We start from the raw sequence: 56,613 nt of genomic DNA, 5'->3' as shown, positions 1-56,613 counted from the left end.
GCTGGTCTACAATCCCGAATTCCTGCGCGAGTCGACGGCGCTCAAAGATTATTACGCACCGCCCAAGATCGTCGTCGGCACGATCGACGGCCAACCCTCGGCGACCGTCGACGAACTCTATGGCAATATCCAGGCGCCGCGCTTCTATGTCGGCTATCGTGAGGCCGAGATCACCAAGTTCGTGGACAACAGCTTCCACGCGCTGAAGGTCGCCTTCGCCAACGAGATCGGCCGCATCTGCGGACGCGAGGGGGTGAGCGCCAAGACGGTGCACCAGATCTTCGTCTCGGACACCAAGCTTAACATCTCGCCTTATTATCTGCGGCCGGGCGGCGCTTTCGGCGGGTCCTGCCTGCCCAAGGACGTGCGCGCCCTCACCTATCTCTCCAACGAGGTCGGCGCCGAGACCTTCGTGCTCGATGCGATCATGCGCAGCAACGACGCGCACAAGCGCTACCTGTTCGAGAAGGCGACCGAGGGCGCGGCGCCGGGCGCCAAGGTGCTGCTCAACGGCCTCGCCTTCAAGGCGAACAGCGACGATCTGCGCGAGAGCCCCTATATCGATCTGGCCCGGCGCCTGCTGCAGGCGGGCTACGACCTCAAGATCTGGGATCCGCAGCTCGAGCCGTCAGCCCTCACCGGCCAGAATCTCGGCTACAGCTTCGCGCATCTGCCCGAGATGACCAACCTCCTCCTGCGCACCAAGGAGCAGCTGGTCGAGGCGGGTTTCGACCTGATCGTCGACGCGCGCGGAGACGCCGCCTCGCTGGGCCTCGATGGCGTACCGGTCGCCGCGATCAACAGCCTGCCCTGAACCCTTCTCATCCTCCCCGGAACGGGGAGGGGGACCGTTCGCGAAGCGAATGGTGGAGGGGCTCCCGCACACGACAAGCGGCACTTCTGACGTGAGCGCTGCCCCTCAACCGCCTTCGGCGGCGCCCCTCCCCGTTTCGGGGAGGATTTAATGACCCGCCCTCAGGCGCCGGACGTCTGGAGCGCGCCGACCGGCTTTCCGGTGAACAGCGTTTCATAGGCGGCGAGCAGCTTGGGCCGTTCATGCTCCCAGCCGAGATGCTCGTGCACGCGCTTGAAGCCGAAGGCACCCATCGCGGCGCGCTTTTCGGGATCGTCGGCAAGCTCGGCGATCTTCCTGGCGAAGTCGATCGGATCGTTCGGCGCGGCATAGAGCGAGGAATCCTGCGCGGAGAAGCGCCCTTCCTTCACCTCGAACTGCACGATCGGTTTGCCCAGCGCCATATATTCCATGATCTTGTTCATGGTGGACAGGTCGTTCATCGGATCGACCCGGTCCGGATTGACGCAGATGTCGGCAGTGTTGAGCATGTCCATCAGCAGCGCATCGGGCGCGCGGCCGGTGAAGGTGAAGATGTCGGCAACGCCCTTCTCCGCCGCATAGGCCTGGATCGCCTCCAGCTCGGGGCCGCCGCCGACGATGCCGTAATGGATGTCGTCACGGCCCTGCGCGCGCAGCCAGGCGGCGGATTCGACGAGCAGGTCGAGCCCCTCCTGCCGACCGATCACGCCGACATAGCCGACCAGATAAGGCTTACCCTGCTTGAGCTCGGGCTTGGCCGGCCCCGGCTTGATCTTGTCGAGGTTGGGCCCGGAGCGCACGACGAACACCTTGTCCGGCGGCATGCGGCCGCGCTCGATCGCGATCTTCTTGTAGCTCTCATTGGTCGCGATCGAGATGCTGGCGAGGCCGAAGGTCGCCCGCTCGGCCAGCACCATGGCCTTATATTGCAAGCCGCGATGACCGAACTTGGTCTCGAACAGCTCGGGGCAGAGATCATGATGATCGAACAGGAATTTCTTGCCGAGCAGGCGGAAGATCGCGCCCACCAGGAAGATCAGATCCGGCGGGTTGCACGCATGGATCACGTCGAAGCCGCGGGTGAACAGCACGCGGAAAGCGAGCACCGTCTCCCAGAACAGCGCCGCGCCATATTCGGCGATATAGCCGAGCAGGCCATTGCCCTCGGCCGGTAGCGGATGGCGATAGACGTGGATGCCGTCGATCACCTCATAGCGGGTGGTGAAGCCCTTGCCGACCGGGCAGATGACGGAGACTTCATAACCCGCGGCGTGGAGCGTGGTCGCCTCCATCCACACGCGGCGATCGAACGGAACGGGTAGATTCTCGACGATGATAAGCACGCGCCGTTTCTTGCCATTATTCGGTGCTGCCAAAACCGCCCCCTCTTTTAGCCTCGTGCGCCCTGGCTGCCTGAGCCAGTTTCAATCCCGTTTCTAGAAAGTCTTTCGCATCTGCACAATGGTTTGGCGCGGCTCCGCCGGCCGCCAGGACGGCTCGCTTCGGCTTTTTCACGGCCCAAAAGGCCGATTTTCCGGCGTTTCATTTGCAATTCATGTTGCGCGGCAGAAGATAGCGGCATGTCAGAGGGAATGGCCATGCAGCAAGCCATCGCGCTCAATCGCTTCGGCCTTGGAGCGAAACCGAATCAGCCGGCGCCGGGGGATCCCAGGACCTGGCTCCAGGATCAGCTCACCCGTTTCGACGCACGCCCGGCGCCGATCGCAGCCGTGCCGGACTATGCCGCCGTCACCGCCGAGACGCAGAAGATACGGGAGGCGCAGCGCGCGGCACGCACGATGAGCCCGGAGGCGCAGGCCGATGCCCGCGCGATGAACGGCAATTTGCGTGCGCTGATGAACCAGCACGTCCAGGCCCGCGTCGCCGCGGCGGTGGCGAGCGACACGCCCTTCGTCGAGCGGCTCGTCCATTTCTGGGCCAATCACTTCGCCGTATCGACCAACAAGGCCGACATCATGGTCGGCGCCGGGCCGTTCGAGTTCGAGGCGATTCGCCCGCATGTGCTCGGGCGCTTCTCCGACATGGTGATGGCGGTCGAATATCATCCGGTGATGATGAGCTATCTCGACCAGCCCGTGTCGGTCGGCCCGAACAGCCCGATGGGGCAGCGCTTCGCCAAGCGCCGGATGGGGCTCAACGAAAATCTCGCACGCGAGATCATGGAGCTTCACACGCTCGGCGTCCGATCGGGCTATACCCAGGCGGACGTCACCGAGTTCGCGCGGGCGCTCACCGGCCACACCATCGTCGGCATGGGCGTCGCCGCCGATGCACCGGGCAATTACGGCTCCTCCTATTTCATGGCCGAGATCCACGAGCCGGGCGAGCGCACCGTGCTCGGCAAGCGCTATCCGGCCGGACAGGCCGAGCAGAGCCGCGCGATTCTCGCCGATCTCGTCGCGCGGCCCGAGACCGCGAAGTTCGTCGCCACCAAGCTCGCCCGCCATTTCGTGGCGGACGATCCGCCCGCGCCGCTGGTCGCCCGGATGCAGCAGGCCTTCCTCGCCAGCGGCGGCGACCTGCCAACCGTCTATCGCGCGCTGATCGCCTCGCCCGAAGCCTGGGCTTCGCCGCTCAGCAAGTTCAAGACGCCCTGGGACTGGACGATCTCGGTATGGCGCGGCGCCGGCGCGGACCCGGAGATGATGGCGACCACCCAGTCGCTGCTCCAGCGGCTTGGCCAGCCCGTCTGGCAGCCGGGCTCGCCGGCCGGCTGGTCCGATTTCAATGCCAGCTGGGCGGGATCGGACGAGCTGATGCGCCGCGTGGACGCCGCCACCCGCATGTTCGCGCGCAACCCCCAGCCGATGTCGCCCGCCTTGGCGCAAAGCCTGCTGCCGGGCACGCTGCGGCCGCAGACCAGCAAGGTGATCGCCAGCGCCCCGCCTCCGCAGCAGCTCGCGCTGCTCTTCGTTTCTCCCGAATTCCAGCGGAGATAGTGTGATGAACGTCAATCGGCGCCAGATCCTCTATGCCGGCCTGACCGGCGGCGCGCTGCTGCTGGCGGTGCCTTCGCTGCTGCCCGCGCATCCGCCGGGCGACCGCAGGCTGATCTTCATCATCCAGCGCGGCGCGCTGGACGGGCTGCAGGCGGTACCGCCGGTCGGCGATCCGGATTTCGGCGGCATGCGCGGCGTACTCGGCGAAGTGGCCGGCGTGCAGAAGCTGGACAGCATGTTCGGCCTGCATCCCTCGCTGGCCGGCGTCGGCAAGATCTACGCGCAGAAACAGGCGCTGTTCGTCCATGCCGTCGCCTCGCCCTATCGCGACCGATCCCATTTCGACGGGCAGAATGTGCTCGAAAGCGGCGGTCTCCAGCCGTTCGACATGGACAATGGCTGGCTGAACCGGCTGATGGGTCTCGAATCGGGGCTCAACGCGGTCTCGCTGTCGGCCGGCGTACCACTGGCGCTGGCCGGCCCCAACACCGTCGCCTCGTTCGAGCCTGCGCCGGTCGGCCGGATCAACCAGCCGCTGCTCGACAAGGTCAGCGCGCTCTATGCCGACGATGCGCAGCTCCACCCGCTCTGGGAGGAAGCGGTCGACACCCGCAAGCTCGCCTATGACATCCAGCAGGGCGAGCCCAAGACGGCGACCCAGGCCGAACGGCTGGCGCGGCTGACGACCGGCTTCCTGAAGGCGCCCAACGGTCCACGCATCGCGATGATCGAAACCCAGCAATGGGACACGCACACACAGCAGATCAGCCGCCTCAAGAATCAGCTTTCGCAGTTCGATCTGCTGCTCACCGGCCTGCAGGCAGGACTCGGCGACATGTGGAAGAACACGCTGGTGATTGCCGCGACCGAATTTGGCCGCACCGTCTCGATCAACGGCACCGGCGGCACCGATCACGGCACCGGCAGCGTCGCCATGCTGTTCGGCGGCACGGTCGCGGGCGGCCGCGTCGTCGCCGACTGGCCCGGCCTCAAGCGCGCCCAGCAGCAGGACGGCCGCGACCTCAAGCCCACCACCGATCTCCATGCCGTGATCTCGGGCGCGGTGGCGGACCATTTCGGCCTGCCCCCCTCCAAGGTAGCGCAGACCCTGTTCCCGGAACGCTCCGTAACGCCGCTGCGCGACCTGATCCGAACATAGCTCCGGCCGGCCTCCAGCCGCTCGGAGGATCGTTCACCCAGACGCTGTCTTACCCAAACCGCTCGACCAGCGCCGCACGGCGGCGTTCCCCCACGCGTTCCCAGATGAAATCGGCGCTGTGCTCAAGCGCGTTTTGCGCAAAGTGCTCTCGCGTGTCGCGATCGGGGCCAAGACGCGCGATCACCTCCGCCCAGGCGTCGGGATCGTCGCTGCGCACGACGTGACCATCGACGCCGTCACGGGTGAAGGCGCCCGCCCCCATTTCCGAGACGATCGCCGGCACGCGATTGCCCGCCGCCTCATAGGTGACCTGCGGCCCGCCCTCTTCGAGGGTCGGGAAAATGAACCAGTCGGCCGAGCGGTACAGCGCGCCGACATTGGGCGTGAATTTCATATAGCTGACGTCCGGACGCGCCAGCACGTCGGCATAGCGTTCGGCGATGATCGGCTCGATATCGCCGACCAGCACCAGCCGGCCCTTGATGCCCGCACGCTTCCACGCCTCCAGCAGGATATGCGCGCCCTTGCGCACGCAGGCGAAGCCGACGAACAGGAAGGTCGGCCCGTCGACCGGCTCCAGCGCCTTGTCCGTGCCGGTGAAGCGGGCCGGTTCCCAGCCATAGCTGGTCGGGATCAGCCGTTCCTCCGGCAGGCCGATCGCGACCAGCGATTTCGCCACCATCGGGCTTGGGCAGAAGATCGCATCGGCGAGATGCAGCTCTTCCCGCTCCTTCTCGACCAGGGCGGGGGTGATGCTGTGCCCCGGCGTGACGCCGAGCCGGCCATAGGCATCGTCGAGGATGGTCTTGGCGACATATTTGCCGCAATTCACCTTCTCTCGGACGACCGGGATGCCCTCGTCCTTCAGCCGATGCGCCAGTGCTAGCGAGATTTCGCCCCAGCCATAGACCAGCGGCCGCCCGCCCTTGGCCTTGATCGCCTTTACGAGACGCTTCTCCGCGAGCGGATAGGTGAAGCGTCCGGCGATGCGGTGCGGCAGCCGGTTGGTCAGATTCTCATTGAGAATGTACCCGGTTGTGACCGGCACCGAGATGTCCGACTTGGGCCACCGATTGATCGAGGCGAAGACGCGGCAATGCACGTCGTCGCGATTCATCTGCTCGGCCAGGCGGATGGCGGTATAGGCCGGGCCGCGTTTCACGACGGGCATGCCCAGCATGAAATACATGTCGATCGTTCGTGCCATGATGTTCTGCCACCCCACCCGAAGTTCTTGACCAGCCGGCGATAGCGAAGACGCCGTGTTGCAATTATTTCATGAACCGCCGCGGGATATGCGGATGATCATCCCGATCGCAACAAATTCGTCGAACATGTGCAGGATCATCCGGTTTTTCACTCTTCCCGCCAGTATCTCGTGAGATGCGCTGCCCTAATCCCATGGCCTGCGAGGCCCTTCAATAGCAAATTCGCACCTGCAGCATTTGAAACTTGCAGCAGCAGGGACGAGTCCGCATAGCAGCGCAGATGAGCACCGCAGCCAAGATCCAAGAGCGTCTTCGTCATCATATGCCGTCGATCGTCGCCCTGGGACTGCGCGGCACGGCGCTGCTCGCCGGATTCGTGATCACCTATTTCATCGGACACAAGCAGGGGCCGGCGGCCAACGGCCAATATGCGCTCGTCACGCAAACCGCGATGTTCCTGTCGACAGCCGGGCTGGCGGGCATCGACATTGCCGTCGTGCGGCATTTTCCGGCAGCCCTGACCCGCAAGATGCCGATCGCTCTCTCCACCTTCATCAAGGTCTCCTTCCTCTCGATCATGCTGATGGTCGGCATCGGCCTGGCGCTCTGGGCGACGGGCGACGTACTCTGGCAGCCGCTGGTCGGCCATGCCGTTCCAAAGAGTGCCTTGCTCGTTCTTTCGGTGCTGCTGATCGGCCGCGGCGGCAGCCGGCTGTTCGGTGCCGTCCTGCGTTCCCAGCACGTCTTCACGCTCGGCCAGATCGTCGAGGTGAGCATCATCCCGGTGGCGGTGGCGCTGCTGCTGGCGGCGGGCATGTTGCATACGCCGGGTCAGGCGCTGTGGGCGACCGCCATCGCCAGCATCGCGGCCACCGTCATCGGTCTGCTCGCCTGCCTGCGATATGTCGGCATGCGGGGCGAGACCCTGTCCGTGCCGATGAAGAATCTGCTGCACAGCTCGCTGCCGTTGTGGGGCGTCTACATGTCGATCAACGCGGTCGACTGGTTCACCCTCACCCTCGCCGCCACCTATCTCAACGCCTCCGGCGCCGGCATCTATCGCGTCGCCGTGCAGGCGGCGGGGCTGATGCAGGTCATCTCCATCTCGCTCTACAGCATCTATCCGGCGCGGATCAGCGCCTCCTTCCACGCCGGCGACCTGGCCTGGACGGGCCGCCTCACCCGCTCGGCGACGCGCGTGTCGGCACTCTGCGCCGCGCCGATCGCGCTGGTGCTGCTGATCTTCCCGGAAAGGCTGCTCGCGATCATCGGCCCCGAGTTCATCGCCTGCGCGCCGGTGGTGCGCATCCTGGTGATCGGCCAGCTCATCAACACGCTGATCGGCCCGGCGGGCATGACCCTGGCGATGAGCGGCAATGAGCGGCTGAACCTGATCATCTCGATCGGCGGCACCGGCCTCATGTTCCTCGCCGCGCCGTTCGCGACCAAATATGGCGGCCTCGAGGGGCTGGCGACCAGCATCACCACGATCATGATCCTGCGTAACGTGGTGAGCCTGTTCTTCGTCTCGCGGCTGCTCGGGCTCAACGTCGCGACCGGCAAGGTGCGGCCGGTGAAGGGCGGCAAGCCGAAGGTGCATACGCCTCCCGCAGGCGCAGCGGCTGAGTAGCGGGAAAGGCTGCATCCTGCCTGCCGTGCGGCAGGAAGATAAAGGCATTACGCCTTCGGCTTGAACCTGTCCGGCACGCCCGTCTCGCCCCGCACGCCGGCCCACCAGCCGGCCAGCGCGACGCGAAAATTTCGCCAGGCACCTGCCTTGGGATATTGGCCGATCAGCAGCAAGGTGGCGATCAGCACCACCGGATAATGGCCCGGCAGGAACTTGCGGCTGAACAGCAGCTTGTTGCGCTCGTCCAGATACACTGCCAGCGGCGAGCGGGTCTTGCGCACCACGCTGGAACCGATCGTGCTGCCATGGGCGTGCACGACGATCGCCTCATGCGCATAGCCGAGGCGGAAATCGCCGCGGCGGAAGCACCAGTCGGTCTCCTCATAATAGAGGAAATAGCGCTCGTCGAAGAAGCCGACCTGCTCGACGAAGGCGCGCGGCACGAACATCGCAGCGCCGGCGACATAATCCATCTCGCGCTCGATCGCGGCAACGTCCGGCGTCGCATCCGCCGGCGCACCGAGGCCGATATTGTAGCCGCGCGCGATCCACGGCCGCCAGCGCGCGCCATAGAGCTGGATCTTGCCCTGCCCCTTCAGCACCAGCCGCGCGCCCACGATGCCGTAATTTCCCTTCTGCTGGTGCGCGGCAAGCGCCGTCATCGCATCGGGCTCGGGTATCGTGTCGGGATTGAGGATCCAGACGAACTGGTAGCGGCCATCGGCGATGATCGCTTCCAGGCAGACGTTGATGCCGGCCGCATAGCCGATATTGCCATTGGCCTGATGCAGCCTGATCTCGCGTCCGCTGCCCTTGAGCGCGGCGGCATGGCGGGCGATCACGCGTCCCTCGGGCTGTCCGGCCGTCAGCCCGTCACTTATGGAGGCTACCGCCTCGCACAGCGCGGCATAGGCGGCATCCCCGCCATTCTCGCAGATGTGGACGCCGAAATCGGCATAGGTCGAACGATCGAGCGCGAGCAGGCAATCCCGGATCTCCTCGGCATTGCGAAACCCGACGATGACGACTTCGGCGCGCATCGGCTTCAATCCTGACGCCGCTTGCGGACCAGCCGCCGCAGCGTTCCCAAATAGTTGCGGAAAGCCTCCTTGGCGCCGAGCGAACGCCGCACTTCGGAGAGCCTGAGGTTGCGGAAGCGCGGCAGCGGCAGGCCCACCGAGGCCATCGCCGCCATGCGCGGCTGGACGAAGCCTTTGCGCTTCGTCTGGAAGGGCTGCATGTGGCGGATCGACTCGAGCGGCACCGCCTGAACGTCGATGAAGCCCTTGGCCAGCGCCTCCTGCAGCAGCGCCTCGCCCTTGCGCGTGCGGGTCAGCACCAGCGAGCGGCCGTCCTGCTCCTCGAACAGCGGATAGCCCTTGTCGTCGCACAGCCAGCCGTCGGCGAAGGTGATGTCGGCGAACTCGCCGGTGCCGTCCGGGCAGATCTTGCAGCGGAACTGGAGATGGCGGTTGAGGATGCCGCCCCAGCTGCTGTTGTAATCCATCTGATGGCTGGTGCCATCCGGCAGAACCGCAGTGGCGAAACCCGGCCAGCCGTCGCCGCGGTAGCGGAACGACACGACCGCGTCCGGATCGTCGATGCCCATCGCCTTCAACACAGCATCGGTGCCGCGATAGCTCGGCACGCCCGCGCACATGAAGGCGAGCATATAGGGCACCTTCTCGGCGACGCGGGGATCGCGGCGCGCGAGTGCCCGAAGCCCCGCGACGTCGCAGGGCTTGCCGACGAAGGCGAAGCGGCCGGGCGCGTCCAGCCGCGCGGCGATATCCTCGAGCGGGGAGGACGGCGCGTAGCGCGACCCGGCGGCGACGAATATGTCGTCGCGCCCGGTGCTGATGCGTAGTGCATTGCGCAGTGGCGAGTCGTCCGACACTGCGGTCTGCACCACATAGTCGATCTGGCCGCTATCGAGCAGGTGGAGCAGCACCGACGATAGCCCGCCGCCCGACGACGCCTGGCGGCGCAGGCCCATGTCGGTCGACCAGCCGAGCCGCGCCTCGACGATCGGCCCCCAGGAGGGATGATAGGGCGCGTCGATCTCGCTATCGACATGCTGGATGTTGACGCCGGGGCAGACGGCATCGACCAGCGCCTTCTGCGCGGGCGGCACCGGCGCCTGGACGAACGGCCGGCGATAGCCTTGCGACGTATCGCGCATCACGATCGCGGGCTGGGCGGCATCGCCCACGCCGGCGCACAGGCCGCATCCGGCGCAAAGGCCAGCCGCCTTGATGTCGTTCACGTCACGCATGGCGCGCTGCCAGCTCCGCGAAGAGGCGATCCAGCACCGACGTGTAGCTGCCGAGCTTCTGCTGCGCCCGCCCGGCTGCAGCAACTGCGTCCGCCGTGAGCTGCGGCACCTCGGCCAGCGCCGCCTCCAGCCGCTCCATAACCTGATCGTTGGTCTGCGCGGTGAGGTCCGCCATCCAGGGATAGTCGATCGATCCGAACAGGCCGGTGAACTTGCGGCTGTATCCCAGCGGCAGCACCGCCGTGCCGGAGGAGATCGCCGCGATCGTCGCGTGCATGCGGCTGCCGAGGAAGAAATCCAGCCCGGCAATATAGGTCTTCGCCTGGGATGGCCCATGGAAGCGGGGCGGCAGAACGATGTTCGGATGGCGCTGGCACAGCGTCTCGGCCAGCGCATAATCATCCTCATAGGGCGTATGCGTCGCCAGCACGTGCGGCACGAGATGCAGCTCGACGCGGGGATGCGCCTGCAGCCGCTCGATGATGCGATCGACCAGCGCGCGATAGTCCACGGTCAGCGCGATCTTGTCCGCCGCCGCGATGTCGCGCCGGTAGAGCAGCGCCGAGACGTTGAGGCCGACGCGCAGCGGGCCGTTGGCCAGATCGCGCCCGGTCCGGTCGGTAGCGGCATAGGGCAGCGCAAAGGCGACGTCTGTGGTCAGCACCGCCCGGTCGGCGACGCCGAGCTCGCCGAGCACGCGGAACGACGGCTCGTCCCGCGCATAGACGAGCTTGGCGATGTTCAGCGCCCGCTTCGCGGCGTAGCGCGCTCGGCCACTTGCGAACGGCCCGATCGTCTGGGGGCTGAAGACCAGGTCTCCTCCGGCGCGCACCGCGGCGAACTTCGATCCGATCATCAGGCCGTAGCGTTTCCAGCCGTAAATGTCGGAAAAGCTGTCGCCAGCGCCGATATCGAAGAAGATGTGGCAGCGCCGCATCGTCTGGTGCAGCGCGGAGCCCGGTGTCGCCAGCGCCTTGTAGCCGATGTTGGTGAAATCGTTCGGATAGGGCGTTTCGCTGCTGTAGTCGGTCTCGCCCTGCACGCCGAGGATGTGGAAAAAGGGCGTGCGGCCCGCCTTCTCGATCGCCTTAGCGATCAGGTTGATATTGGCGATGGTGAGCGCGCCCACGCCCAGATTTTCGGATCGGAAACTATGCCAGAGCAACCCGACATGGATGGCATTCGAGGCAGCGGTCATTCTTTTCCTCAATCAGCGGCAACCGGATTTGGGAGGATCGGTCTGGGGCTCGGCCTTGCTATTCCATCGGTCGGATCATCGATCGTCCACGGCCTGCCGCCCCCTGCCCTGTGCAATGCAGCATTGGCATATTGCGCGCGCGAAAGAAAGTCTGCATGGTCAAAGTCGAAGATATATCTTCCTGAGTGTTGATGCGGCATAGATGCCGAACAGGGTGCAGCATTTTTGCGAGGATCGATGTCTCCTCAGGTTTCCGTCATCATTCCGCATTATAACGACCTCGAGAATCTCGGTCATTGCCTTAGCTTGCTGAACAGGCAGACGCTGCCGCCCGATTCGTTCGAGATCGTGGTGGCGGACAATAACAGCGCGTGCGGCCTCGATGCCGTGCGCGCGGTTGCCGGCGAGCGCGCGCACGTCGTGCCCGCGCCCGAGCAAGGCGCCGGCGCCGCGCGCAATGCGGCGGTGGCGGCGGCGCGCGGCACCGTCCTCGCCTTCATCGATTCCGATTGCTCGCCCCGGCCCGACTGGCTGGAAAAGGGCCTGGCCGGGCTTCGGCGCGGCGACATGGTGGGCGGCGCGGTACAGGTCTTCTGCCAGGATGCGCAGCGGCCCAATCCCATCGAAGCGTTCGAGATGGTCTTCGCCTTTCGCACACGCGACTATGTCGAGCGGCAGCGCTTCGCGGTCACCGCGAATCTGTTCACGCCGCGGGCCATCTTCGACCGGGTCGGCGGCTTCCGCTCGGTGGTGGCGGAGGACATGGACTGGTGCTTCCGCGCCGGCGATCTCGGCTACAGCCTGGTCTATGGCGAGGATGCGATCGTCGCCCATCCGGCGCGCCGGACCTGGGACGAACTGACCAAGAAATGGCGCCGGACGACGCGGGAGACCTATCATCTGATGGCGGAGAAAAGGCTTGGCCGCGCCAAATGGGTGGCCCGCTCGGTCGCGGTGCTGCTCTCGCCGCTGCCGCATCTCGCCCAGGTCTGGCGCTCTCGGAACATCAGGGGGCTGGCCGCCCGCACCGGCGCCTCGGCGACGCTGTTCCGGCTGCGCTTCTTCCGTTTCGCGGAAGGGCTGCGGCTGCTGCGTGACGGCCGCTGACCCGCACCCACTTGCCAAAGCGGGCTGGACCTCGCCATCGTCGCTTCCTAATCTCGCCCCTTCTCTAAAACGGAGCCCCTGTTGGCGGCACAGGCCCCCGAACCTGTCGGAACATTGGCACAGGCGCTCGCCCATACCGAGCGATTGATGCAGCGTGCGCCGGCATTGGCGGTCGAACAGGCCGACGAGATATTGCGCGCGGTGCCCGGCCATCCGGCGGCCCTGCTGCTGCGCGCGGCTGCGACCCGCCGGACGGGCGACGCGGTCGCCGCCCGCGCCGCGCTGGCCGGCCTGACCGCGGCGCGTCCCGGCTGGGCGGCGGCGCTGACAGAACTCGGCCAGGCCCACGCCATGCTCGGCGAGGAAGAAGTCGCGATCGCGGCGCTGCGCCGCGCCACCGCCGCGGATCCGGATCATGGCCCGGCGTGGCTGGCGCTGGCCGATGCATTGCGCGCGCGGGGCGAACTGGCCGAGGCGGACGCCGCCTATGCGCAGCACATCCGTGCGTCCGTGGACGATCCGGTGCTGATGCGGGCGGCTTCGGCACTGTGCGACAACGACGTGCCGACAGCGGAGCAGCTGCTGCGCGGCCATCTCAAGAGCAAGCCGACCGACGTCGCGGCGATCCGCATGTTCGCCGAGCTCGCCGGCCGCATCGGCCGCTATGGCGATGCGCAGACCCTGCTCGAACGCTGCCTGGAGCTGGCGCCCGGCTTCGAAGCGGCGCGCCATAATTATGCGCTCGTACTGCAGCGGCAGAACAAGGCGGCCGAGGCGCTGATCGAGATCGACCGGCTGCTCGACCGCGATCCGGCCAATCCCGGCTATCGCGCGCTCAAGGCGGCGACCCTTGTGAGGATCGGCGACTATGAAGGCGCGATCGGGCTTTACGAGGCGCTGCTGGCCGCGCACCGTGAACAGCCGCGCATCTGGATGAGCTACGGCCATGCGCTGAAGACGTCGGGTCGCACCGCCGACGGCATAGCAGCCTATCGCACCAGCCTCGCGCAACAGCCCGGCCTCGGCGAAAGCTGGTGGAGCCTCGCCAACCTGAAGACCTTTCGCTTCAGCGATGCAGACGTCGCGGCTATGCGCGCCGAGATCGCGCGCGAGGATGTGGGTGCCGAGGATCGCTTCCACCTCCATTTCGCACTGGGCAAGGCGCTGGAGGATGCCGGCGACTATGCCGGCTCCTTCGATCATTACGCCACGGGCAATGCGCTGCGCCGCGAAGGGCTCGATTATGACGCGGATCGCACCAGCCGCCGCGTCGCGCGCGCGCGGGCGCTGTTCACGCCCGCCTTCCTCGCCGCGCGCGCGGGTCAGGGCTGCGCCGATCCCGATCCCATCTTCATCCTCGGCATGCCCCGCGCCGGATCGACGCTGGTCGAGCAGATCCTCGCCAGCCATTCGATGGTCGAGGGCACGATGGAACTGCCCGACATCGACATCCTCGCCAAGCGGCTCGGCGAGGGCGACCGCGCGGCCGGCGGCGAGGGCTACCCCGACGCGCTGGCGCGCCTGGACCCCGAAGCGCTCGCCGCGCTGGGCCGCGACTATCTGGCGCGCACCCGCATCGTGCGTGCGCTCGGCCGCCCCTTCTTCATCGACAAGATGCCCAACAACTGGCTGCACGCCGGCTTCATCCATCTGATCCTGCCCAATGCGAAGATCATCGATGCGCGTCGCCATCCGCTCGGCTGCTGCCTGTCCAACTTCAAGCAGCATTTCGCGCGCGGCCAGGGCTTTTCCTATTCGCTGGACGATATGGGCCGCTACTATGCCGACTATGTCGCGCTGATGGCTCATTTCGATTCGGTGATGCCCGGCAAGATCCACCGCGTCATCTATGAGCGGCTGGTTGACGCTACGGAAAGCGAGATACGGCGACTTCTCGATTATTGCGGCCTGCCCTTCGAGGAGGCCTGCCTGCGTTTCCACCAGACAGAGCGCGCGGTGCGCACGGCAAGCTCGGAGCAGGTGCGCCGGCCCATATTTAGGGACGCGAAGGAGCATTGGCAGAATTACGAGCCCTGGCTCGAACCGCTGAAATCCGCGCTTGGCAGCGTTCTCGACGCCTATCCGGACGCGCCATCCACCTGAATCCGGACGCGCTGTGGCAGACAAGCAACACAGTGCCCATTGACCGCTCTCGCGAGGCAAGATTTAACTACGCACAAGAAAAAAACATCTGCAGGCGCGGGGACTGAAAAAAGGGGGTTCTCGAATGCGTTCTTTCGGCAAGACGGCATTTACGGCATTGCTCGCTTCGACCGGCCTAGCCACCGCGGCACCCGCGTTCGCGCAGGACCAGCAGGCGGCGGCCGCACCGGCGGATGCACCGGCCTATGGCGAGATCATCGTGACCGCCACCAAGCGATCGGAAAGCCTGCAAAAGGTTCCGATCAGTATCCAGGCGCTCGGCACCGAGACTCTGGCGCAGCATCAGGTGGCCAGCTTCGACGATTATGCCAAGCTCCTTCCCAGCGTGAGCTTCCAGAGCTTCGGGCCCGGCCAGTCGCAACTATATTTCCGCGGCGTGACCAGCGGTGGCGACGGCCTCCACGGCGGCTCCGCCCCAGCGACCGGCCTGTATCTCGACGAAATTCCGCTGACCACCATCGCCAACAATGTCGACCTGCATGTCTACGACGTCGCCCGCGTCGAGGCGCTGTCCGGCCCGCAGGGCACGCTCTACGGCGCAAGCTCGCTGTCCGGCACGCTGCGCATCATCACCAACAAGCCGGATGCCAGCAAGTTCGAAGCGGGAATCGACCTGCAGGGCAACAAGTTCGGCAAGGGTGCGGCGGGCGGCACCGTCGAAGGCTTCGTCAACATCCCGCTCTCATCCAACGCCGCGATCCGGCTGGTCGGATTCTACGAGCATGACGGCGGCTATATCGACAATACCTACAAGCAGCGCAATTTCGACGTGAACGGCGACGGCGTGACCGACGTCAGCGTCAACAACAAGGCGCTGGTGAAAAAGAACTTCAACGACGTCGATACCTATGGCGGCCGTGCCGCGCTGAAGGTGGATCTGGACGATAATTGGTCGGTCACGCCGATGGTCGTGGGCCAGTATCAGAAAGCGCACGGCAATTTCCTCTACGATCCCAAGGCAGGCGACCTCAAGGTCCATGATTTCATTCCGGAATATAATAAGGATCGCTGGGTCCAGGCGGCGCTCACCGTCCAGGGCAAGCTGAGCGATTGGGACGTGACCTATGCGGGCGGCTATTTCGTCCGCAAGGTCGATAACGTCACGGACTATTCCTATTACACCGTCGATTATGCGGTGCCGAGCGGCTACGGCAATTTCCCGCTTAAGGACGGCAGCGGTTATCTGGATCCCACCCAGAACCAGTTCCTGCACGACAAATATACCAAGATGAGCCACGAGCTCAGGGTCAGCTCGCCCGCCGACCAGCCGCTGCGCATCACCGCGGGCATGTTCTACCAGCGGCAGACCGACAAGATCGCGGCCGACTATCGGGTGGCCGGCATCTCGACGCTCACCGATCTGGATCCGGACGTCACCTTTCCGACGCCGATCCCCGGGTTCGGCGACAGCGTGTTCCGCACCCGCCTGATGCGCAAGGACAAGGACGCCGCGGCATTCACCGAAGTGAGCTACGATATCCTGCCCAATCTCACCGTGCTGGGCGGCGTGCGCGTGTTCGCGACCAAGACGACGCTCTACGGCTTCTCCGGTTTCGCGTTCAACATCGACAGCACGTGCATTAACGACGGCGCAACCAACCGCCCCTGCACCAATGTCGACAAGCATCAGAACGAGACCGGTGAGACGCACAAGGCGAACCTCACCTGGAAGATCACGCCCGACAAGATGGTGTACTTCACCTATTCGACCGGTTTCCGGCCAGGCGGCGTCAACCGGCGCCAGGGCGTGGTTCCGTTCAAGTCGGATACGCTGACCAATTATGAGATCGGCTGGAAGACGACATGGTTCGATCGCCGGTTGCGCGTCAACGGCGCCGTCTTCCTCGAAGATTGGAAGGATGTGCAGTTCGGCCTCAGTCCGATCGGTTCCCAGGGTGTCACCAACACCTACAATGCCGGCGATGCGCGCATCAAAGGCATAGAAGGCGATTTCAGCCTGACCCTCGGCGGTCTCGTGCTCTCGGGCTCCGGCACCTATGTCGATGCCAAGCTGACCTCGCCCTTCTGCGCGTTCGATGACCTCGGCAACAGCGTGTGCCTGCCCGGCGTCGCGCCGGCCGCGCCCAAAGGCACGCGCCTGCCGGTGCAGCCGAAGTTCAAGGGCAATATCAACGCCCGCTACAATATGAAGTTCGGCGACATCGACGCCTATGTGCAGGGCACGGCGCTGCACCAGGGCGGAACCCGGACCTTCCTGACCGACGAGGAATTTTCGATCATCGGCCCGACCAAAGGCTTCACCACCTTCGATTTCGCGCTGGGCGGCTCGCTCAACAAGACCAGCTTCGAGCTGTTCATCCAGAACGCCTTCGACAAGCGGGGCCAGCTCAGCCGCAACACGGCATGCGCACCAGCCTATTGTGGCGGCGACTATCGCATCTATCCGGTCAAGCCGCAGCTCTTCGGCGTCAAGCTGGGTCAGCGCTTCTGATCAGGGGGCACACGCTCTGTCCGATCCCCCTCTTCCGCTTGCGGAAGAGGGTTGGATGTCCAGCATAGCCAGCGGTCGAGACCTTACGCTTGGCATCCGAACAGCGATCGCCCACAAGCGACCCAAAACCGGTCGCTCTTTCCGCCTTGGGCAAATGGCCGGTCTTAACGGAAGCTACCGTGCGCGCCGGTCAAAGCGGCTGATCGGCAGCGCGCCTCAATTGCTGCCGTTCAGTACTTGGATAGGCGGCCCCAAACCTCCTGTCGGCTGCTTCAGCTCCGACTGGAAGGGCGTCAAGGTGGCGAGCATGACGCACGCATCCCATAGCCATGAGTGAGCCGGCGCCATCGTCGCCCAGTCGCCAGCTCGGCTTCTGGATGTGTTCGGCGCTGGTAGTCGGCAACATGATCGCATCGGCGATCTTCCTGCTGCCGACCAGCCTCGCGCCCTTTGGCTGGAACGCCTCGATCGCATGGATCATCACGATCGCAGGGGCGCTGTGCCTGGCCCATGTCTTTGCGACGCTCGCGCGTGCCTATCCCCATGCCTGCGGTCCCTATGTCTATGCCCGCGAGGCGTTCGGACCGCTCGTCGCCTATATGGTGGCGTGGAGCTACTGGGTCTCGCTGTGGGTCGGCAACGGATCGATCGCCGCGGCGGCGATCAGCTATCTCTCCTCGCTGGTGCCCGCCATCGGGCATAGCGCCCCGCTGGCCGCCGGATCGACGCTGGCGATCATCTGGGGGCTGACGCTGCTCAACTGCTTCAGCACGCGCGCAGCGGGCGGATTCCAGCTCGTCACCACAGTGATCAAGATGATCCCGCTGCTCGCCGTCGTGCTGCTCGGCGCTTACATATTGGGCCGCGACGGCACGCAGGACGTGCGGCCTTTCGTGGCGGCCGACATCCATCCCGGCTCGATCACCGCGGCGATGACGTTGACGCTGTGGGGCCTACTCGGCCTCGAATCCGCGACCGTGCCGGGCGGCAAGGTGCGCGACCCGGAAAGGACCATCCCCCGCGCCACGCTGGTGGGCACGCTGTTCGCAGGCCTCGCCTATCTGTTCATCTGCTCGGCCGCGGTGCTGATGCAGCCGGAGGCGCAGGTCAGCGCCTCTCCCGCCCCGCTCGCCGACTTCGTGGCGCGTTATGCCGGCGGTCCGGCCGGAACGATCATCGCGATCACCGCGGCGCTGAGTTCGATCGGCGCGCTGGCCGGTTGGATCCTGCTGCAGGGCGAAATGCCGCGCGCCATGGCGGAGGATGGCGTCTTCCCCCGCTTCCTGGCGGTGCAATCCGCCCGCGGCACGCCGGTGCGCGCGCATATACTGGCGAGCGTGCTGCTCACCATCACCGTGCTGATGACCTATTCGGGCTCGCTGACGACGCTCTACAAGGTCCTGGTGCTGCTATCGACCAGCACCTCGCTGGTCATGTACCTGATCTCGGCGCTCGCCGCGATGCGCCTTCGCCGCACCGGACGCCTGGCGATTGCCGGCCGGGCGCTGATGCCGGTTGCGGCGCTGGCCGCGCTCTATTCGGTGTGGACGATCTGGGGCGCGGGCCGCGAGGCGCTGGTCTGGGGCGCCATCCTGTTCGTCGGCGGCCTGCCCATCTACTTCCTGGTCCGCCGCAGGGCGTCATAGCAAGGCGGGGAAAGTCGCCTGGGAAGGCGGGAGAGCGCCGTCGGATTTGCGACCCGAAGGACCCGGCGCGGCGCTCTCCCTACCCCTTGCCCTCCCGGTCGGACTGTCTGCTTCACACATTGGTTTGGTCGCGTTTTTCCTGCGTCATGCCAGCGGAAGCTGGCATCGCTCTCAACTGGCAGCCGGAGTGACTGTGAAGAGCGACCCCAGCTTCCGCTGGGGTGACGAAGAAAAATGCTCCAAACCCACGATGTGTGAACGCCGTGGCCCATTGGGGAGGGGCACCTGGCTCATGCCGCTCGGAACAGAGGAGCCAGGCGGTCGGAAGTGAGGTCGATCAGAAGCGGTAGCCGAGCGCGACGCCGACGGTACGCGGCTGGTTGAGTGCGACGCGGCGGGTCGTCGGCAAGTCGGCGGAGATCGCCACCGGCAGATCGGTCGCGCCCTGCTTGTCGAAGAGATTATTGACGTAAAGCGAGGCTTCCCAAGGTCCCTGCACCGGATCGACGCCCAGGCGGACATTGAAGATCGAGAAGCCGGCACGGCGATAGAAGGGGCTCGTCGTGTCGTAGAGGAAGTTCGCCGGGCCGATATAGCTGTAGTCGAGCCGCGCGAAGCCCTTCAGCATCGCCGTGATCTGGTCGTGATATTCGGCCGAGGCCGAGGCCGTCCATTTGGGCACATATTGGAGCTGATCGCCCTTCTTCGCCGCCGTGCCCGGCACGTCGTTGCGCAGCGTGGCATCGGTGTAGCCGAAGCCGCTTCCCAAGGTGATCTGGCGGGTCGGCCGGAACTCGACCTCCAGCTCGCCGCCTTTGCTGACGGCCTTGCCGAAATTGGCAGTGATGTTGAAGCCGCAATCGAGCACGATCTGCTGCTGCACCTTCGACCAGTCGATATAGAAGGCGGAGCCGTTGATCGTCAGGCGGTGATCGAGCCAGCTCGTCTTGGCGCCGACCTCATAGTTCCACAGATGATCCGGACCATAGGCGGTGAGCTGGCTGGCGCTGAGCCCCAGCTTCGCGACGGCCGCGCCGCACACGCTCTCCGGCGCCGGATTGTTCGGCCCGCCCGGGCGATAGCCTTTGGAGACCGTGGCATAGAACATCTTGTCCGGCGTCGCCTGCCACTGCAGGCTGAACTTCGGCGTGACGCCATGGTCGCGCGACTTGTTCTCGACGATCGAATAGCCGCCGTTGAACAGGCCATCGCCGGTCTGCACGAAGCTCTGGTTCACCTGGAACACGCGCACGCCGGCCCGCGCGGTCAGCGTGTCTGTGATCTTGTAGCTGGCCTCGCCGAAGCCCGCATATTCCTTCAGGCTCGCATTGCGGGTTCCGGCGTAGATGGTCGAGAAGCTGCCGAACGGCACGTCATTGCGGTAAGGATAGCCGTCCGGGAACGGGATCTCGGAAGCGAGCGGCGCTTTCACATGATGGTAGAAGCCGCCGACGATGAGCTGGAACGGACCTTCGAAATTGGTCGCGGCACGCAGCTCCTCGGTGAACTCCTTGTTCCGGTAGCTACCGTACATCGCGATCGGCTCGACCGTGGGCGTGCCGAAGAAATAATTCACGACCTTCGAGCTGTCGTCGATCAGGTTGACCGTGCGGTGATAATAAGAGGTGGACGAGGTGATATCGACCGGGCCGAGCTCCTGCTTCACCGTCAGGTTGGCGATCCAGCTCTTCTGGGTGTTGGTCTCGTCGATGTCGCGGACCTGGATCGGATTCTTCAGCGATCCGGGCACGGCATCGAAGGTGAAGGGCGTGCCGAGCCGCGAATATTGATAGAGGAAGGAGGGCGTGATGGTCAGCGTGTCGGTCGGCTTGATCAGCAGCGCCGCGCGCGCGCCATAGGTCTTGTAGGTGTTGACGTTGTTCTGCTTCTTCGCATTCGGATCGGCGGCCAGATAGTTGGTCGGATCGATCGCATAGCGGTCGATATAGCCGTCGTCGAAGCGATAATAGGCCGCGACGCGCAGCGCGATCTTGTCGGTCACGACCGGCAGGTTGATCACGCCGTTGAAATTATAGTTGAAGCCGCCATGCGCGGTGTCGGAGAGGTCCGCGCGGATGCGGCCTTCCACCTTGTTCAGGGTCGGCTGGTTGGTGATGTAGCGCACCGTGCCGCCCATCGAGCTGGAGCCGTAGAGCGTGCCCTGCGGGCCGCGCAGCACCTCGATGCGCGCCACATCGAGCGCCGACGGATCGATCACGCCGCGGGTGGAGAGCAGCGCCGCGTTGCTGGAAGCGGCGATCGGCGTGTCGTCGAGATAATAGCCGACGGTCGCGGCCGATCCGGCGATCGACGAGATGCCGCGGATGATCAGGTTGTTCTCGCCTGGGCCAGAGGAGACCACGGCAAGCGAAGGAGCGATGCGCGAGACGTCGTAGAGGCTCTGCACGCCGCGCCGCTCGAGGTCCATCTGGGTGAAGGCGGTGATCGCGAACGGCACATGCTGCAGCGTCTCGCTGCGCTTCTGCGCGGTCACGACGATCTCGTTGCCGGTCGCCGGCGCCGCATCGGGAGCCTCGGACTGCGCGGCCGCGGCGGTCGCGATGGCAAGGGCGCCCACGCCACAGGCGGTGCGCAGCAGGATGGTCAAGCAGGTCTGCATGGTCTTTCCCCTTCGAGCGAGCCTTCGCCGCTCCTCCCGTCGCGATCGTTGTCGCACCGGCTTAGGACCAGAGCATTTTCGCCTTGTCAAATTTTTTTGATGATAGCTTATCTTTCTGCCGCCGCCTATTGTATCGGGGCAACGGGGAGACGATCGCGATGAACAGCAACTTCTTTCTGGGTGGTGCGGGCGTGGTCTGCGCCGCCATGTCTTCGGTCTCGATAGCCGCCCCGGTCCCCGAGAAGGAGCGGGCCGCGATCCAGAATGTGCTCGATACCAGCTCCGCGGCGTGGAGCGCGGGCGATCTCGACCGGTTCATGACCTGCTACGAGAATGCGCCGACCACCAGCTATGTCAGCGGCACGCGCTTCGTTCAGGGTTATCAGGCGATCCGCGACATGTATGCGCAGCGCTTCGGCGGCGGATCGAGAGCGGCGATGGGCACGCTCACCCTCGAGATCGTCGACCTGCGCCTGCTCGGCAGCGACCATGCCTATGTCGTCGGCCGTTTCCACCTGCATCGCGCGGCGGCGGACGGCGGCGATGCTACCGGGCCGACTACCCTGCTCTTTCACCGCACCGCCGCCGGCTGGCGCATCATCGCCGATCATAGCTGATCGCGTCGCTATGCCGCCCGTTTCTCCTGCCGTAGCGCCCTCCGGGCCGCCGCCGATCGGCGCCGCGATCCGCGACCGCCGCCGTCGATTGGGCATGACCCTGCAGGCGCTGGCCGACGCGTCCGGCCTCTCCGTGCCCTTCCTCTCGCAGGTCGAGCGCAACCTCGCCATGCCGTCGCTGGTCTCGCTGACCTCGATCGCCGGCGCGCTCGGCGTCGAGATGAGCTATTTCGTCGGCGCGCCCTCTGCCGGCCAGATCGTCCGGCGCGGCGACGAGCCGGAATATCTCCAGCTGGGCGGGGCCCCCGTCGTCTACACGCTGCTCAGCGGCCGTCACGAGGAACGGAAGATGGAGGCGCTGCTGATCGCGATACCGCCCGGCATCTCCTCCCCCGTCGCGCATCGCGAGGGCGAGGGCTTCTGGTACATCATGGAAGGCGAGATCGAGATGTGGCTCGGCCAGGAGCATTTCCTGCTCCGCGCCGGCGACAGCGCTCATTTCGACCAGCGCCACCCCTATCGCATGCGCAACGGCAGCGAGCGCGAGGTGAGGATGCTCTGGGTGGGGACGCCGCCGCTGCTGTGAGCGCGCGTGATACCCTCTCCCCAATGTTTCTTCGTCATCCCGGCTCAGCGGGTCGCTTCGCTGATCCGGGATCCATTAACCGCAGCGTTTACGATGAGACGCGACGCTGCGGCTGATGGATCCTGACTTTCGTCAGGATGACGGAAGAGGCGTGTGGAGAGGGGAGTCCCGAAGTCGAAGTAAGACACTCGGCTGACGCCTTGTGCCCTCTCCCATCAAACAGTCCCCCAGACTGTTTGATCCTCTCCCTTCAGGGGAAAGGGAACTCCGTCACGCCCGCTTCAGCACGCGGCCCACGAAGCTGCGATCCGCCAATATCTCATGCGCCGCATTATGGCCCGGCGCGCCGGTCACGCCGCCGCCCGGATGGGTGCCGGCGCCACACATATAGAGCCCCTTGATCGGCCCCCGATAGTCACCATGGCCCAGCATCGGGCGTGCCGCCCAGAGCTGGTCGAGCGACATGTGGCCATGCATGATGTCGCCGCCGATCAGGCCGAACTTGCGCTCGAGATCGAGCGGCGAGTGGATCTGGGTGGCGATGATAGACGCCTTGAAATTCGGCGCATGCTCGTTGACCGTATCGATGATCGCGGCGGCCGCGGCCTCGCGCTCATCGTCCCAGCTCCGCGCGCTTCCATCGGGATTGGGCGGCAGGGTCGGCGCGAACTGCTGGCAGAACAGGCTGGCGATGTGTTTGCCCGGGGGTGCGAGGCTGTCGTCCACCGTCGTCGGCAGCTTCATCTCGACGATCGGCTTCTTCGACCAGCCATGGGCCTTCGCGTCGGTGAACGCCTGGTCCATATAGTCGAGCGTCGGCGAGATGATGATGCCGCAGGTGTGATGCTCGGCTTTCTCCTTGCCCGGCAGCACGCGGAAATCGGGCAGCTCGGAAAGCGCGACGTTCATCCGGAAGGTACCGGAGCCCGCCTTGAAATTGTCCATGCGCCGCGCGAACTCGGCCGGCATGTCGCCGCGATCGACGAGCTGACGGTAAAGCAGCGCCGGGCCGGCATTGGACGCGACGACGTCCGCCGCAATCTCCTCGCCGCTTTCCAGCCGCACCCCGGCGACGCGATTGCCGTCCACCAGCACCCTGGCGACCGGTGCCTCCAGGCTGATCTCGACGCCCACCTCGCGGCACGCTTCGGCCATGTACTGGGTGATCGCGCCCATGCCGCCGACCGAATGGCCCCAGGCGCCCTTCTTGCCGTTCACCTCGCCGAAGACGTGGTGAAGCAGCACATAGGCCGAGCCCGGCGTATCCGGGCTGGCATAGTTGCCGACCACCGCATCGAAGCCGAACGCCGCCTTCACATATTCATTCTCATACCAGCTATCGAGGAAGCTGCGCGCGGACTTCACGAAAAGGTCCATCACGTCGCGCTGGCTCTCGATGTCCATCTTCGAAAGCGACCAGCCCTGCGACGCCGCGGCGAGCAGCGCCTTGAGGCCGCCGCCGACATTGGGCGGCGTCTTCAGCGCCATCGCGCGCAGCACCTCGGCGACCCGCTCCAGCGCTTCCTCATATTTGGGGAAGGTTTCGGCATCGCGCTTCGAGAAGCGGGCGAATTCGGCCTGGGTGCGCGCAGTGCCGCCGCCGAGCTTCAGATAGCCGTCCTCATGCGGGAAGAAATTGCTGATCGTGCGTTCGATGATCCGCCAGCCGCGTTCGTGCAGCTTCATGTCCTTGATCACCTTGGGACGCAGCAGGCTGACCGTGTAGCTGGCGGTCGAGTTGCGGAAGCCGGGATGGAACTCCTCGGTCACCGCCGCGCCGCCGACGATGTCACGCCGCTCCAGCACGCGCACCTTGAGCCCGGCGCGGGCGAGATAGAAGGCGCAGACGAGGCCGTTATGGCCACCGCCGATGATCAATGCGTCATATGTCTTGGTCATTGGCTCCGCTTTCGCTTTTCAAGCCCTCTCCCTTTCTGAAGCCTTCTCCTGCATGCGGGAGAGGATTGGGAGAGGGTCTTCTTTCTTCTTTCCGCTCAAAAATGGGGCGCCGCCTCATCCTCCCCCACAGGGGGAGGGGGACCGCCGTAGGCGGTGGAGGGGTTCCCGCTCGTTAGACCTCCAATGGCGCGATCTTGGCGTGCGTAGGCCCCTCCACCACCCTGCGGGTGGTCCCCCTCCCCCTGCGGGGGAGGATGAGGAGGCGTCATTTATGGCTCCACCCTGGCGCGGGCGCGCTGTGCAGGCGTGCCTCCGGGATCAGCCGCCGGATCTTCTTCGCGAAGCTGCGCAGACAGACCTCGCTGCGGCCGAGCGGGCCGACCTGGTAGCTTTGCGACGCCATGCCCTGCTGAACGCGGGTGATCAGCCAGGTGTCCTCGGCGTTGACCACGCGATTGATCCGCCAGTTGGCGTAGCGCACCAGCTTCATCTCACGCCGCTCGTCGGGCAGCGCATAGGCGATCTCGCGCAGCATGCAGCTGGTCGGCGAGATCGGGATCCACTGCATGAAATCGACCTGGTCGGGATAGATGTCGAACGCCGCGTTGGGCCAGAGCTTATAATAGAGCCACAGCCGCTGATTTTCCTCCGGCAGATGCTCGGCGCGCGGCAGATGCTGCTGGTAGACGCGCTCCCACGGATTGGCCGAGGGCCGATCGACGAGATAGCCCGACATCTTGTCGACATGTGCCTGCGCTTCGATCGCATAGCTCTTGCCGAACAGCCGGGTCAGCCCGTCATGCGCGACCGGAATGTGCAGCCCGTCCGAATAATTGTCGCCGACATTCTTCCAGTTCACCTGGCGCGGGCGCAGCCGGACGGGGCTGATCTGGCGAAGATCCTCGAAACGATAGGGCGCCACCTCGGCCTCATAAGGCGCCATCATCTCGGCCACGCTCGGCCCGCCATCATCCTGCAGACGGACGAATATGAAACCGCGCCATATCTCCACTTCGACCGGCGCCAGGCCGTTCTTCGCCATATCCAGCGTGGGATAGTCACGCCGCGCGGGCACGCCGGTCAGCCGGCCGTCCAATTCGTAGGCCCAGGCATGATAGGGACAGACCAGCTTTTTGGCGCAGCCCGTCGGCCCCTCCACCAGCCGCATCGCGCGATGGCGGCAGACATTGGTGAAGGCCCGCACCGCGCCATCCTCGCCGCGGATGGCGATCACGCTCTCGCCGATATAATCCAGCAGCTGATAATCGCCCGCCGCCTGTATGTCCGAGACATGGCACATGATCTGCCAGGACGGGCGGATCACCCGCTCCATCTCCAGCGCATGATATTCGTCGTTATTGTAGAGCCAGCCAGGCAGGCTCCAGTCCTCGTCGGCCTGATCCTGGTCGGTTCTGTCGATGCGGGTCAGGGCCGTCGCCATGCTCGTCTCCGTAGATTGTTGTACAGACGTACAACAAGACGGGAGGCGGGGCAAGCGCCCACAGACAGGAATCGTCAGCGGGCGTGGGAATGGGAGAATGGGAGCGCTCCGTGCGGCGCGCTCCCGTTTCGCGCGTGCCGATCAGCGATAGCGCCAGCCGCCATGCCACCGGTCGCGATGATGCCAGTAGCGCCGGCCGTCCCAATAGCCGCGCCCTTCGTAGAAGACGCCGACCACCGGCGCGCCGACGATCACCGGCCCCGGCCCGCGATTAGGCCGGCAATGGCCATAGGGCCCGCGATGCGCGCCGGGCCCGCACCCGTCCCGAGCGAGGGCGGGCGATGCCGCGGCAAGTGTCGCACCCAGGGCGACGGCAGCCAGCAGATAATTTCGCATGATAATCCTCATTCGATAGCCTGTCCGGCGTACCGGACAGAGGCTGAAACGTGCGACGAGCCGAATTCGGTCGCGCCCAGAACAAAAACTTTCGTGACGGCCGCGGCTTGCCACGGGACGTTCCGAGATTTCGCGCGGTCCGGAATCGCTCTACAGCCTGCGCGATGAGCAACCGCATCGCCCCGGACGCGCGCCGCCAGGCGCTGATCGAAGCCACTGTGCGAGCACTCGCCACGCACGGCGCAGCCGGCGTCTCGGTGCGGGCGATCGCGAAGGAGGCGAACGTCTCGCCGGGCCTGCTCACCCATTATTTCGCGGGCGTCGACGATCTGATCGCGGCGGCCTATGTCCATGTCGGCGACATGGTCGATCACGCGCTGAACGAGGCGATGGACGCGGCCGGCGAGGATCCGCGCGCGCGGCTGTCCGCCTATGTGGTCGCCAGCTTTCGTCCGCCGGTGTCGAACGACGCGCTGCTCGCCACCTGGCTCGCTTTCTGGAGCCTCGTCAAATCCTCGCCAGAGATCGCCCGGCTGCATGGGCAGATCTATGCCGGCTATCGCGTCGGCATCGAGGATCTGGTCCGGCGGTGCGCGCCCGGCGTGGACCCTCGCCTCACCGCGATCGCGATCACCGCGCTGGTCGACGGGCTATGGCTGGAGCACGGCCTCGATTCCTCCACCTTCACGCCCGAGGAGGCGAGCGCGATGGCGGAGAAATGGCTGGAGACGTTGCTGGGCGGCTGATCCGCTCCGCGTACGAGACCTATCGCTCCCCGTTCGATTCGAGCAAAGTCGAGACCCCTTCGAGCGTAGCGGAGAAGCAGGCCCGAATGCCCTCGACTTCGCTCGAACCGAACGAGAAAGAGTTACGCCCTCCTACTTCGCCAATTCGTCGAACATGCTGACCCAATATTGGACGCCCGCCGGCACTTCGCTCACCAGCACCCGCTCGTCGAGGCCATGGGCGCGCTCGTCGGAGGGTTTCATGAACAGCGCGCCAAGCGCGTAGCTGGGGATGCCGACGCGGCGATAATACATGTTATCGCTGGCGCCCGAGGCCTGGGACGGGATGATCGGCAGGCCCGGATAGCGCGCATCGATCGCATGGCGCACCGCGTCCATCACATCCTTGCGCATCGGCGAGGGCGGGCTCGCCACCGGCTTGTTGAGCAGGGTGACGGTCATCTTCGGATCGGCGGCAACCTCGGTGAGTTTCGCCTGCACATCCTCGACCTTCGTGCCCGGGAAGATGCGGCAGTTCACCGAGAGCGACGCCTTCTGCGGCAGGGCGTTGAGCGCATGACCGCCCTTCAGCATCGTGGCGACGCAGGTGGTGCGCACCCGGCCGACATATTCGGCCTCGTTCGACAACAGATCCGCAGCCTCGCGGTCGTTCACGTCCGCCGCGAAACGCTTCATCGCGTCGCCGAGCGGGCCGGCCGTGCGCGCGCCGGTCATCGCGAAATAAGCCTTGGTGAACTCATTCTGCTGCGGGGGAAACTGATAGGCAGCGATGCGATCGATGATCTTCGCGAGCTCATAGATCGCATTGTCCTTCACCGGCCGGCTGCTGTGGCCGCCGGGATTGGTGACGCTGAACTCGAAATCGGCATAGGTCTTCTCGGCGCCCTCGAGGCTGTAGACCTGCGGCTTGCCGTCTTCCGAATAGGTGCCGCCGCCGCCGTCGCCGTTCAGCACCAACTCCGCACCCTTGAGCTTCTCGGCGAGGGCGGCGGTGGTCGCCATCTCGGTCTCCTCGTCGCCGGAGAGCGCCATGACGATGGTACGCGAGGGCCTGAAGCCCGCCTTTCTGAGCTGGATCAGCGCGGCGATCGCGACCGAGGTATCGAACTTGTCGTCCTCGGCTCCGCGCCCGTAGAGATATTTGCCCTCGATCACCGGCGTATAGGGATCGCGCTGCCAATCCTTGGGATCGGCGGCGACGACGTCCATATGGCCGGAATAGACCAGCGGCTTCTTGGAAGGATCGCTGCCTTTCCACGTCATCGTCAGCGAGCCGGTCTCGCCGAGCGGCGTGAACACGATGCTGTCCGCGGGAAAGCCGCCCTCGACCAGCACGGATTTAAGCCACGCCGCATAGGCCGGCACCTGTCCCGCCCCTTCCTGTGTCCGGAACGCCACCGATCGCTTCAATATGTCGAGTGCCTGGGCCGCGGCCGCGGGATCCGGCCTGGGCGCCGCAGCGGCCGGCGTGGCGGAGAGCATGGCGGAGAGCGCCATGAAAGAAAGGACAGGTCGCATAGAAACCTCTTTGCTTGATACGGACAGGATGGCACAGATTGCTTGTTGATCAAGCGTACAACAAAAGCCCATCCTCCCCGGAACGGGGAGGAGGCAGAAAGGGAAAAACCATGTCCCGCCTCACCCGTCTTCTCACGCTGGGCGCCGCCGCCCTCGCCTTCGCGCTGCCCGCGCATGCCGCCACCAGCTACGTACACGCCGGCCGTCTGGTGGATACGGAGAAGGGCACGGTGCTCAGCGATCAGCTGATCAAGGTGGTGGACGGACGCGTCGCGGCGGTCACGCCCTGGTCCGGCGCGCCGGCGGACGGGCCGGTGACGGACTGGTCGGCCTATATGGTGATTCCCGGCCTGATCGACATGCACACCCACCTCGCCGACTGGGGCCAGACCAACAATGTGGCCGAGCCGTTACTGCACAGCCCGCAGGAGATCGCCTATATCGGCGCGCGCCATGCGCGCGAGACGCTGCTGGCGGGCTTCACCAGCGTGCACGACGTCGGCTGCTTTCGCGCCTTTTCGGATGTCGCGCTGCGCGACGCGATCAATCGCGGCGACGTGATCGGGCCACGCATGGCGACGGTCGGCGCCTATATCACCGTGCCGGGTGGCGGCGGCGAGGTGACGGGCTTCGCCCCGGACGTGAAGGTGCCGGACGACATGCGCGTGGGCGTCGTCACCGACGCCAACGACACCCGGCTCAAGGTCAACTATCTGTTCCAGCATGGCGTGGATTCGATCAAGCTGATCGCCACTGGCGCCGTGCTCGCCGAAGGCACCGAGCCGGGACAGCAGGAGCTCAGCAACGACGAGATGCATGCCGCCGTCGTCGCCGCGGCCGAGCATGGCGGCTGGGTGACGGCGCACGCCCATGGCGCGGAAGGCATCAAGAATGCGATGCGCGCCGGGGTGCGATCGATCGAGCATGCCTCGCTCATCGACGACGAGGGACTGGCGCTCGCCAAGAAGATGGGCGTCTTCCTCGACATGGACGTCTATAATGGCGACTATATCGAGGAGGTCGGCACCAAGGAGGGCTGGCCGGCCGGCTATCTGCGCAAGAATCGCGAGACCACCGACGCGCAGCGCCAGGCCTTCGCCAAGGCGGTGAAGCTGGGCGTGAAGCTGACTTTCGGCACCGATGCCGGCGTCTATCCGCACGGCCTCAATGCCCGCCAGTTCAAATATATGGTTCGCTACGGCATGACGCCGATGCAGGCGATCCAGGCCGCCACCGTCACCTCGGCGGAACTGCTCGGCTGGTCGAAGGACGTCGGCGCGCTGAGCCCCGGCCATTATGCCGACATGATCGCGGTGGCTGGCGACGCGACGAAGGACGTGACCCTGCTGGAGCATGTGAACGGCGTCATCAAAGGCGGCGCGGTGGTGAAATAAGCGCAGCCGTCCGACATTTGCCTGCTTCGTCATGCTCGGCTCGTTTCAGCATGACGGAAAAATCGCGAGCGGCCCGCACCCGGGGCGCATGATGGTGGGGATAGTGTTAACCATTCTTTGATCAACGCCGTGCAATCAGCGCTCTCTACAAGGCACGGGGACACAGACCATGCGGATGGCACGCGAAACGGCGGCGAATCTTTTTTCGAGCGACGGGAAGATTCCCGTCACCATCCTGGCACTGGATGCGGACTGTGCGATCGTCGCGCTGGCCGCAGCGCCTCCCGCCGGATCGATCGCGATCCTCGTACGCAATCGCGTCAGGATATTCTGCACGGTCGGCTGGACGGCCGGATCCGAGATCGGCCTGATGTTCGACGATCGGCTGGACGGCCCGACGATGGAAGAATTTGCCGGCGGCGCCCCACTCCTCGCGCCTTCCTACGAAGCGGCCTGAGGTCTCCGGCCGGCGCGTTCAGACGCTGGTGTCGGTACGCCAGTCGCCGCTGCCGTAGCGGATCAGGGGAACTCCGCAATCGCGGCACACGCTCCGGAAATCCTTGCCGTCATTCTTGATGCGCGACCGTACCGGACGATGCCCCACCGAATCACATCCGTGCAATTTACGCCGGATTTCCGTCATGATGCCCATAGCGCTTCCCGGTCTGCATTCGTTGCCCATTACGATGCAGTGCAGCAAACTATAGGCGTTTTGCAGGAAAATGCCGCATGATTTCTTTGCAATCGAACAATTTGCAATCTGCACGCCGCTCAACGGGCTCTTTGCAGTCGCAACCAAACGACGGGCTGCGGACCCGGATCGAGGCTGTTCGGACATCCGCTTTTCAGCGCCATTCCAGGAAAGCTTTCAGCCTTCGCCGAGCGTGCAATCGTCGAGCATCGGAGCGCCCATGATCAGCACCACCTTCTCGCATGCCACCGTAACGATCATGCCGCTTTTCAACGCGCGCACCTTGTCCGCATAGCTCTTGTCCAGGCTCACCTGGACATGCGCGCTGTCGCTGGCGCCGTTCAGCGAAATGACCGGTTCGTTGGTGAAATCCAGCGTGGCCCCCTGGACCACGCCCGTCACCGACAGGCGGCGCCCACCATATGCCTTGTTGGCCGCCATCTCGTCGGCCGCATAGGCTTGGCCGAGCGTTGCCGAGCTCACCGTCTGCAGCGGGGCGGCCAGCTCCGCCGCGGATGTCGGCTGCGCACCCGCGCCGATGTCCCGCCCGCCACCGCGCACAAGCAACAGTCCGACCGAGACCGCCAGGAGCAGCCCCAGCACCACCAGCCCCGCGATCAGCTTGCCACCGATCGGCTCTTCCTTCGTCTTCCTGGATTTCATCAGCCCACACCCCCGTGTGGCACGCATGCTAGGGGGATATTGCGGTCGATCAACTCGGAATCGGTCCAGTCCTCGGAATCCGGCGGCGATCGCGGCGATGGTTGCGCCGCCGCCCGGCCTTCACCGCTTCAGCCAGAGATCATACCAGTCCAGGTTCCGCTGCATGCGATCCCGAATGTAGCGCGGCACGGTGAGGCCGTGATTCTCGCCCGGATAGACGACTAGCCGGCTCGGCACGTCGTTGGTCTTCAAGGCGAGGTACATCTGCTCGGCCCCGATGCACGGCACGTTGAAATCACGGCCCGCGCATTCGAACAGCGTGGGCACCTTGATCCTGTCCGCGTGGAAGAAGGGATAGCTCAGCTTCTTGTAGGTATCCACATTGCCCCACGGCGTGCCGAGCTCGTGCAGATATTCGCGGGCATACATGTCCGCCCCCCAGGTGCCGAAGACGTTGCCGAGGCCGGCGCCGCTGATTGCCGCCTTCAGCCGCGGCTCGCTGGCGATCATATAGTCGGTCAGGATACCGCCATAGCTCCAGCCGCCGGTGCCGATGCGATCCGGGTCGGCGATGCCGAGTGCGATCACATGATCGATCCCGGCCTTGATGTCCCTGACGTCGGGCCCGCCCCAATCGGCATAGATGGCCCGCGCGAAATCGAAGCCGCGGCCCGAGGAGCCGCGCGGATTGATGCCGAGCACGGCATAGCCGTTCGCGGCGTAGATCTGCCAGTCGGCCATGAACTCGTGACTGAACTGATAGACCGGGCCGCCGTGCAGCCGCACGATCAGCGGATAGCGTTTGCCTGGCTGATAGCCGAGCGGCAGCACGAGCTGTGCATCGATCCGTTGTCCGTCACTCTCGAAGGAGAGGTCACGCGTCTCGGCCAATCGGCGGTCTTTCACCCAGCCATATTGCGCGCTCAGCACCCTCGGCACGGACTCCACCGTACGCAGCGCGAGCGGAGTGTTCACGTCGCCGTCCCCGACCGCGATGCGGTCGCCGAGGCCGACCGCGAAGTCGAGCGCGAAGCGGCTGCCCCGGGTCAGATAGGAAATCGCGCCGTCCTTCGCGTCCACGCGCGCGAGCAGCGTGTCGCGGCTGTTCTCGATCAGTGCAAAGATCGACTTGCCGTCTGCCGACCAGCGCGGATGAGTGAAGGAGCGGTCGATCCGCGCCGGCCGCGTGATCGCGCCGGTCGCCACATCCGCCCAGGCGAGCTGATAAGGGCTGTAATAGATCCACTTGTCCTCGCCGCCTTCCACCCAAGCCAGCCTGGTGGAATCGGGCGACCATGCAAGGCGGGATTCCCAGCCGGGATCATTGTCCGCCCCTGGAAAGTCGCTGATCCGGCGCGGCGCGCCGCCTGAGGCGGGGATAAGATAGACGTCATAATCGAAAGTGCGGTCGGCCGCGTCATTGCCCTTGCCAACCGCAGCGATCCATTTTCCGTCGGGCGACCATTCGGGCATCCAGTAATCGCGTGCGCCGCTGGTGATCTGCCGCGCCTTGCCGGTCTTCAGATCGACCAGGAAAAGCTGCTGGGTGCGCGCGTCGATATAGTCGCGTCCATCCTCCTTGAAATAGAAGCGGTCGATGACGACCGGCGGCGGCGGATCGCTCTCGTCCCCGGCGATGCCGCCGGTCTCCGCGACCACCACCGCCTGGCGGCCGTCGGGCGAAAGGCTGTAATCGCTGATGCCGCCGGGCACGCGGCTGACCTGCCGCCCCGGGCCGCCGGCGGCCGGCATGATCCAGAGCTGCGTATCGCCGTCGTCGTCGTCCGCCTTGGCGGCCTTGGCCGCATTGTCGTCATCGGGCGAGGCCTTGCTCTTCTGATCGCTCAGATAGCCGATCCAGCGGCCGTCCGCGCTATAATGCGGCTGCCAGGCGCTCGCATCACCTGCCCGGTCGATCCGCTGCGCCGGCCCGCCGGCCCAGCGCGCACGCCAGATATGCTGGACGCTCGCCTTCTTCTTGGCGTCGGCCGAGGTCACCGCATAGACGATCGAGGCGCCATCGGGCGAGAAGGCCGGATCGGCGATGTCTTCGTAGCGAAGGATGTCGTCGACGCTCATCGGCGCGGACGCGGCCAGCGCGGGGGTGGCGAGGAGGGTGGCGGCGAAACCGAGGAAGGCGCTTCTCAAGCCCTCTGCCGCAAGCGGGAGAAGGCCCCGGGGGACGACAGACGAACAGGCACGTCGCAGAAAGCCCATGCTTTTCCCCCTCGTGAATCGCGCTGGCGAGGCTCGCATTGCCGAGTTGAGAACGCAACTGCGATGACCGTGCTGAAACCAAGCGCGCTTCGCCATCGTACTGGAGGATGCTAAGCTGCAACGAGCGAGGGAAGGACGACCATGGCAAGCGCAGCATCGGAGGCACCGGCCGCGGAAACGCCGCCGCCCGCGAAAGGCCGGCTCGTCCTGCGCCATCGCCTGGCGACCCGGCTGTGGCATTGGCTGAACGCGCTCACCCTCTTCGTGATGCTGATGAGCGGCCTCATGATCTTCAACGCCCATCCGCGGCTCTACTGGGGCCAATATGGTGCCAATTTCGATCGCCCCTGGCTGCAGATCGGCGCGACGCCGACGACGGGCATCGTGCAGATCGGTGACCGGCGGTTCGATACCACCGGCGTGCTCGGCCGTTGGAAGGACCGGGACGGACAGGAGCGGACACGTGCCTTTCCCTGGTGGGCGACCATCCCTTCCTATTACGACCTCGCCGGCGCGCGACGCTGGCATCTCGCCTTCGCCTGGCTGCTGGTCGTCCCCGGGCTGCTCTACTGGCTGTGGAGCTTCGCGAGCGGCCATGCCCGCCGCGACCTCGCGCCGCGGCGGGCCGAACTCGCGCCGCGCCACATCTGGCAGGACGTCAAGGACCATGCCCGGCTGCGCTTCCCCCGCGGCGAAGCGGCGCTGCGCTACAACATCCTGCAGAAGCTCGCTTATTGCAGCGTGCTGTTCGGCCTCCTGCCGCTGATCGTGCTGACCGGCCTCACCATGTCGCCGGCGATGGACGCAGCCTGGCCCTGGCTGCTCACCCTGTTCGGCGGACGTGCCTCGGCGCGGTCGATCCACTTCCTCTGCGCGATGGGTCTGGTGACGTTCATCGTCGTACACCTCGCGATGGTGCTGCTCGCCGGGCCGTATAATGAGATCCGGTCGATGATCACCGGCCGCTACCGCATCCGTCCGGAGGCCGGCGCATGAGCCTCTCCCTCTCCCGCCGCCGCCTGATCGGATCGATCGCCGCCGGCACCGGTGGGCTGCTGCTCGCCGGCTGCGACCGGCTGAACCGTAACGACGATTTCCGCGAGACGCTGCGCGGGGCCGAGCGGCTGACGATGCGGGCACAGCGGCTGATCTCCGATCGCGGCGCGCTGGCCCGCGAATATACGGCCGCCGACATGTCCCCCATCTTCCGCGCCAACGGCAACCGCATGCCCGCCTCGGCCGACTATCAGCGCCATCTCGCCAGCGGCTTTCGCGAGTGGCGGCTGCAAGTCGACGGGCTGGTCGCGCGGCCGCTCTCCCTCTCGCTCGACGCGATCCGGCGCCTGCCGACGCGCACCCAGATCACCCGCCACGATTGCGTCGAGGGCTGGAGCGCGATCGGCCAGTGGACGGGCGTGCCGCTCAAGCTGCTGCTCGATGCGGCGGGCATGCGGCAGAGCGCGCGCTACATCGTCTTCCACTGCGCCGACACGTTCGGACCGGTGCCCTATTATGAATCGATCGACCTCATCGATGCCTTCCATCCGCAGACCATCCTCGCCTGGGGGATGAACGGCCGGATGCTGCCTGTCGCCAACGGCGCGCCGCTGCGCCTGCGCGTCGAGCGGATGCTGGGCTACAAGCACGCCAAATATGTGATGCGGGTGGAGGCGGTGGCGAGCCTGGCCGGCATCGGCCAGGGCAAGGGCGGCTATTGGGAGGACAGCCACGACTATGAATGGTACGGCGGCATCTGATCCGTCGGATTCGGGGCTGCGATGGCCGAAGCGATTATCCTGCATGATTATTTCCGATCGTCCGCGGCATGGCGCGTCCGCATCGTGCTGGCGCTGAAGGGCGTCGACTATGTCCACGCCAGGGTGAACCTGCTGGAGGGCGCGCATCGCGAATCCGCCTATCGCGCACTCAATCCGCAGGGCATCGTGCCGACCCTCGAAATTGACGGGCTGGCGCTGACCCAGAGCCTGGCGATCATCGACTATCTCGACGCGCGCTTCCCGGAGCCGCCGATGGTGCCGAAGGATCCGGCCGCGCGCGCCCGCGTGCTCGCCAAGGCGCTGGTGATCGCGGCGGACGTCCACCCGATCAACAATCTGCGCGTGCTACGCTACGTCCAAGACGAGCTCGGCGCCGACGCGCCCGCGCGCGATGCGTGGATCGCTCACTGGATCGCCGAGGGCTTCGCGGCACTGGAGACGATGGCGCAGGCCGACGGCACTCGCTTCCTCTCTGGCGATGCGCCCGGCATCGCCGACGCCTGCCTGATCCCGCAGCTCTTCAACGCGCGGCGCTTCCACGTTCCGGTCGACGAATATCCGACGCTTCTGGCGATCGAGGCGGCCGCGATGGCGATCGAGGCATTTGCGGCGACGCATCCGGATCGGGTCTAGAGCGGTTCACGATCTTGCAGCATGCCCCTCTTATCAAGGGAAAGGGCCCATGCCGCCATGCGGTCAAACGCCTGCCCCTTCCCGTCTCCTCCTTTCGAACGAGGTGCGCGTCAGGACCATGACATTTCGAACCTCCCCGCCTAAGCAGCCACACTGCGCAAGCCATCGGCCAAGACATAAGGGGGAAAATCGTGCGTCGCCTGGTCCTGCTTCCGCTGCTGTTCGCAGCGCATCCTGCCTTTGCCGCCGATCCCGAGATCGTCGTCACCGGCACCGGCCTCGCGCCGGCCGCCGGCGATGCCGCCTATGATGTCGTCACCATCGACCGCACGCGCATCGCGCAGTCGGCAAGCGGGCGACTGGAGGATATTTTGCGCGACGCATCCGGCTTCGCCCAATATCGCCGGTCGGACGCACGTTCGGCACATCCGACCAGCCAGGGCGCGACTTTGCGCGGGCTCGGCGGCAACGCGTCATCGCGCGCGCTGGTGCTGCTGGACGGAGTGCCGCAGACCGATCCGTTCGGCGGCTGGGTGAGCTGGGCTGCCTATGACGCAACACGGCTCGGCTATGCGCGGGTGACGCGCGGCGGCGGCAGCGGCGTCTATGGACCGGGCGCGCTGGCCGGCACGATCGAGCTGTCGAGCGCGGGGCCGAACGATCTCGATCCGATCTGGGCCGATTTCGCCTATGGCAGCCGCAACAGCGTGGATGCGGATGCCGGCGTCTCGGGCCGGCTCGGCGGCGGCTTCGCCAGCCTTTCGGGCAGCTATGCGCGCGGCGACGGCTTCGTGCCGATCATCCGCCAGGATCGCGGCCCCGTGGACCGCGCCGCGCCCTATGAGCAATACAGCTTCGCCGGCCGCGCGGTGGTGCCGGTCAGCCCGGATACCGAGTTACAGGTCAACGGCCTCGTCTTCCGCGACACGCGCGATCGCGGCACGGATTTCACCGACAATGCCACCACCGGCGCGGACGCGAGCGTGCGCCTGGTCGGCAAGGGGCATTGGGGCTGGGAGGCGCTCGCCTGGCTGCAGACGCGCGCTTTCTCCAGCCAGTTCGCCAGCGTCAACGCGGCGCGCACTACCGTCACCCAGTCGCTCGATCAATATTCGGTCCCGGCGACCGGGATCGGCGGCCGGTTCGAGATACGCCCGCCGATCGGCACGGGGATCGAGCTGCGCCTCGGCGCGGACTGGCGGCGGACCAATGGCGAGACCAAGGAACTCTACACCTTCGTCGCGGGCGCGCCGACGCGGCGGCGCAATGCCGGCGGCACCACCTATGACAGCGGCGCCTTCGCGGAGCTGAGCGTGATGCCCGGCGACACGCTGACCCTGACCGGCGGCGCGCGCATCGATCGCTGGGCGATCGACAACGGCTTCCTGCACGAGAATACGCTGGCGACCGGCGCGGTGCTGACCAATGCCAATTTCGCCGATCGCCACGGCTGGCGTCCCACCGGGCGCGTCGGCATCGCCTGGAAGCCGATGGGTTCGGTCACGCTGCGCAGCGCAGCCTATCTCGGCTGGCGCCTGCCGACGCTCAACGAACTCTACCGCCCGTTCCGCGCGGGCGCCGACGCCACCGCCGCCAATGCCGCGCTGAAGCCCGAGCGGATGAAGGGCGTCGAGGCCGGGGCGGACTATTCGCCCATCTCCACCGTCCGCTTCGGCGCCACCCTGTTCTGGAACAAGCTCGAGGATGCGATCGGCAACGTCACGCTCGGCACTGGCCCCGGCACCTTCCCTGGCGTCGGCTTCGTCGCAGCCGGCGGCGTCTATCGCGAGCGGCTGAACCTCGACGCGATCCGCTCGCGCGGGATCGAGCTGGACGGCCATGTCTCCTATGGCCAATGGAGCGTCGACGCATCCTATGCCTATGTCGATGCACGGGTACGCGCCTCGGGCATCGCCGCGCCGCTCGATGGATTGCGTCCCGCGCAAACGCCCAAGAGTCAGGCGAGCGCCACGCTCGGCTGGGCGCGCCCGCTCGGCCCCTCCGCGGCGCTCACCCTGCGCTATGTCGCGAATCAGTATGAGGACGATCAGAACAGCCGCACGCTGAAGAACGCGGTGACGCTCGATGCCGTGGTGAATGTCCCGCTCCGGCACGATTTCAGCCTCCAGCTGCGCGGCGAGAACGTCACCAACACGCGTGTAGATGCAACTATTTCAGGCGCAAATTTGATCGAGCGTGCAACCCCGCGCACGCTCTGGATCGGTTTCCGCTACGGAATGCGTTGATCGCACTTTATCGCGTGCGTTCAACGCAATATGCGCGTCATCTTTCGCACTTGAGAAACGGCCTGCTGCGCCGCAACAGGGCCGGGCCTTTTCAGGCATCCTCTCCTAAGACTTAGGCCGGCCCTCGGGTCGGCCTTTTTTTTGGCCGCCGGCGTCCGGTTTACGTCGATCGCACCAAGCCGTTCGTCCCGAGCGAAGCCGAGAGACCCTTTCGAGCGCAGTCGAGAACACACGCCTTTGTTGGCCTGGGCTTCGCTCAGGACGAACGGAGGGAAATCGCTTGGCAGCGTTCCTATAGCGTCGTGACGTCCGCCTCGACTGCCTTGGGAGCGCAGCTGTGCGGCGCGCTGGGCACCGTGGCATCGCCGACCGCGATCGGCATCGGCGCCCAGCGGTTACGCTGCTCGCCCGGCTTCACATGCGGCCAACGCAACTGCCGGATCCAGTTGACGAGCTCACGATCCTTGCCGTCCTCCCCGGTCGACTGGATCAGGAACGCGCCGGACACCCAGCCACGATCGTCGATCCGCACGCAGGCCACGGCCGCGGCATCGCGCAGATCCGCAGGCAGCGGCGGAACGGCCTGCGCGCATACATAGGTTGTCGGTAAAGCCACCATCGCAAACAGGGCCAAGGCCCGGACGAACGTCTTCATGCGTCGCCATCCTCTCCAGCCCCGGGTTATGGGAACCGTGCCGGTAAATCCGGCATCTGCGACTCCGGGACCATCCCGAGCATAACCCGAAAGCGAAGATCAACGCGAGATGCGATTCGGGAGTTCCCCTTCCAGCCGGCGCGCCGCTTCTTCGGGCGTCGTCTTGGCGGAATCGCGATCGACCGAATAGTTGGCGGCGCGCATCCTCTCCACCGGGATGGCACCGACCAGCGGGCCCAGCGCGGCCAGGAAACGGGCATCGCGCGCGCGGCCCGGCGCTGCGAGCAGCAGCGCGTCGTAACCCGGCGCCGCGCCCTTCGGATCGGCGAGCACGACCAGCCCGTCCGCCGCGATCCGCCCGTCCGAGGAGAAGGCCGAGATCACGTCCGCCTGGCCGCCGGTCAGCGCGCGATACATGAAGCTCGGCGCATAGCTCCGCATGTCGGCGAAGCGCAGCCCATAGGCGTCTCGTAGCGCCGCCCATTCCGGCCGGTCGAGAAATTCGAGATCGCTAGCCAGGCGCAGGCGCGGCGCGATCGGCGCCAGATCGGCGATGGTCGCGACATGCAGCCGCCGCGCATCCGCCCCGCGCATCGCCAGCGCATAGGCATTTTCGAAACCGAGCGGACCGACCAGCCTGCCCCTGCCACCGGCCGCCATCCAGCGATCGATCGCGGCGATCATGGCCGCGCGCGGCGCCACGTCGCGCCGGCCCATCTCATTGGCCCACAGCGTGCCGGCATAATCGACATAGACGTCGACATCGCCGCCCGCGAGCGCGCGAAAGGCGACGGCGGAACCCAGCCCCTCCTTGTAGCGCACGGCATAGCCGGCCGCCTCCAGCCGCCGGCCGATCAGCCGGGCGAGGATATATTGCTCCGAGAAATTCTTGGCGCCGACCGTAACCACCGGCCGCGCGGGCGCGAGCGTGGTAGCGAGCGCCGCGCCGATGCCGAGCAGCAGCACCCCGCCCGCGATCCAGGCGCCGAGCGCGCGGCGCCGGGCGAGGCCCCGCTCGACGAGCCCGAGCAGGCCGTCCGCCACCAGCGCCAGCGCCGCGGCGGCGATGCAGCCGACCAGCACCAGCACCGTGTTCTCGGTCTGCAGCCCGGCGAAGATCAGATTGCCGAGACTTGGCTGACCGACCGTCGTCGCCAAGGTCGCCGCTCCGATCGTCCAGACCGCCGCGGTGCGGATGCCGCCCATCAGCACCGGCGCGGCCAGCGGCAGCTCGACGAGGCGCAGGCGCTGCCGCCGCGTCATCCCCACGCCATCCGCCGCCTCGATCACCGCCGGATCGATGCCGGTCAGCCCGGTGACGCCGCCGCGCAGGATCGGCAGCACCGCATAGAGCGCCAGCGCAAGCAGCGACGGCAAGAAGCCGAGCGCCGGTATGCCGCCCCCGACCAGCGCCGACAGGGCAAGCAGCAGCGGATAGAAGAGCGCGAGCAGCGCGAGACCGGGGATCGTCTGGACCACCCCCGCAATCGCCTGCGCGACCCGCCCCAGCGCCGGCCGCCGCGCCGAGGCGAGCGCCAGCGGCAGGCTGATCGCCAGCGCCAGCGCCAGCGCGGCGGCCGAGATCAGCACATGGCTGGCGACGAGCCCCGGCAGCGGATCCAGCGCGGCGGCAAGGCGCGGGCTCATGCGCTTATCCCTCGCCCCGCGCGAGCATGGCCAGCCGCTCCGCCTGCGCGCGGGGCACCGCGACCAGGGCGGCCGCCTCCGGCCCCGCGCGGCCGGCGATCATCTCGGCCGGGGTCGCATCGGCGACGATCCGCCCGTCGGCCATCACCAGCACGCGTGTCGCGAGCAGCAGCGCCTCCGCCATGTCGTGCGTGACCAGCATCGTCGTAAGGCCCAGCCGGTCGTGCAGAGCGCGATAGGTGCTGCCGAGCTGGTCGCGCGTCACCGGATCGAGCGCGCCGAACGGCTCGTCCATCAGCATCAGCCGCGCGCCGCCCGCGAGCGCACGGGCGACGCCGACACGCTGCTGTTCGCCGCCCGACAGTGCCCGCGGCATGCGCGCGCCATAATCCGCCGGCAGGCCGACCAGATCGAGCAGCGCAGGCACGTCCACCGGCCCGCCACCCAGCCTCGTGGCTATGGCGATATTCTCGGCCACGCTGAGATGCGGGAACAGGCCGACATTCTGGAAGACATAGCCGATCCGGCGGCGCAGTGCGGGCGCGTCCTCCCCCGCCACGTCGGCGCCCAGCGCCGCGACGTGGCCCGCATCCGGCTCGACCAGCCGGTTGACCATCTTGAGCAAGGTGGATTTGCCGGCCCCGGACGTCCCCACCAGCGCGACAAAGGCGCCCGCCGCGATCTCCAGGGTGACGGCATCGACCACGGCACGACCGCCGCGGCGCTTCGTCACCCCATAGAACCGGATGGCGGCTTCGCTCACCCCACCATCGCGTCGATCGCTTCCGCCATGGCGATATCGCGATGCGAAAGGCCCCCCGCATCATGGGTGGTCAGCAATATCTCCACCCGGTTCCACACATTGGACCATTCGGGATGATGGTCGGCCTTTTCCGCGGCCAGCGCGACGCGCGTCATGAAACCGAACGCCTCGGAGAAATCGGCGAAGGTGATGGTGCGCGTGATCGCATCGCGCGCCTCGTCATAATCCCAGTCGGGCAGGCCATCGAGGGCCTCGGCGCGTTCGGTATCGTTCAACTGCTCGATCATCTACCCGCTCTCCTTTGTTCCGCGTCGATGATGGCTTATGTCGGCCACATCATGAACCACAAGCCCGAAACCCTGGCCCCCAGCCTCGACCAGATCGAGGCGATCGCGCGAGACGCCATCGCGCGGCTGCCCGAAATGTTCCGCGTGCATCTGAGCGATATCGTCCTGCGCGTCGAGGAATTTGCGGAGGATGACGTGCTGGCGGAGATGGGGATCGAGGATCCGTTCGCGCTCTCCGGCCTCTATATGGGCCGCCCGCTGGGCGAGAAGAGCGTGTTCGAATCGGGTGCGATGCCGGACATGATCTTCCTCTATCGCCGCCCGCTGCTCGACGAATGGGCCGAGACCGGCGAATCGCTGGAACGGCTCGTCACCCATGTGCTGATCCACGAGGTCGGCCATCATTTTGGTTTCTCCGACGCGGACATGCACCGGCTGGAGCAGGAGGACTGAGCGCGCGCCTCGCCTTTCACGGCGTCGCGTGCCTGCGCGGCGGCCGCCTGCTGTTCGAACGGCTAAGCTTCGCGCTCGGCCCCGGCGAGGCGGGGCTGGTGACCGGGCCGAACGGCACCGGCAAGTCCAGCCTGCTGCGGCTCGCCGCCGGCCTGCTGCGCGCCGCAGCGGGCGAGATCGAGCATTTCGGCGGCACCGCGCTGGCGGCCGAGCAGGCGGCGCTGGACAGCGACGCGACCTTGGCGGACGCGCTCGGCTTCTGGGCGCGGCTGGACGGCGTCGGCCAGGCCGAGGTGGAGCGCGCGCTGGACGCGATGGCGCTGGCCCCCCTCGCCCCGGTGCCCGTGCGCCTGCTCTCCACCGGCCAGCGCAAGCGCGCGACGCTTGCCCGCGTGATCGCCGGCCGCGCGGCGATCTGGCTGCTCGACGAACCCGGCAACGGCCTCGACACCGCCTCGCTGGAACGCCTCAGCGCCGCCATGACCGCGCATCGGGCCGGGGGCGGCATCATCCTCACCGCGACGCACCAGCCGCTCGGGCTGGACGACGCCCGGCAGATCGCGCTGACATGAGCACGGAATCATGCCCTCTCTCTCCCGTTCGGTTCGAGCGAAGTCGAGAACCCCTTTCGAGCGTAGGCGAGAAATCGAGGCCAAAGGTCCTCGACTGCGCTCGGGCGCGGTTCTCGACTTCGCTCGAACCGAACGGAGGAAGGTGAGAGAATGACCGCCTTCACCGCCATCCTGCTGCGCGACCTGCGCCTCGCTTATGCCGGCGGGCGCGCCTGGCTGCCGCTCGTCTTCTTCCTGCTCGTCGCCACGCTCTTTCCCTTCGCGGTCGGGCCGGACGGGCCGCTGCTCGCCAGGACCGGCGGCGGCGCGCTGTGGATGGCGGCGCTGCTCGCCGCGCTGCTGCCGATCGACCGGCTGATCGCGCCGGACCGCGAGGCGGGCGTGCTGGATCAGCATGCGGTGCGCGGTATCAGCGAGGAGACGGTGGCGCTGGCCAAGATCGCCGCCCACTGGCTGAGCTTCGGCCCGCCTCTGATGCTCGCCGCCTTGCCCGCCGCCGCGCTGCTCCGGCTGGAGGGCGCGACGCTGGTCCGGCTCGAGCTCGGCCTTGCCATCGGCACGCCCGGCCTCGCCGCGCTGGCGCTGACCACCGCCGCGCTGACTGCCGGCCTCAGCGGCGCGGGCGCGCTGGCGGGCCTGCTGATGCTGCCGCTGGCCGTGCCGGTGCTGATCTTCGGCGCGGGCGCGCTCGGCGACGACGGCATGGGCGCCCTCAAGCTCCTCGCCGCCGCCTCGCTGCTGCTGCTGGCGATCGCCCCCTTCGCGACCGGCGCCGCGATCCGGGCGGGGCGGAGCTAGGCCGGATCGGGTTTCGATCGGAAGAGGCGATCAGAGTTTCCGTCCTGCCCAATAGCCCAACGCCATGAGCGCCCAAATTGGGACTATCGCCACGCTCACCATCAAAAGGAGCAGCATCAAGCCGCCCCAGAAGCTGAAGTCGGGATCCCACCACACTCCCCAGACGAGCGATAGATAAAAAATTATCGCAGCCACTATAGGAAGCATTAAAGCGCCGACCATTGCCCACAGCCGCTTGCGTCGGTTCGCAATTTTTCCGATATGGTAGGTGAGAAAATAGATTCCGATGATGATACCGACGAAATAAAGAACCGACGTTTCGTCCATTCCGCTCTCCCATTCGTTTCGTATGAATAAAATCGAAGTGCAGTCGAGCGCGAGCACCTTCATCCGATCTACGGAATAAAATCGTAGAGTTGATCCCCGCGTTTACGACGCTCTTCAACAAGCACCCTCACGCGATCGACGGCGGCCGCCGCTCCCTTGAGAGAAAACTGAGTTTCTTCAACCCTATCGTCATCATATAGAAAGAGGAATCCGATCTTCTCATCCTGTACCTACTTCGCGGAGGGCTGCCGTTGCGGATGCTGCCGCCGTGCTTCCCGTCGGTGTCGACGGTACGGCGGTGGTTCTATCTGGGGCGCGATGATGGCCTGTGGCATACGCTCAACCATCATCTCGTCATGGCGGCGCGCGCGGTCTGCAGACATGAGGCATCGCCCAGCGCGCGCGTCATCGATAGTCAGAGCGTCAAGACCACCGAAGCCGGCGGCCCACGCGGCTACGACGCTGGGAAGAAAGTGAAGGGCCGCAAGCGGAACATCTTCACCGATACGCCTTCCCTTGGCTGCAGCATGTCTTTGCCGATGGCGGATATGCTGGCGACAAGCTCCAGCAGGCGCTGGCCAAAATCGGCAAGTGGACCATCGAGATCATCAAGCGATCCGATGCCGCCAATGGCTTCGAAGTCCTGCCCCGCAGCTGGCTGGTCGAGCGCACCCTGGCACAGCTCAACCGACCGCCGCCTCGCCAAGGACTTCGACCGATCCATCGCTTTCGTAACTGCCTGGCTCTTCGCCGCCCCTGTCCAACTCCTCGCACGGCGCATCGCTAGACGCCCTAAAAATATCCGATCAATTTCGAATCAGACTCTGAGGGGAACGCACCTAGGCCACACCTTTCATGTTCCCTTTACGTTTCATTGCCGAGAGGGTAGCAAGAGACATGTTCACGCTGCACGCTACCGGCAGACCGAATTCAGATTATGATGACTTGAACTTTTGTGCATCGCCTGTCCTACCCATAAATATCTCGGCAATGCCACCATCATTAAAATAAGGTATTTTAATATGGTGTCAAAATTCATCTATTTTATAACAGAACATACAGGTGTCGCCCTGTTAATACTTATAGGATCTGGATTTATGATCCCACAAATCCGCCGCCGCTGGGTGCGATATCTGGTTTTCTCGATTATGAGTCTTTTTGGTGTAATATTCACGCTAATTTCCGGCTTTACTTCTGGATGCGTATTCGGGAGCCACGATGATAGTTGCTCTTGGCTCGGATTTTTAATGGTTATAATGCTTGGAGCAACGATCCCGTCGGCATTAGCGGTCGGAGCAGGCGTGTTTTTGAGGTATATCCTCAAACCAGTGCAGACGCCCAGGAAGTGATTCTCAAGAATTATTCCCAGAAATACCCCCCCCACAATAAGAGATAAGTTGTGAAGAATATTCATTTTTCTATCATATACTCAAGATAACTTAGAGAAATATTGGCCATCACTGGCACATTGCTAATTATAAAACTCACCATTCATGGCAACGGAGACATAGATCACGATAAGGTCATACAGTATATTTCATCCAAATTGTCCAAGGATAGCTGGATAAAATTCAGCATCATCGATTGAACGACAACGACGATCTCAATCCCGCACCCAGCGCGCGAAGATCGCCGTCGGCAGCAGCAGCCCCCGCGCCTCTTCCCGCACCGCCATCTCGCCCGCCTCGACGCGGCCGCCGAGAGGCGCGGTCGCCTGGGTGACGAGTTCGGCGATGGCGAGGGCGGACATGCGGACCGCATAGACGGTGAGCACCAGGAAGCGCGAATTCTCGTCGAGCAGGCGGCTGCAGTCGGCGATCAGGCCGGGCAGCCCCTCCTCCAGCCGCCAGACCTCACCATCCGGCCCCCGGCCGAATTTCGGCGGATCGAGCATGATGCCGTCATAGCGGCGGCCGCGGCGCACTTCGCGCGCGGTGAATTTGGTGGCGTCGTCCACCAGCCAGCGGATCGGCCGGTCGGTCATGTCGGAAAGGCGCGCATTGCCCTTGCCCGCCTCCACCGATTTGCGCGAGGCATCGACATGGGTGATGCGCGCGCCCCTCGCCGCCAACGCCAGGCTGCCGACGCCGGTATAGCCGAACAGGTTGAGGATCTCGGCGCCCTCGCCCGTCCGCTCGCGCATCCAGGCCCATTGCGCCGCCATATCCGGGAAGAAGGCGAGATGGCGGAAGGGCGTGTTCTGCGCGCGGAAGCGGACATCCTGCCAGCCGAGCGTCCAGCCATCGAGCGGGACGTTGCGGTTCAGCGTCCAGCGCCCGCCGCCCTCCTCGTCCGAGGCACCGACGAACTCCCCGTCCGCGCGCCAGTCGGGCGAGGCCGGCGCCCACATCGCCTGCGGCTCGGGCCGGACGAAGCGATAGCGGCCATAGCGCTCCAGCTTGCGGCCGTGGCCGGAGTCGACCAGCGCGTAATCGGGCCAGGGTTCGGTAATGAGGGTGTGGAGATGCACTTACATCCTCCCACCGTTCATCCTCCCCCGGAGGGAGAGGGGGACCGCCAGCCGCAGGCTGGTGGTGGAGGGGTTTCCGCCGTCTTCATAGGGGCCACTTGTTGCAAGCCGGAGCCCCTCCACCGCGCTACGCGCGGTCCCCCTCCCCCTGCGGGGGAGGATGAAGAAGAGAGGGATCACGCCGCTTTCGCCAGCACGCCGCCGACGGTCGCCACCGCGGCACCGCCCGCCAGCGCGGCATGGCCGGCGGCACGGGCCTGATCCAGCGTCACCGCCTCGATCTGCGCCACCGATTCCGCCGCGCTCACGATACGGCCGTGGATCTGGATCTGGCGGGCGAGATGGTCGCAGCGCGCCTGCACGGATTCGAGGCCCATCAGCAGCCCGGCCCTCGCCTGTGCGCGGGCGCGCTCCAGCTCGGCCTCGCTGAGCGTGGCGGCGGTATCGGCCAGTACCTCGCGCGCCAGCGCATAGGCGGCGGCGGCATCGGTCTTGGCCGCCGCGCAATAAACGCCGAACAGGCCGGTGTCGGTAAAAGGCTGCGTCCATGCATAGATGGAATAGGCAAGGCCCCGCGCCTCGCGCAGCTCCTGGAACAGGCGCGAGGACATGCCGCCGCCCGCCGCGCTGGCAAAGAGCGACAGGGCATGGAGATCGGGATCGCGCTGACCAGGCGCGGGATAAGCGAAGGCGATGTGGACCTGATCGAAGCGGCGTCGATCGCGATGCGTGCCGGCGGCGAAGCGTGCGGGCGTCCAGGCCGGCGGCGCGCCCGGCAGCATGTCGCCGAACCGCGCCTCGGCCAGGCGTAGCAGCGCCTCCTCGTCCACCTTGCCGGCGGCGGCGAGGACGAGGCCCTCGGGCCGATACTGGTCCGCGATCCAGCGCGCGCAATCGGCACGGGCGATCGCGGCGATGCTGGTCTCGTCGCCGAGCACCGGCAGGCCCAGCGTCTGGCCGCGATAGGCGGCCGCGTAGAGATGATCGAAGATGATGTCGTCGGGCGTGTCGCGCGCCTCGCCGAGCTCCGCGAGCACGACCTGCTTTTCGCGCTCCAGCTCCTCGGCGTCGAGCAGCGGATCGCGCACCAGATCGGCGATCAGGTCGACGGCGAGCGGCAGGTCCGCCGCCAGGGTGCGGGCGTGGAACACGGTGTGGTCGCGCGCCGTCCAGGCGTTGATCGATCCGCCGACATCCTCGATCGCCTCGGCGATGCCGCGCGCGTCGCGCGGGCCGGCGCCCTTGAACACCATATGCTCGACCATGTGAGCGAGCCCGCTCAATCCCTCCGGCTCCGAGCGCGAGCCGACATCGGCATAGAGGCCGACGCTCGCCGTCTCGACGCCCGCCATCGGCTCCACCGCGATGGTGAGGCCGTTGGACAGGCGATGGAGGCGCGCGCTCATGCCGTGGGGGTCGCCCGCTCCGCGATGAAGCCCTGCACCGCCTCCAGCGTGGCCGGCAGGGTGGCGTAGCGCTCCTCCCGCTCGAACAGGCCGGAGACGCGGGCCGGTAGCGGCGGGCGCTGGCCGGTCGCCCGCTCGACCGCGTCGACGAACTTGGCGGGATGCGCGGTCGCCAGGGTCACCACCGGCACGTCCGGCGCGATATCGGCATTGCGTGCGGCGGCAAGGCCGATCGCGGTGTGCGGATCGATCACCTCACCGGATTCGAACGCCCAGCGCATCGCGAGCGCCATTTCGTCCTGGTCGACCCGTGCACTCAAGAAACGCAGCGCCGCCTCGGCGCGCATCGCATCGCCGATCGCCAGCGTCTTCGACGATTCGAAGCCCTTCATCGCCGCCGCGAGCGCCGCGCCGTCGCGGCCGTGCAGATCGAACAGCAGCCGCTCGAAATTGGAGCTGACCTGGATGTCCATCGAAGGCGCGGCGGTGGGCGTGACCGATCCGACCGAATAATCGCCGGCGGACAGCGCACGGTGAAGAATGTCGTTGACGTTGGTGGCGACGATCAGCCTGGCGATCGGCAGGCCCATCCGCTCGGCCACATAGCCGGCGAAGACATCGCCGAAATTGCCGGTCGGCACCGAGAAGGCAACCGGCCGATCCGGCGCGCCGAGGCGAACGGCGGCGTAGAAATAATAGACGATCTGGGCCATCAGCCGCGCCCAGTTGATCGAATTGACCGCGCTTAGGGTGAATCGGCCGGCGAAGGCGGCATCGGCGAACATCGCCTTCACCATCGCCTGCGCATCGTCGAAGCTCCCTTCGATCGCGATATTGTGGACGTTGGGCGCGAGCACCGTCGTCATCTGCCGCCGCTGCACCTCGGACACGCGACCGAGCGGGTGGAGCATGAAGATGTCGACCTTGGCGCGGCCGGCGAGCGCATCGATCGCCGCCGAGCCGGTGTCGCCCGACGTGGCGCCGACCACCGTCAGATGCGTGTCGCGATGACTCAGGAACCGCTCGAACAGGAGGCCGAGCAGCTGCAGCGCGACATCCTTGAAAGCGAGCGTCGGGCCGTGGAACAGCTCCAGCAGCCAATGCCGCCCGTCGAGCTGGACGAGCGGGGTGACCGCGGCGTGGCTGAAGCGGCCATAAGCGGCCTGGCACAGCGCGCGCAGTTCGGCGTCGTCCAGGACGCCCGCCACGAACGGCCGCATCACCGCGACGGCGGTGTCAACATAGGAAAGGCCGCGCAACGCGGCGATCTCGTCCTTCGACAGGCTCGGCCATGTTTCGGGCACATAGAGGCCGCCATCGGAGGCGAGCCCCGCGAGCGTGACATTCTCGAAATCGAGCGCGGGCGCCTGGCCCCGGGTGCTGATGTAGCGCATGGTCCGGCGGCGATAGCGATGCGCGGGCGCTGCGGCAACCATGTCGCGCGGTACGTGCCTTTATACCTCCTCCCCCGCAGGGGGAGGGGGACCGCGCGTAGCGCGGTGGAGGGGCCCCCGCTAACCGCACGCGCATCATTGCTTGAGAGCGGTTCGCCCCTCCACCGCCTTCGGCGGTCCCCCTCCCCGTTCCGGGGAGGATGAAGAAGGGCTATTTCCCCTTCGGCGCGTCCGCCTTGGCCGCGCCGGGCGCGTAGAGGTTGCCGAAATAGTCACCCTTATACCATTGCGGGCGCGCATCGGCGTCGGCTAGGTCGCGCGTGATCAGGTAGTTGAGCTTCGCGAAGCGGGCGCCCTGATCCCACAGGATCGGCTGGCTCATATCGTCGCGCACCGAATGGTAATTGCCCGACAGGAAGCCGCCCCACGCCTTGTCGCCGCCATTGGCGAAGCCGGTCGCCAGCATGATCGCCGGCACGCCCTGGCGCACGAACATATAATGGTCGGACCGAGTGAAGATGCCCTGTTCCGGCATCGGATCGGGGGAGAGCTTCACGCCCATCTCGCCCGCGGCCTTCGCCACCGTCTCGGCCACCGTGGCATGATCCGCACCGAAGGCGATCACGTCCTGAAAGGGATAGAGCAGCAGCGGCATGTCGAGATCGACGAGGCCGACGATGCTGCCGATCGGCACGGTGGGGTTGTGCGCGAAATAATCGGCGCCGAGCAGCCCTTTCTCCTCCGCGGTGTTGGCGATGAACATCACCGAGCGGCGCGGCTTTTCCGGCGAGGTCGCCAGCGCGCGGGCGACCTCAAGCATGGTCGAGACGCCGGCAGCATTGTCCAGCGCGCCGTTATAGATGGCATCCTCGCCCGGCTTGGCGTCCTTCTTGATACCGAGATGATCGAGATGCGCCATCAGCACGACATATTCGCCGGCCAGCTTGGGATCGCTCCCCGGCAGGATCGCCGCCACTTCAGGGCTGTCGATCCGCTGATGGATGCTGATGCGGGTGACGCGCAGCGTGGTCTTGAGCGCCAGGCCGCGCGGCTGTCGGCCCTTCGCCGCCTCGGCGCGGACGTCGGCATAGCTGCGCGCGGCGCCGGCAAACAGCGCCTCGGCGACCGGCACGTCCAAGGCCGCGCCGATCACTACCTTCGGCGCCTCCTGATAGGGCCGACCGTCCTTCCCTATCCAGGTGAGCGAGGGCGTATCGATATATTGCAGCCTCTTGGCGAAGGGGAATGCCTTGTCGGACTGATCGGTCGGCAGTGTGACGATGCCGATCGCGCCGCGCCGCTCGGCCATCACCGCCTTCTCGTCGCCGAAATGGGCGGCGAGCTCGCTCGGCAGGCGCGCGGGCGTGCCGGCGAGCACGGCGACGATCTTGCCGCGCACGTCCAGCCCGGCATAATCGTTCATGCCCTGCGCGGGCGCGTCGATGCCATAGCCGACGAACACCACCGGTGCAGACACGTCCTGCTGCGTCTCGGCAACGCTCGGGCGGACCAGCACGCCCGTGCCGTTGGTCCAGCTCTTCGTACCGCGCGGGCCGGAGATGGCGACCTTTGGCGCCGGACCGCCGAGCGTCGCGGAGCGGAACGGCACCTCCTGATACCAGCTGCCCTGCTCGCCGCCCGGCTTCAGGCCCAGCGCCTCGAACTCGGATGCGACATAGGCAGCGGCGATGCGATGGCCGCGCGATCCGGTGTCGCGGCCCTCCAGCAGATCGTCAGCCAGGAAGGCGACATGCGCCCGGAAGGCGTCGGCGGAGAAATCCGGCACCACGACAGGCGCGGCCAGAGCGGGAATCGAGGCGAGAAGCAGGCCGAGGCCGGCGAAGGGAGACAGGCGCATGCGGGGGTCCGTACCAGGTGTGATAGCCGGACAGTACAGCTTGCAGCCCCGCTGGCAAGCGGCGGCTTGGTCCATAGGCGCGGCTGAAGCCCTCTCCCGCTCGCCCTCGCCCCGCTCAGGTCTCCGGCGCCATCGGCATCATCTTGCCCGACCAGGCGATGCGGCCGGTGGGCTGGCCGGTCGGCGACCCGCCCATCGGCTCGACCGAAACGAGGAAGACGAGGCCGGCGGCCGGATCCAGCGGCATGTGGCGCCGCATCGGGGCCATGCCCGGGCTCAGCATGCCCACCGATTCCGGCGCCGCCTTGCCGGCGACCAGCCAGAGCTGGAGGCTGCGCCCCGCCTCGGGCGCCATCGCCATCGGCACCACCTTCAGCATCTGGCGCGTCCGGTCATAGGCGACGAGCACCGCGGGCGCGCCGCCCTGCTCGGTCAGCGCGGCGACCGAGCCGTGCATCATCGGCTCGGCCGGCTGCTGCGGCCGCATCGCGACGCCGGCCATGACGAGCGCGAGCAGCGAGGCGGCCAGCGTGCCGGCACGCCATCGGGCGAGGCGACGATTGTCGTTCGCGGCCGGCGGAACGGCGGCCGCGGCGGGCGGCGCATCGCCGATCGCCCGCTCTATCCGCATCCACACCGCGTCGGGTGGCGCCACCTCGGGCGCGGCGAGGCCGAGCGGCATCAGCCGCTCGCGCCAGGCGGCGACCGCGGCGGCCTGCTCCGGCTCGCGCGCGAGGCGGAGCAGAAAGGCGCGCCGCTCCTCTGCATCCAGCGTGCCGAGCACGAACTCGGCGGCGTCGAGATCGGGATGCTCAGCCATCGAGGCAGGTCTTCAGCGAGGCGAGGCCGCGGTGCAGCCAGGTCTTGATCGTGCCGGTCGGCTTGCCCAGCCGTCCGGCCAGCTCCTCGCGGCTGTCGCCATGGACATAGGCGGCGAGGATCAGATCGCGCAGTCCCTCTTCCAGCCGGCCGAGACAGGCGGCAAGCGCGGCGAGCAGTTCGGCCGAGGCGCCCTCGGGCCGGGCGATCAGCAGCTCGGGTTCGAGCGGGGCATGGCGATCGCCGCCGCGCGCCGCCTGCACGCGGCGCGCGTCGATCGCGGCGTTGCGCGCGATCGCGGCGAGCCAGGTGATCGGGCGGCCGCGCGCGGCATCATAGCCGGCGGCGTTGCGCCAGATCCGCACATAGCCGTCCTGCATCGCGTCCTCGGCCTGCTGCCTGTCGGGCAAGATACGGAGGATGATGCCGTAAAGTTTCGCCGAGGTGCGTTCGTAGAGGGCACGGAACGCCGCCCTGTCCCCCTCCCCGGTCGCCACCAGCAACTCCTCGAGCGAGGGCGCGCCGCTCACGCCTCCACCCAGCGCGCCACCGCGGCGTCGTCCGACGCGCAGGCTTCCACCCAGCGCGCGCGGCCATCGGCGAATCGCTCCCGCTTCCAGAAGGGCGCGCCGGTCTTCAGCCAGTCGATCAGGAAGGCGCAGGCCTCCAGCGCGGCGGCGCGGCGCGGCGAGGTGACGCCGACGAAGACGATGCGATCGCCCACCTTGAGCCGGCCGTGGCGGTGGATCACGCCCACGCCGAGCAGCGGCCAGCGGTGCACCGCCTCGGCGACGATCGCCTCGACCGCCTTCAGCGTCATGCCGGGATAATGTTCCAGCTCCATGTCGATCAGGCCGCCGTCGCTGCGCACCAGCCCGATGAAGCTGGCGAGCGCGCCGCCGCCGAGGCCTTCGAGCCGGGCCAGCTCGGCGCCGGGATCGAAATCCCCCTCCTGGATGCGGACCGAAATCATCCGCCCGTCACCGGCGGAAACAGCGCCACTTCGCGCGCGCCGACGATCGACGCGTCGAGCGGCACGAACGCCTGGTCGACCGCGGCGCGCAACCGGGCGCGATCCGCGAAGGCCTCGGCATAGCCGCCGCCGCGCTGGGCGAGCCAGCCGATCAGCGAATCGACCGTATCGATGCCGTCGGGACACAGGACGGATTCACCACCCTTGCCAATGGCCTCGCGGACCCAGGCGAAATAGAGAAGCTCGAGGGGCATCAGCTCTTCAGTCCATGTGCTTTATGCCGACGCGAAGATAATCCCATCCGGTCACCAAGGTAAGAGCTGCCGCCAGCCACAGGCTGACCAGGCCGACCGCCTTGACCAGCGGCCATCCGGTCAGCGCTCCGGCGAGGATCAGCGCGCCGAGCGAGACGAGCTGGAAGGTCGTCTTCCACTTGGCCAGTCGGCTCACCGGCAGCGAGACGCGCACTTCCGCGAGGAATTCGCGTAGGCCCGAAACCGCGATCTCGCGCAGCAGGATCACCAGCGCGGCGACCACGTGCCAGCCCTGAATGTCCTGCGTCGCGACCAGCATCAGGATCACCGCGGCGACCATGATCTTGTCCGCGATCGGATCGAGGAAGATGCCGAGCTTGCTCACCGTGCCTTGCGCGCGGGCGAGATAACCGTCGAAATAGTCCGTGATGGCCATCAGCGCATAGAGCGCGAAGGCCAGCATATAGCCGAGCCAGGGCGGCCCCAGCCAGACGGGTTGCCAGAGCAGGGCCACCAGCAGCGGCACGGCGACGATGCGCGAAAGCGTCAGGATGTTGGGCAAGGTCAGCATGGAATGCGCAACCTAGAACAGGATCGACGACGATTGAACCACCTCCGCTATGGCCGGAATCGCTTCCCTGCGTAATCAGGACGTAAACCAACGACTTTGACCTTGGCATAGAGGCTGCGCTATGGCCCGGCCGGACAGAGAAGCCACGAGAGCAACGCCCACTCCATGCACGCATCCGTCCGGCTCCTCGCCCAGCGGCGTTTCCTGCCGCTGTTCGCGACCCAGTTCCTGAACGCGTTCAACGACAATCTGTACAAGACCGCCATGGTGATTCTCGTCACCTACGGCATCTATTCGGACGAAACCCGGGAGGCGCAGTTCAATGCGCTGGCGGGCGGCCTGTTCATCCTGCCCTTCCTGTTGCTTTCCGCCGTTTCCGGCCAGCTTGCCGACTGTCACGACAAGTCGCGCATCATCCGCATCGTGAAGACGGCGGAGATCTTCATCATGACGGCCGGCGCCGCGGGGCTGCTGCTCCATTCCGTGCCGCTGATGCTCGCCGCCCTGTTTTGCATGGGCGTGCACTCCACCTTCTTCGGCCCGATCAAATATGCGATCCTGCCCCAGCATCTGGAGGGGGACGAGGTGCTCGGCGGCACCGGCCTGGTCGAGGCGGGCACTTATTGCGCAATCCTGACGGGCACCATCCTGGGCGGCGTGATCCCGACGCAGACGGCGGCGATACTCGTGCTGCTGATCGCGGTGATCGGCCGGATCTGCGGCCAGCAGGTGCCGGATGCACCGCCGGACACGCGTGACGCGGGCGTCGATTTCCACATCCTGCGCTCCTCGATCCATCTCGTCTCCTCGACGATGCATGTGCCGCGGCTCTTCCGCGCGATCATCGCGATCAGCGTCTTCTGGGGCCAGGGCGCGATCCTGGCCGCGCAATTCCCGCCGCTGGTCAAGAATGTGCTGGGTGCCGACGCGCATGTCGCAACGCTCTTCCTTTCGGTCTTCTCGGTGGGTGTCGCGCTGGGATCGGTGGCGATCAACCGCTTGCTAAACGGCACCGTCTCGGCCCGCTTCGCGCCGATCTCGGCGATCGTGATGGGGCTGTTCGTGCTCGATCTCTACCGGGTGGTGAAGGGCTGGCCCGTGCCTGGCGACGATCTCGTCGATTTCGCGCACTTCATCCAGATGCCCGGTGCCCAGCATGTCCTGATCGACCTGTTCGGTGTCGCCGTATCGGGCGGAATGTTCGTGGTGCCGCTCTACGCCTTCCTGACCACCACCGTTTCCAAGGCGCAGACCGGCCGGACGGTGGCGGCGAACAACATCGTCAACTCGGCCGCCATGGTGGTGGCGGCGGCGATCCTGTTCGTGCTGGTGCATATCGGCGTGTCGGTGGCCGACACGCTGCTGTTCGTGGCAATCGCAAGTGTAGGCGCCGCGGCGATGGCGTGGCGCCTACACAAGGCTTGCGACTGAAGGACCCACCAAAAACATGATCCCGATCAGGCGTGCAGCGGATCTTCCCGCTGCACGTCGAGCATCGGCCACACCGCTTCCAGGGTGGGACGGACGATCAAGGTCGCCCGATTGAGGCTCACATAGACATTCTGCTTCTCGGCCGACAGCTTGAGCGCCATCGCCGCTTGTTGAAGAACTTCGGCAGGAACATTCGACATTAGGGACTCCCCCGCATGCGCCCCGGAAACCCCACGATTCCTGGGCGGCCTTTGCAATGTCCCCTGTATTGGACAATGGGCAAGAAAGGCTTTCTAGACGATGAACAATGTTACATTTTGTATTGATAGCCGACACTTGCCCCTACGCATAGTGTCATGTCCTGCGTCATAGTGGAAATAATTGCGTATATCGGTTGAGCCGGCCGCTTGTTGCAGGCGGGCAGGAAGCGTAGACTCGGCGCCTCCAGAAGAGGCGAGGAGACGCCGGATGCGCAGCCTGCCACGGGCCGTTCCGATCGGATCGATATTCCTTCTTTCCGCTACGGCAGGCTGGTCGTTTCGGCCCCCCGCCGCGCCGCCGAAGCTCTCCCCGGTCGCCGCTTCCGAGCAGATATTGGCGACCCGCAATGATGCCGTGAACCGCATTACCGTGCCCGTCAGCATCGATGGCAAGGGTCCTTATCATTTTGTCGTCGATACGGGCGCGGATCGCACCGTGATCTCCCGCGAGCTCGCCGGGGCGCTGGCGCTGAAGCCGGGTGGGCCGGTGACCATGCTGAGCATGGGCGGCGTCGATCAGGTGCCCACCGCGATCGTCCCCGGCCTGCAGCTCAGCGCCGACCGGATGGAGGACATACGCGCGCCGATGCTCGCCGAATCGGACCTGAGCGCGCAGGGCCTGCTCGGCATAGACAGCCTCGCCGCCAAGCGGGTGGTGATGGACTTCCGCGCGCGCCAGATGACGATCGTCGATGCCGACCAGCCCGAGGTCCGCGCGACCGACGAGATCGTGGTGCGCGCCCGTCGGCGATTCGGCCAGCTCATCCTGGTGGATGCCGATGTCGACGGAGAGAGCGTCGCGGTGATCATCGACACGGGGTCCCAGACCACCATCGGCAATGCCGCGCTGCGCAGCCGCCTCTCCCGCTCGAACGCGATCGGATCGCTGCAGCGGATCAATCTCATCAGCGTGATGGGCCGCGAGATTCCCGCCGTCTACACGCAGGTGCAGCATGTCCGCGTCGGCGGCATCACGGTGAACAACATGCCGATTGCCTTCGCCGACGCCAAGCCGTTCCACGCGCTCGGCCTCACCGGCCGGCCGGCGCTGCTGCTCGGCATGGACGTGCTGCGCACCTTCGACCGCGTTTCCGTCGATTTCGCCAACAAGCGGGTGCGCTTCCTGCTGCCGACGCCGGGCGCGAAGCTGCCCGGCACCCGGCTCGCGGCACTGTAAAAGGGCGCGAACGCCCCTCCGCCGTCCTGCGGACGCCCCCTCCTCATTTCCGATGAGGAGCATGCGGCAGACATCCGGCCACTCCGCGCTGCCCTCGCGGAGGCGAGGCCGCTATAGGGCGGCCAACGAATCGGAAAGGGACTTTCATGAAATTCTTCGTCGACACCGCCGACACCAAGGAGATCGCGGATCTCGCCGCCACCGGGCTGCTCGACGGCGTCACCACCAACCCCTCGCTGATCCACAAGTCGGGCCGCAAGTTCCTCGAGGTGGTCGAGGAGATTTGCGGCCTGGTCGAAGGGCCGGTCTCTGCCGAGGTGGTCGCGCTCGACCATGAGGGGATGATGAAGGAAGCCGCGATCCTCCGGAAGATCGCCGACAATGTCTGCGTAAAGGTGCCGCTCACCGTCGACGGGCTCA

At 66.2% G+C, this 56,613-nt stretch carries 51 protein-coding genes and 1 pseudogene (2 of these 52 only partly in view); 24 read left to right on the top strand and 28 right to left on the bottom strand.

The window, feature by feature from the left end; genetic code table 11:
• On the top strand, nucleotides 1-814 hold the 3' portion of the coding sequence (locus GQY20_RS05755) for a nucleotide sugar dehydrogenase (protein WP_157216020.1). Its footprint begins 458 nt before the window's first position; the window shows 814 of its 1,272 coding nt (coding positions 459-1,272); the start codon falls outside the window, past its left edge; its stop codon occupies nucleotides 812-814.
• A 161-nt stretch (nucleotides 815-975) separates the two neighbouring features.
• Here the strand turns inward: GQY20_RS05755 and GQY20_RS05750 are convergent, their stop codons facing one another.
• On the bottom strand, nucleotides 976-2,178 hold the full coding sequence (locus tag GQY20_RS05750; protein WP_232475897.1) for a glycosyltransferase family 4 protein: 1,203 nt from the start codon (nucleotides 2,176-2,178) through the stop codon (nucleotides 976-978).
• A gap of 255 nt (nucleotides 2,179-2,433) precedes the next feature.
• Here GQY20_RS05750 and GQY20_RS05745 point away from each other — a divergent pair, with 255 nt between their 5' ends.
• A complete protein-coding gene (locus tag GQY20_RS05745; RefSeq protein WP_157216019.1) occupies nucleotides 2,434-3,795 on the top strand; it encodes a DUF1800 domain-containing protein in 1,362 nt (453 codons plus the stop codon).
• A gap of 4 nt (nucleotides 3,796-3,799) precedes the next feature.
• A complete protein-coding gene (locus GQY20_RS05740) occupies nucleotides 3,800-4,954 on the top strand; it encodes a DUF1501 domain-containing protein (protein ID WP_157216018.1) in 1,155 nt (384 codons plus the stop codon).
• Between the two features lie 49 nt (nucleotides 4,955-5,003).
• Here GQY20_RS05740 and GQY20_RS05735 read toward each other — a convergent pair whose 3' ends face one another.
• Entirely contained in the window at nucleotides 5,004-6,161 is a 1,158-nt protein-coding gene (locus GQY20_RS05735; RefSeq protein WP_157216017.1) for a glycosyltransferase family 4 protein, read from the bottom strand.
• Between the two features lie 281 nt (nucleotides 6,162-6,442).
• Here GQY20_RS05735 and GQY20_RS05730 point away from each other — a divergent pair, with 281 nt between their 5' ends.
• Nucleotides 6,443-7,792, top strand: a complete 1,350-nt coding sequence (locus GQY20_RS05730; RefSeq protein ID WP_157216016.1) for a lipopolysaccharide biosynthesis protein — start codon at nucleotides 6,443-6,445, stop codon at nucleotides 7,790-7,792.
• A gap of 47 nt (nucleotides 7,793-7,839) precedes the next feature.
• On the opposite strand, the gene GQY20_RS05725 is transcribed toward GQY20_RS05730, so the two are convergent.
• Genes GQY20_RS05725 through GQY20_RS05715 form a run of 3 tightly spaced genes read right to left on the bottom strand, consistent with a single transcriptional unit; the run spans nucleotide 7,840 to nucleotide 11,265 of the window.
• Nucleotides 7,840-8,832, bottom strand: coding sequence for a glycosyltransferase family 2 protein (locus tag GQY20_RS05725; protein WP_157216015.1), 993 nt, complete (start codon nucleotides 8,830-8,832; stop codon nucleotides 7,840-7,842).
• A 5-nt stretch (nucleotides 8,833-8,837) separates the two neighbouring features.
• Nucleotides 8,838-10,067 carry a Coenzyme F420 hydrogenase/dehydrogenase, beta subunit C-terminal domain gene (locus GQY20_RS05720; RefSeq protein WP_157216014.1) on the bottom strand — a complete coding sequence of 410 codons (1,230 nt, stop codon included), beginning with the start codon at nucleotides 10,065-10,067 and terminating at the stop codon, nucleotides 8,838-8,840.
• Nucleotides 10,060-11,265 carry a polysaccharide pyruvyl transferase family protein gene (locus tag GQY20_RS05715; RefSeq protein WP_232475896.1) on the bottom strand — a complete coding sequence of 402 codons (1,206 nt, stop codon included), beginning with the start codon at nucleotides 11,263-11,265 and terminating at the stop codon, nucleotides 10,060-10,062. Before GQY20_RS05715 ends, GQY20_RS05720 begins: the two co-directional genes overlap by 8 nt.
• A gap of 237 nt (nucleotides 11,266-11,502) precedes the next feature.
• On the opposite strand from GQY20_RS05715, the gene GQY20_RS05710 reads away from it, so the two are divergent.
• The 4 genes from GQY20_RS05710 (at nucleotide 11,503) to GQY20_RS05695 (ending at nucleotide 18,633) form a co-directional block, all read left to right on the top strand.
• Entirely contained in the window at nucleotides 11,503-12,372 is an 870-nt protein-coding gene (locus tag GQY20_RS05710; protein ID WP_157216013.1) for a glycosyltransferase family 2 protein, read from the top strand.
• Nucleotides 12,373-12,450: 78 nt separating this feature from the next.
• Nucleotides 12,451-14,475, top strand: coding sequence for a sulfotransferase (locus GQY20_RS05705; RefSeq protein WP_408641053.1), 2,025 nt, complete (start codon nucleotides 12,451-12,453; stop codon nucleotides 14,473-14,475).
• Between the two features lie 124 nt (nucleotides 14,476-14,599).
• The gene (locus GQY20_RS05700) at nucleotides 14,600-16,987 is read left to right on the top strand and encodes a TonB-dependent receptor (RefSeq protein WP_157216012.1); all 2,388 of its coding nucleotides are present in this window, start codon (nucleotides 14,600-14,602) and stop codon (nucleotides 16,985-16,987) included.
• Between the two features lie 329 nt (nucleotides 16,988-17,316).
• Nucleotides 17,317-18,633, top strand: a complete 1,317-nt coding sequence (locus GQY20_RS05695; RefSeq protein WP_157216011.1) for an APC family permease — start codon at nucleotides 17,317-17,319, stop codon at nucleotides 18,631-18,633.
• Between the two features lie 337 nt (nucleotides 18,634-18,970).
• Here the strand turns inward: GQY20_RS05695 and GQY20_RS05690 are convergent, their stop codons facing one another.
• Entirely contained in the window at nucleotides 18,971-21,253 is a 2,283-nt protein-coding gene (locus GQY20_RS05690; protein ID WP_157216010.1) for a TonB-dependent receptor, read from the bottom strand.
• 158 nt (nucleotides 21,254-21,411) lie between these two features.
• Here GQY20_RS05690 and GQY20_RS05685 point away from each other — a divergent pair, with 158 nt between their 5' ends.
• On the top strand, nucleotides 21,412-21,870 hold the full coding sequence (locus GQY20_RS05685) for a YybH family protein (protein ID WP_232475895.1): 459 nt from the start codon (nucleotides 21,412-21,414) through the stop codon (nucleotides 21,868-21,870).
• 10 nt (nucleotides 21,871-21,880) lie between these two features.
• Nucleotides 21,881-22,456 (top strand): helix-turn-helix domain-containing protein, encoded by a 576-nt coding sequence (locus tag GQY20_RS05680; protein WP_157216009.1) that lies wholly within the window; start codon nucleotides 21,881-21,883, stop codon nucleotides 22,454-22,456.
• Between the two features lie 270 nt (nucleotides 22,457-22,726).
• Here GQY20_RS05680 and GQY20_RS05675 read toward each other — a convergent pair whose 3' ends face one another.
• The 3 genes from GQY20_RS05675 to GQY20_RS05665 all read right to left on the bottom strand — a co-directional run bounded on the left by GQY20_RS05675 (nucleotide 22,727) and on the right by GQY20_RS05665 (nucleotide 26,192).
• Entirely contained in the window at nucleotides 22,727-24,355 is a 1,629-nt protein-coding gene (locus GQY20_RS05675) for a phytoene desaturase family protein (protein WP_157216008.1), read from the bottom strand.
• A 265-nt stretch (nucleotides 24,356-24,620) separates the two neighbouring features.
• Complete coding sequence (locus GQY20_RS05670; protein ID WP_157216007.1) at nucleotides 24,621-25,796, bottom strand: aromatic ring-hydroxylating oxygenase subunit alpha; 1,176 nt, start codon at nucleotides 25,794-25,796, stop codon at nucleotides 24,621-24,623.
• Between the two features lie 141 nt (nucleotides 25,797-25,937).
• Entirely contained in the window at nucleotides 25,938-26,192 is a 255-nt protein-coding gene (locus GQY20_RS05665; RefSeq protein WP_157216006.1) for a GCG_CRPN prefix-to-repeats domain-containing protein, read from the bottom strand.
• 164 nt (nucleotides 26,193-26,356) lie between these two features.
• On the opposite strand from GQY20_RS05665, the gene betI reads away from it, so the two are divergent.
• Nucleotides 26,357-26,938 carry a transcriptional regulator BetI gene (betI, locus tag GQY20_RS05660; protein WP_157216005.1) on the top strand — a complete coding sequence of 194 codons (582 nt, stop codon included), beginning with the start codon at nucleotides 26,357-26,359 and terminating at the stop codon, nucleotides 26,936-26,938.
• A gap of 132 nt (nucleotides 26,939-27,070) precedes the next feature.
• Here the strand turns inward: betI and GQY20_RS05655 are convergent, their stop codons facing one another.
• The gene (locus GQY20_RS05655) at nucleotides 27,071-28,456 is read right to left on the bottom strand and encodes a M20/M25/M40 family metallo-hydrolase (RefSeq protein ID WP_157216004.1); all 1,386 of its coding nucleotides are present in this window, start codon (nucleotides 28,454-28,456) and stop codon (nucleotides 27,071-27,073) included.
• Between the two features lie 110 nt (nucleotides 28,457-28,566).
• On the opposite strand from GQY20_RS05655, the gene GQY20_RS05650 reads away from it, so the two are divergent.
• Entirely contained in the window at nucleotides 28,567-29,850 is a 1,284-nt protein-coding gene (locus GQY20_RS05650) for a Xaa-Pro dipeptidase (protein ID WP_157216003.1), read from the top strand.
• 169 nt (nucleotides 29,851-30,019) lie between these two features.
• The gene (locus GQY20_RS05645; protein ID WP_198350838.1) at nucleotides 30,020-30,307 is read left to right on the top strand and encodes a hypothetical protein; all 288 of its coding nucleotides are present in this window, start codon (nucleotides 30,020-30,022) and stop codon (nucleotides 30,305-30,307) included.
• Nucleotides 30,308-30,325: 18 nt separating this feature from the next.
• On the opposite strand, the gene GQY20_RS05640 is transcribed toward GQY20_RS05645, so the two are convergent.
• From GQY20_RS05640 to GQY20_RS05630, 3 genes are all read right to left on the bottom strand, one after another.
• The gene (locus GQY20_RS05640) at nucleotides 30,326-30,625 is read right to left on the bottom strand and encodes a hypothetical protein (protein ID WP_157216001.1); all 300 of its coding nucleotides are present in this window, start codon (nucleotides 30,623-30,625) and stop codon (nucleotides 30,326-30,328) included.
• A 93-nt stretch (nucleotides 30,626-30,718) separates the two neighbouring features.
• The gene (locus GQY20_RS05635; RefSeq protein WP_157216000.1) at nucleotides 30,719-31,204 is read right to left on the bottom strand and encodes an OB-fold protein; all 486 of its coding nucleotides are present in this window, start codon (nucleotides 31,202-31,204) and stop codon (nucleotides 30,719-30,721) included.
• Between the two features lie 120 nt (nucleotides 31,205-31,324).
• Nucleotides 31,325-33,352 carry a S9 family peptidase gene (locus GQY20_RS05630; protein ID WP_198350837.1) on the bottom strand — a complete coding sequence of 676 codons (2,028 nt, stop codon included), beginning with the start codon at nucleotides 33,350-33,352 and terminating at the stop codon, nucleotides 31,325-31,327.
• Between the two features lie 210 nt (nucleotides 33,353-33,562).
• Here GQY20_RS05630 and GQY20_RS05625 point away from each other — a divergent pair, with 210 nt between their 5' ends.
• From GQY20_RS05625 to GQY20_RS05610, 4 genes are all read left to right on the top strand, one after another.
• Nucleotides 33,563-34,417, top strand: a complete 855-nt coding sequence (locus GQY20_RS05625; RefSeq protein ID WP_157215999.1) for a cytochrome b/b6 domain-containing protein — start codon at nucleotides 33,563-33,565, stop codon at nucleotides 34,415-34,417.
• Complete coding sequence (locus GQY20_RS05620; RefSeq protein WP_157215998.1) at nucleotides 34,414-35,178, top strand: molybdopterin-binding protein; 765 nt, start codon at nucleotides 34,414-34,416, stop codon at nucleotides 35,176-35,178. The genes GQY20_RS05625 and GQY20_RS05620 overlap by 4 nt, the downstream gene beginning before the upstream one ends.
• Before the next feature lie 21 nt (nucleotides 35,179-35,199).
• Complete coding sequence (gene maiA / locus GQY20_RS05615; RefSeq protein WP_157215997.1) at nucleotides 35,200-35,832, top strand: maleylacetoacetate isomerase; 633 nt, start codon at nucleotides 35,200-35,202, stop codon at nucleotides 35,830-35,832.
• 191 nt (nucleotides 35,833-36,023) lie between these two features.
• Complete coding sequence (locus GQY20_RS05610; protein WP_157215996.1) at nucleotides 36,024-38,078, top strand: TonB-dependent receptor; 2,055 nt, start codon at nucleotides 36,024-36,026, stop codon at nucleotides 38,076-38,078.
• 292 nt (nucleotides 38,079-38,370) lie between these two features.
• Here GQY20_RS05610 and GQY20_RS05605 read toward each other — a convergent pair whose 3' ends face one another.
• From GQY20_RS05605 to GQY20_RS05590, 4 genes are all read right to left on the bottom strand, one after another.
• Nucleotides 38,371-38,733, bottom strand: a complete 363-nt coding sequence (locus GQY20_RS05605; RefSeq protein WP_157215995.1) for a hypothetical protein — start codon at nucleotides 38,731-38,733, stop codon at nucleotides 38,371-38,373.
• Between the two features lie 99 nt (nucleotides 38,734-38,832).
• Nucleotides 38,833-40,380: an ABC transporter permease/substrate-binding protein gene (locus GQY20_RS05600; RefSeq protein ID WP_198350836.1), complete on the bottom strand. Its 1,548-nt coding sequence runs from the start codon at nucleotides 40,378-40,380 to the stop codon at nucleotides 38,833-38,835.
• Between the two features lie 4 nt (nucleotides 40,381-40,384).
• Complete coding sequence (locus GQY20_RS05595) at nucleotides 40,385-41,143, bottom strand: ATP-binding cassette domain-containing protein (protein ID WP_157215993.1); 759 nt, start codon at nucleotides 41,141-41,143, stop codon at nucleotides 40,385-40,387.
• The gene (locus tag GQY20_RS05590) at nucleotides 41,140-41,430 is read right to left on the bottom strand and encodes a 4a-hydroxytetrahydrobiopterin dehydratase (RefSeq protein ID WP_157215992.1); all 291 of its coding nucleotides are present in this window, start codon (nucleotides 41,428-41,430) and stop codon (nucleotides 41,140-41,142) included. Before GQY20_RS05590 ends, GQY20_RS05595 begins: the two co-directional genes overlap by 4 nt.
• A 30-nt stretch (nucleotides 41,431-41,460) precedes the next feature.
• Between GQY20_RS05590 and GQY20_RS05585 the strand changes: the two genes are divergently transcribed.
• The 3 genes from GQY20_RS05585 (at nucleotide 41,461) to GQY20_RS05575 (ending at nucleotide 43,253) form a co-directional block, all read left to right on the top strand.
• Nucleotides 41,461-41,883, top strand: coding sequence for a metallopeptidase family protein (locus GQY20_RS05585; RefSeq protein ID WP_232475893.1), 423 nt, complete (start codon nucleotides 41,461-41,463; stop codon nucleotides 41,881-41,883).
• The gene (gene ccmA / locus GQY20_RS05580) at nucleotides 41,880-42,455 is read left to right on the top strand and encodes a heme ABC exporter ATP-binding protein CcmA (protein ID WP_157216182.1); all 576 of its coding nucleotides are present in this window, start codon (nucleotides 41,880-41,882) and stop codon (nucleotides 42,453-42,455) included. The genes GQY20_RS05585 and ccmA overlap by 4 nt, the downstream gene beginning before the upstream one ends.
• 150 nt (nucleotides 42,456-42,605) lie before the next feature.
• Nucleotides 42,606-43,253 (top strand): heme exporter protein CcmB, encoded by a 648-nt coding sequence (locus GQY20_RS05575; protein WP_157215991.1) that lies wholly within the window; start codon nucleotides 42,606-42,608, stop codon nucleotides 43,251-43,253.
• A 30-nt stretch (nucleotides 43,254-43,283) separates the two neighbouring features.
• On the opposite strand, the gene GQY20_RS05570 is transcribed toward GQY20_RS05575, so the two are convergent.
• Nucleotides 43,284-43,580, bottom strand: coding sequence for a hypothetical protein (locus GQY20_RS05570; protein WP_157215990.1), 297 nt, complete (start codon nucleotides 43,578-43,580; stop codon nucleotides 43,284-43,286).
• A 221-nt stretch (nucleotides 43,581-43,801) separates the two neighbouring features.
• Here GQY20_RS05570 and GQY20_RS05565 point away from each other — a divergent pair.
• A pseudogene (locus GQY20_RS05565) lies at nucleotides 43,802-44,368 on the top strand (transposase); the annotation flags it as partial.
• A gap of 815 nt (nucleotides 44,369-45,183) precedes the next feature.
• Here GQY20_RS05565 and GQY20_RS05560 read toward each other — a convergent pair.
• The 9 genes from GQY20_RS05560 to pgsA form a co-directional block, all read right to left on the bottom strand.
• A complete protein-coding gene (locus GQY20_RS05560) occupies nucleotides 45,184-46,050 on the bottom strand; it encodes a class I SAM-dependent methyltransferase (protein WP_157215989.1) in 867 nt (288 codons plus the stop codon).
• Between the two features lie 176 nt (nucleotides 46,051-46,226).
• Nucleotides 46,227-47,456, bottom strand: coding sequence for a M16 family metallopeptidase (locus GQY20_RS05555; protein ID WP_157215988.1), 1,230 nt, complete (start codon nucleotides 47,454-47,456; stop codon nucleotides 46,227-46,229).
• Nucleotides 47,453-48,850, bottom strand: coding sequence for a threonine synthase (thrC, locus tag GQY20_RS05550; protein WP_157216181.1), 1,398 nt, complete (start codon nucleotides 48,848-48,850; stop codon nucleotides 47,453-47,455). Before thrC ends, GQY20_RS05555 begins: the two co-directional genes overlap by 4 nt.
• 211 nt (nucleotides 48,851-49,061) lie before the next feature.
• Nucleotides 49,062-50,708, bottom strand: coding sequence for a M28 family metallopeptidase (locus GQY20_RS05545; protein ID WP_157215987.1), 1,647 nt, complete (start codon nucleotides 50,706-50,708; stop codon nucleotides 49,062-49,064).
• A 115-nt stretch (nucleotides 50,709-50,823) separates the two neighbouring features.
• Entirely contained in the window at nucleotides 50,824-51,528 is a 705-nt protein-coding gene (locus tag GQY20_RS05540; RefSeq protein ID WP_157215986.1) for an anti-sigma factor, read from the bottom strand.
• Entirely contained in the window at nucleotides 51,521-52,057 is a 537-nt protein-coding gene (locus GQY20_RS05535; RefSeq protein WP_157215985.1) for a sigma-70 family RNA polymerase sigma factor, read from the bottom strand. Before GQY20_RS05535 ends, GQY20_RS05540 begins: the two co-directional genes overlap by 8 nt.
• Nucleotides 52,054-52,500, bottom strand: coding sequence for a molybdenum cofactor biosynthesis protein MoaE (locus GQY20_RS05530; protein ID WP_157215984.1), 447 nt, complete (start codon nucleotides 52,498-52,500; stop codon nucleotides 52,054-52,056). Before GQY20_RS05530 ends, GQY20_RS05535 begins: the two co-directional genes overlap by 4 nt.
• Complete coding sequence (gene moaD / locus GQY20_RS05525) at nucleotides 52,497-52,754, bottom strand: molybdopterin converting factor subunit 1 (protein WP_157215983.1); 258 nt, start codon at nucleotides 52,752-52,754, stop codon at nucleotides 52,497-52,499. Before moaD ends, GQY20_RS05530 begins: the two co-directional genes overlap by 4 nt.
• A gap of 7 nt (nucleotides 52,755-52,761) precedes the next feature.
• Nucleotides 52,762-53,325, bottom strand: a complete 564-nt coding sequence (gene pgsA, locus GQY20_RS05520; RefSeq protein WP_157215982.1) for a CDP-diacylglycerol--glycerol-3-phosphate 3-phosphatidyltransferase — start codon at nucleotides 53,323-53,325, stop codon at nucleotides 52,762-52,764.
• Nucleotides 53,326-53,490: 165 nt separating this feature from the next.
• On the opposite strand from pgsA, the gene GQY20_RS05515 reads away from it, so the two are divergent.
• Nucleotides 53,491-54,756, top strand: coding sequence for an MFS transporter (locus tag GQY20_RS05515; protein ID WP_157215981.1), 1,266 nt, complete (start codon nucleotides 53,491-53,493; stop codon nucleotides 54,754-54,756).
• Nucleotides 54,757-54,782: 26 nt separating this feature from the next.
• Here the strand turns inward: GQY20_RS05515 and GQY20_RS05510 are convergent, their stop codons facing one another.
• Entirely contained in the window at nucleotides 54,783-54,956 is a 174-nt protein-coding gene (locus tag GQY20_RS05510; protein ID WP_157215980.1) for a hypothetical protein, read from the bottom strand.
• Nucleotides 54,957-55,224: 268 nt separating this feature from the next.
• Here GQY20_RS05510 and GQY20_RS05505 point away from each other — a divergent pair, with 268 nt between their 5' ends.
• Together GQY20_RS05505 and fsa are read left to right on the top strand one after the other, a co-directional pair.
• The gene (locus tag GQY20_RS05505) at nucleotides 55,225-56,193 is read left to right on the top strand and encodes a retropepsin-like aspartic protease (RefSeq protein ID WP_157215979.1); all 969 of its coding nucleotides are present in this window, start codon (nucleotides 55,225-55,227) and stop codon (nucleotides 56,191-56,193) included.
• A gap of 146 nt (nucleotides 56,194-56,339) precedes the next feature.
• Nucleotides 56,340-56,613: the 5' end (the start) of a fructose-6-phosphate aldolase gene (gene fsa / locus GQY20_RS05500; protein ID WP_157215978.1), read on the top strand. It continues 380 nt past the right edge of the window; 274 of the gene's 654 nt are visible here — the first part of the coding sequence; it begins with the start codon at nucleotides 56,340-56,342; its stop codon lies beyond the right edge, outside the window.

The organism is Flavisphingomonas formosensis (assembly GCF_009755815.1).
GTDB lineage: Bacteria > Pseudomonadota > Alphaproteobacteria > Sphingomonadales > Sphingomonadaceae > Flavisphingomonas > Flavisphingomonas formosensis.
Note: the sequence above shows the minus strand (reverse complement) of the source record. Positions and strands in the feature narration are given on the sequence as shown.

Bases quoted from the DNA above. Each gene is read 5' to 3' on its own strand.
- GQY20_RS05745 (WP_157216019.1), top strand. From the start codon at position 2,434: ATGCAGCAAGCCATCGCGCTCAATCGCTTCGGCCTTGGAGCGAAACCG.
- GQY20_RS05740 (WP_157216018.1), top strand. From the start codon at position 3,800: ATGAACGTCAATCGGCGCCAGATCCTCTATGCCGGCCTGACCGGCGGC.
- GQY20_RS05735 (WP_157216017.1), bottom strand. From the start codon at position 6,161: ATGGCACGAACGATCGACATGTATTTCATGCTGGGCATGCCCGTCGTG.
- GQY20_RS05730 (WP_157216016.1), top strand. From the start codon at position 6,443: ATGAGCACCGCAGCCAAGATCCAAGAGCGTCTTCGTCATCATATGCCG.
- GQY20_RS05725 (WP_157216015.1), bottom strand. From the start codon at position 8,832: ATGCGCGCCGAAGTCGTCATCGTCGGGTTTCGCAATGCCGAGGAGATC.
- GQY20_RS05720 (WP_157216014.1), bottom strand. From the start codon at position 10,067: ATGCGTGACGTGAACGACATCAAGGCGGCTGGCCTTTGCGCCGGATGC.
- GQY20_RS05715 (WP_232475896.1), bottom strand. From the start codon at position 11,265: ATGACCGCTGCCTCGAATGCCATCCATGTCGGGTTGCTCTGGCATAGT.
- GQY20_RS05710 (WP_157216013.1), top strand. From the start codon at position 11,503: ATGTCTCCTCAGGTTTCCGTCATCATTCCGCATTATAACGACCTCGAG.
- GQY20_RS05700 (WP_157216012.1), top strand. From the start codon at position 14,600: ATGCGTTCTTTCGGCAAGACGGCATTTACGGCATTGCTCGCTTCGACC.
- GQY20_RS05695 (WP_157216011.1), top strand. From the start codon at position 17,317: ATGAGTGAGCCGGCGCCATCGTCGCCCAGTCGCCAGCTCGGCTTCTGG.
- GQY20_RS05690 (WP_157216010.1), bottom strand. From the start codon at position 21,253: ATGCAGACCTGCTTGACCATCCTGCTGCGCACCGCCTGTGGCGTGGGC.
- GQY20_RS05685 (WP_232475895.1), top strand. From the start codon at position 21,412: ATGAACAGCAACTTCTTTCTGGGTGGTGCGGGCGTGGTCTGCGCCGCC.
- GQY20_RS05680 (WP_157216009.1), top strand. From the start codon at position 21,881: ATGCCGCCCGTTTCTCCTGCCGTAGCGCCCTCCGGGCCGCCGCCGATC.
- GQY20_RS05675 (WP_157216008.1), bottom strand. From the start codon at position 24,355: ATGACCAAGACATATGACGCATTGATCATCGGCGGTGGCCATAACGGC.
- GQY20_RS05670 (WP_157216007.1), bottom strand. From the start codon at position 25,796: ATGGCGACGGCCCTGACCCGCATCGACAGAACCGACCAGGATCAGGCC.
- GQY20_RS05665 (WP_157216006.1), bottom strand. From the start codon at position 26,192: ATGCGAAATTATCTGCTGGCTGCCGTCGCCCTGGGTGCGACACTTGCC.
- betI (WP_157216005.1), top strand. From the start codon at position 26,357: ATGAGCAACCGCATCGCCCCGGACGCGCGCCGCCAGGCGCTGATCGAA.
- GQY20_RS05655 (WP_157216004.1), bottom strand. From the start codon at position 28,456: ATGCGACCTGTCCTTTCTTTCATGGCGCTCTCCGCCATGCTCTCCGCC.
- GQY20_RS05650 (WP_157216003.1), top strand. From the start codon at position 28,567: ATGTCCCGCCTCACCCGTCTTCTCACGCTGGGCGCCGCCGCCCTCGCC.
- GQY20_RS05645 (WP_198350838.1), top strand. From the start codon at position 30,020: ATGCGGATGGCACGCGAAACGGCGGCGAATCTTTTTTCGAGCGACGGG.
- GQY20_RS05635 (WP_157216000.1), bottom strand. From the start codon at position 31,204: ATGAAATCCAGGAAGACGAAGGAAGAGCCGATCGGTGGCAAGCTGATC.
- GQY20_RS05625 (WP_157215999.1), top strand. From the start codon at position 33,563: ATGGCAAGCGCAGCATCGGAGGCACCGGCCGCGGAAACGCCGCCGCCC.
- GQY20_RS05620 (WP_157215998.1), top strand. From the start codon at position 34,414: ATGAGCCTCTCCCTCTCCCGCCGCCGCCTGATCGGATCGATCGCCGCC.
- maiA (WP_157215997.1), top strand. From the start codon at position 35,200: ATGGCCGAAGCGATTATCCTGCATGATTATTTCCGATCGTCCGCGGCA.
- GQY20_RS05605 (WP_157215995.1), bottom strand. From the start codon at position 38,733: ATGAAGACGTTCGTCCGGGCCTTGGCCCTGTTTGCGATGGTGGCTTTA.
- GQY20_RS05600 (WP_198350836.1), bottom strand. From the start codon at position 40,380: ATGAGCCCGCGCCTTGCCGCCGCGCTGGATCCGCTGCCGGGGCTCGTC.
- GQY20_RS05590 (WP_157215992.1), bottom strand. From the start codon at position 41,430: ATGATCGAGCAGTTGAACGATACCGAACGCGCCGAGGCCCTCGATGGC.
- GQY20_RS05585 (WP_232475893.1), top strand. From the start codon at position 41,461: ATGGCTTATGTCGGCCACATCATGAACCACAAGCCCGAAACCCTGGCC.
- GQY20_RS05575 (WP_157215991.1), top strand. From the start codon at position 42,606: ATGACCGCCTTCACCGCCATCCTGCTGCGCGACCTGCGCCTCGCTTAT.
- GQY20_RS05570 (WP_157215990.1), bottom strand. From the start codon at position 43,580: ATGGACGAAACGTCGGTTCTTTATTTCGTCGGTATCATCATCGGAATC.
- GQY20_RS05555 (WP_157215988.1), bottom strand. From the start codon at position 47,456: ATGAGCGCGCGCCTCCATCGCCTGTCCAACGGCCTCACCATCGCGGTG.
- thrC (WP_157216181.1), bottom strand. From the start codon at position 48,850: ATGCGCTACATCAGCACCCGGGGCCAGGCGCCCGCGCTCGATTTCGAG.
- GQY20_RS05545 (WP_157215987.1), bottom strand. From the start codon at position 50,708: ATGCGCCTGTCTCCCTTCGCCGGCCTCGGCCTGCTTCTCGCCTCGATT.
- GQY20_RS05540 (WP_157215986.1), bottom strand. From the start codon at position 51,528: ATGGCTGAGCATCCCGATCTCGACGCCGCCGAGTTCGTGCTCGGCACG.
- GQY20_RS05530 (WP_157215984.1), bottom strand. From the start codon at position 52,500: ATGATTTCGGTCCGCATCCAGGAGGGGGATTTCGATCCCGGCGCCGAG.
- moaD (WP_157215983.1), bottom strand. From the start codon at position 52,754: ATGCCCCTCGAGCTTCTCTATTTCGCCTGGGTCCGCGAGGCCATTGGC.
- pgsA (WP_157215982.1), bottom strand. From the start codon at position 53,325: ATGCTGACCTTGCCCAACATCCTGACGCTTTCGCGCATCGTCGCCGTG.
- GQY20_RS05515 (WP_157215981.1), top strand. From the start codon at position 53,491: ATGCACGCATCCGTCCGGCTCCTCGCCCAGCGGCGTTTCCTGCCGCTG.
- GQY20_RS05510 (WP_157215980.1), bottom strand. From the start codon at position 54,956: ATGTCGAATGTTCCTGCCGAAGTTCTTCAACAAGCGGCGATGGCGCTC.
- GQY20_RS05505 (WP_157215979.1), top strand. From the start codon at position 55,225: ATGCGCAGCCTGCCACGGGCCGTTCCGATCGGATCGATATTCCTTCTT.